At 31.5% G+C, this 48,516-nt stretch carries 45 protein-coding genes (1 of these 45 cut by a window edge); 18 read left to right on the top strand and 27 right to left on the bottom strand.

Going from position 1 to position 48,516, the window contains the following annotated elements:
* Positions 1–256: 256 nt before the first annotated feature.
* Together WNY60_RS14020 and WNY60_RS14015 are read left to right on the top strand one after the other, a co-directional pair.
* The gene (locus WNY60_RS14020; RefSeq protein WP_342862736.1) at positions 257–1,840 is read left to right on the top strand and encodes a hypothetical protein; all 1,584 of its coding nucleotides are present in this window, start codon (positions 257–259) and stop codon (positions 1,838–1,840) included.
* A gap of 448 nt (positions 1,841–2,288) precedes the next feature.
* Positions 2,289–3,299, top strand: coding sequence for a TlpA disulfide reductase family protein (locus WNY60_RS14015; RefSeq protein ID WP_342862735.1), 1,011 nt, complete (start codon positions 2,289–2,291; stop codon positions 3,297–3,299).
* Positions 3,300–3,514: 215 nt separating this feature from the next.
* On the opposite strand, the gene WNY60_RS14010 is transcribed toward WNY60_RS14015, so the two are convergent.
* A complete protein-coding gene (locus tag WNY60_RS14010) occupies positions 3,515–4,975 on the bottom strand; it encodes an aminoacyl-histidine dipeptidase (RefSeq protein ID WP_342862734.1) in 1,461 nt (486 codons plus the stop codon).
* A gap of 197 nt (positions 4,976–5,172) precedes the next feature.
* On the opposite strand from WNY60_RS14010, the gene WNY60_RS14005 reads away from it, so the two are divergent.
* From WNY60_RS14005 to WNY60_RS13990, 4 genes are all read left to right on the top strand, one after another.
* Entirely contained in the window at positions 5,173–6,240 is a 1,068-nt protein-coding gene (locus WNY60_RS14005; protein WP_342862733.1) for a DUF3810 domain-containing protein, read from the top strand.
* 84 nt (positions 6,241–6,324) lie between these two features.
* Complete coding sequence (locus tag WNY60_RS14000) at positions 6,325–9,309, top strand: amidohydrolase family protein (RefSeq protein WP_342862731.1); 2,985 nt, start codon at positions 6,325–6,327, stop codon at positions 9,307–9,309.
* A 75-nt stretch (positions 9,310–9,384) separates the two neighbouring features.
* Positions 9,385–10,677 (top strand): amidohydrolase family protein, encoded by a 1,293-nt coding sequence (locus WNY60_RS13995; protein ID WP_342862729.1) that lies wholly within the window; start codon positions 9,385–9,387, stop codon positions 10,675–10,677.
* A gap of 164 nt (positions 10,678–10,841) precedes the next feature.
* Complete coding sequence (locus WNY60_RS13990; protein ID WP_145000469.1) at positions 10,842–11,189, top strand: hypothetical protein; 348 nt, start codon at positions 10,842–10,844, stop codon at positions 11,187–11,189.
* Between the two features lie 49 nt (positions 11,190–11,238).
* On the opposite strand, the gene WNY60_RS13985 is transcribed toward WNY60_RS13990, so the two are convergent.
* Both WNY60_RS13985 and WNY60_RS13980 read right to left on the bottom strand, forming a co-directional pair.
* The gene (locus WNY60_RS13985; RefSeq protein WP_342862728.1) at positions 11,239–12,042 is read right to left on the bottom strand and encodes a DUF6503 family protein; all 804 of its coding nucleotides are present in this window, start codon (positions 12,040–12,042) and stop codon (positions 11,239–11,241) included.
* A 113-nt stretch (positions 12,043–12,155) separates the two neighbouring features.
* Positions 12,156–12,974 carry a DUF6503 family protein gene (locus tag WNY60_RS13980; RefSeq protein WP_145000473.1) on the bottom strand — a complete coding sequence of 273 codons (819 nt, stop codon included), beginning with the start codon at positions 12,972–12,974 and terminating at the stop codon, positions 12,156–12,158.
* Between the two features lie 246 nt (positions 12,975–13,220).
* Here WNY60_RS13980 and WNY60_RS13975 point away from each other — a divergent pair, with 246 nt between their 5' ends.
* The 3 genes from WNY60_RS13975 (at position 13,221) to WNY60_RS13965 (ending at position 16,105) form a co-directional block, all read left to right on the top strand.
* On the top strand, positions 13,221–14,018 hold the full coding sequence (locus WNY60_RS13975; protein ID WP_145000475.1) for an RNA methyltransferase: 798 nt from the start codon (positions 13,221–13,223) through the stop codon (positions 14,016–14,018).
* Between the two features lie 4 nt (positions 14,019–14,022).
* Positions 14,023–15,255: a M48 family metallopeptidase gene (locus tag WNY60_RS13970; protein ID WP_342862727.1), complete on the top strand. Its 1,233-nt coding sequence runs from the start codon at positions 14,023–14,025 to the stop codon at positions 15,253–15,255.
* Positions 15,256–15,376: 121 nt separating this feature from the next.
* Entirely contained in the window at positions 15,377–16,105 is a 729-nt protein-coding gene (locus tag WNY60_RS13965) for a YoaK family protein (RefSeq protein ID WP_342862726.1), read from the top strand.
* Positions 16,106–16,111: 6 nt separating this feature from the next.
* On the opposite strand, the gene WNY60_RS13960 is transcribed toward WNY60_RS13965, so the two are convergent.
* The 4 genes from WNY60_RS13960 to WNY60_RS13945 form a co-directional block, all read right to left on the bottom strand.
* Complete coding sequence (locus WNY60_RS13960; protein WP_145000481.1) at positions 16,112–17,014, bottom strand: TIGR01777 family oxidoreductase; 903 nt, start codon at positions 17,012–17,014, stop codon at positions 16,112–16,114.
* Between the two features lie 96 nt (positions 17,015–17,110).
* Positions 17,111–17,800, bottom strand: coding sequence for a tRNA (5-methylaminomethyl-2-thiouridine)(34)-methyltransferase MnmD (gene mnmD, locus WNY60_RS13955; protein WP_342862725.1), 690 nt, complete (start codon positions 17,798–17,800; stop codon positions 17,111–17,113).
* Between the two features lies 1 nt (position 17,801).
* On the bottom strand, positions 17,802–18,233 hold the full coding sequence (locus WNY60_RS13950; protein WP_342862724.1) for a hypothetical protein: 432 nt from the start codon (positions 18,231–18,233) through the stop codon (positions 17,802–17,804).
* A 1-nt stretch (position 18,234) separates the two neighbouring features.
* Entirely contained in the window at positions 18,235–18,756 is a 522-nt protein-coding gene (locus WNY60_RS13945; protein ID WP_342862723.1) for a DUF4920 domain-containing protein, read from the bottom strand.
* Between the two features lie 107 nt (positions 18,757–18,863).
* Between WNY60_RS13945 and WNY60_RS13940 the strand changes: the two genes are divergently transcribed.
* Positions 18,864–19,931, top strand: a complete 1,068-nt coding sequence (locus tag WNY60_RS13940) for a branched-chain amino acid aminotransferase (protein WP_145000490.1) — start codon at positions 18,864–18,866, stop codon at positions 19,929–19,931.
* Positions 19,932–20,014: 83 nt separating this feature from the next.
* Here the strand turns inward: WNY60_RS13940 and WNY60_RS13935 are convergent, their stop codons facing one another.
* The gene (locus WNY60_RS13935; RefSeq protein WP_145000492.1) at positions 20,015–20,401 is read right to left on the bottom strand and encodes a nucleoside triphosphate pyrophosphohydrolase family protein; all 387 of its coding nucleotides are present in this window, start codon (positions 20,399–20,401) and stop codon (positions 20,015–20,017) included.
* 334 nt (positions 20,402–20,735) lie between these two features.
* Positions 20,736–22,775 carry a dihydrofolate reductase gene (locus tag WNY60_RS13930; protein WP_342862722.1) on the bottom strand — a complete coding sequence of 680 codons (2,040 nt, stop codon included), beginning with the start codon at positions 22,773–22,775 and terminating at the stop codon, positions 20,736–20,738.
* A 92-nt stretch (positions 22,776–22,867) separates the two neighbouring features.
* On the opposite strand from WNY60_RS13930, the gene WNY60_RS13925 reads away from it, so the two are divergent.
* Positions 22,868–23,914, top strand: a complete 1,047-nt coding sequence (locus tag WNY60_RS13925) for an SRPBCC family protein (RefSeq protein ID WP_342862720.1) — start codon at positions 22,868–22,870, stop codon at positions 23,912–23,914.
* Positions 23,915–24,286: a fluoride efflux transporter CrcB gene (crcB, locus tag WNY60_RS13920; protein WP_145000498.1), complete on the top strand. Its 372-nt coding sequence runs from the start codon at positions 23,915–23,917 to the stop codon at positions 24,284–24,286.
* 1 nt (position 24,287) lies between these two features.
* Here crcB and WNY60_RS13915 read toward each other — a convergent pair whose 3' ends face one another.
* On the bottom strand, positions 24,288–24,890 hold the full coding sequence (locus tag WNY60_RS13915) for a DUF1684 domain-containing protein (RefSeq protein ID WP_342862718.1): 603 nt from the start codon (positions 24,888–24,890) through the stop codon (positions 24,288–24,290).
* A 255-nt stretch (positions 24,891–25,145) separates the two neighbouring features.
* Between WNY60_RS13915 and WNY60_RS13910 the strand changes: the two genes are divergently transcribed.
* Together WNY60_RS13910 and WNY60_RS13905 are read left to right on the top strand one after the other, a co-directional pair.
* Positions 25,146–26,354: an MFS transporter gene (locus tag WNY60_RS13910; protein WP_339808142.1), complete on the top strand. Its 1,209-nt coding sequence runs from the start codon at positions 25,146–25,148 to the stop codon at positions 26,352–26,354.
* The gene (locus tag WNY60_RS13905) at positions 26,355–26,729 is read left to right on the top strand and encodes a VOC family protein (RefSeq protein WP_342862716.1); all 375 of its coding nucleotides are present in this window, start codon (positions 26,355–26,357) and stop codon (positions 26,727–26,729) included.
* Here the strand turns inward: WNY60_RS13905 and WNY60_RS13900 are convergent.
* On the bottom strand, positions 26,726–27,166 hold the full coding sequence (locus WNY60_RS13900) for an Lrp/AsnC family transcriptional regulator (RefSeq protein ID WP_099570378.1): 441 nt from the start codon (positions 27,164–27,166) through the stop codon (positions 26,726–26,728). The two genes, WNY60_RS13905 and WNY60_RS13900, sit on opposite strands and share 4 nt — an antisense overlap.
* A gap of 117 nt (positions 27,167–27,283) precedes the next feature.
* Here WNY60_RS13900 and WNY60_RS13895 point away from each other — a divergent pair, with 117 nt between their 5' ends.
* Entirely contained in the window at positions 27,284–27,679 is a 396-nt protein-coding gene (locus WNY60_RS13895) for a hypothetical protein (protein ID WP_145000505.1), read from the top strand.
* Between the two features lie 4 nt (positions 27,680–27,683).
* Here WNY60_RS13895 and WNY60_RS13890 read toward each other — a convergent pair whose 3' ends face one another.
* The 4 genes from WNY60_RS13890 to WNY60_RS13875 all read right to left on the bottom strand — a co-directional run bounded on the left by WNY60_RS13890 (position 27,684) and on the right by WNY60_RS13875 (position 33,239).
* Positions 27,684–28,298, bottom strand: coding sequence for a DEAD/DEAH box helicase (locus WNY60_RS13890; RefSeq protein ID WP_145000507.1), 615 nt, complete (start codon positions 28,296–28,298; stop codon positions 27,684–27,686).
* Between the two features lie 56 nt (positions 28,299–28,354).
* Entirely contained in the window at positions 28,355–28,894 is a 540-nt protein-coding gene (locus WNY60_RS13885; protein ID WP_342862714.1) for a sigma-70 family RNA polymerase sigma factor, read from the bottom strand.
* Positions 28,895–29,158: 264 nt separating this feature from the next.
* The gene (locus WNY60_RS13880; protein WP_342862713.1) at positions 29,159–29,632 is read right to left on the bottom strand and encodes an OsmC family protein; all 474 of its coding nucleotides are present in this window, start codon (positions 29,630–29,632) and stop codon (positions 29,159–29,161) included.
* 169 nt (positions 29,633–29,801) lie between these two features.
* Positions 29,802–33,239, bottom strand: coding sequence for a methylmalonyl-CoA mutase family protein (locus WNY60_RS13875; RefSeq protein WP_342862711.1), 3,438 nt, complete (start codon positions 33,237–33,239; stop codon positions 29,802–29,804).
* A 143-nt stretch (positions 33,240–33,382) separates the two neighbouring features.
* Between WNY60_RS13875 and purU the strand changes: the two genes are divergently transcribed.
* The 3 genes from purU to WNY60_RS13860 all read left to right on the top strand — a co-directional run bounded on the left by purU (position 33,383) and on the right by WNY60_RS13860 (position 35,503).
* Positions 33,383–34,237 (top strand): formyltetrahydrofolate deformylase, encoded by an 855-nt coding sequence (gene purU, locus WNY60_RS13870; protein WP_342862709.1) that lies wholly within the window; start codon positions 33,383–33,385, stop codon positions 34,235–34,237.
* A gap of 128 nt (positions 34,238–34,365) precedes the next feature.
* Positions 34,366–35,067: a DUF4197 domain-containing protein gene (locus tag WNY60_RS13865; RefSeq protein ID WP_292943635.1), complete on the top strand. Its 702-nt coding sequence runs from the start codon at positions 34,366–34,368 to the stop codon at positions 35,065–35,067.
* Between the two features lie 238 nt (positions 35,068–35,305).
* Entirely contained in the window at positions 35,306–35,503 is a 198-nt protein-coding gene (locus tag WNY60_RS13860) for a Lacal_2735 family protein (protein ID WP_292943632.1), read from the top strand.
* Here WNY60_RS13860 and WNY60_RS13855 read toward each other — a convergent pair.
* The 12 genes from WNY60_RS13855 to WNY60_RS13800 form a co-directional block, all read right to left on the bottom strand.
* A complete protein-coding gene (locus tag WNY60_RS13855; RefSeq protein WP_342862707.1) occupies positions 35,486–36,277 on the bottom strand; it encodes a helical backbone metal receptor in 792 nt (263 codons plus the stop codon). The genes WNY60_RS13860 and WNY60_RS13855 overlap by 18 nt on opposite strands.
* A gap of 195 nt (positions 36,278–36,472) precedes the next feature.
* The gene (pyrF, locus tag WNY60_RS13850) at positions 36,473–37,291 is read right to left on the bottom strand and encodes an orotidine-5'-phosphate decarboxylase (RefSeq protein ID WP_342862706.1); all 819 of its coding nucleotides are present in this window, start codon (positions 37,289–37,291) and stop codon (positions 36,473–36,475) included.
* Positions 37,292–37,325: 34 nt separating this feature from the next.
* Complete coding sequence (prfA, locus tag WNY60_RS13845) at positions 37,326–38,402, bottom strand: peptide chain release factor 1 (protein ID WP_145000524.1); 1,077 nt, start codon at positions 38,400–38,402, stop codon at positions 37,326–37,328.
* Positions 38,403–38,539: 137 nt separating this feature from the next.
* The gene (locus WNY60_RS13840; protein ID WP_339808135.1) at positions 38,540–39,043 is read right to left on the bottom strand and encodes a hypothetical protein; all 504 of its coding nucleotides are present in this window, start codon (positions 39,041–39,043) and stop codon (positions 38,540–38,542) included.
* 195 nt (positions 39,044–39,238) lie between these two features.
* A complete protein-coding gene (locus tag WNY60_RS13835) occupies positions 39,239–40,210 on the bottom strand; it encodes a DUF3078 domain-containing protein (RefSeq protein WP_342862705.1) in 972 nt (323 codons plus the stop codon).
* A 23-nt stretch (positions 40,211–40,233) separates the two neighbouring features.
* Positions 40,234–41,412: an AIR synthase related protein gene (locus tag WNY60_RS13830; protein ID WP_342862704.1), complete on the bottom strand. Its 1,179-nt coding sequence runs from the start codon at positions 41,410–41,412 to the stop codon at positions 40,234–40,236.
* A 91-nt stretch (positions 41,413–41,503) separates the two neighbouring features.
* Positions 41,504–42,991, bottom strand: coding sequence for a carboxypeptidase regulatory-like domain-containing protein (locus WNY60_RS13825; RefSeq protein ID WP_145000532.1), 1,488 nt, complete (start codon positions 42,989–42,991; stop codon positions 41,504–41,506).
* Positions 42,992–43,031: 40 nt separating this feature from the next.
* Positions 43,032–44,519, bottom strand: coding sequence for a CsgG/HfaB family protein (locus tag WNY60_RS13820; protein ID WP_342862703.1), 1,488 nt, complete (start codon positions 44,517–44,519; stop codon positions 43,032–43,034).
* A 17-nt stretch (positions 44,520–44,536) separates the two neighbouring features.
* A complete protein-coding gene (locus WNY60_RS13815; protein WP_145000536.1) occupies positions 44,537–44,935 on the bottom strand; it encodes a curli production assembly/transport component CsgF in 399 nt (132 codons plus the stop codon).
* Positions 44,936–44,945: 10 nt separating this feature from the next.
* Positions 44,946–46,106 (bottom strand): CsgE family curli-type amyloid fiber assembly protein, encoded by a 1,161-nt coding sequence (locus WNY60_RS13810; protein WP_342862702.1) that lies wholly within the window; start codon positions 46,104–46,106, stop codon positions 44,946–44,948.
* Between the two features lie 40 nt (positions 46,107–46,146).
* On the bottom strand, positions 46,147–46,659 hold the full coding sequence (locus WNY60_RS13805) for a hypothetical protein (protein WP_342862701.1): 513 nt from the start codon (positions 46,657–46,659) through the stop codon (positions 46,147–46,149).
* A 133-nt stretch (positions 46,660–46,792) separates the two neighbouring features.
* Positions 46,793–48,516, bottom strand: partial view of a hypothetical protein gene (locus WNY60_RS13800; RefSeq protein WP_342862700.1) — the 3' portion only. 43 nt of this gene lie beyond the right edge of the window; the window shows 1,724 of its 1,767 coding nt (coding positions 44–1,767); the start codon falls outside the window, past its right edge; its stop codon occupies positions 46,793–46,795.

Below are 48,516 nucleotides of genomic sequence, written 5' to 3'. Positions count from 1 at the left end.
TTTTATATAATACTACTTAAAACGATTACTTTTTAGGAATCTCCTTTAAAATCTCTAATACAAAGTTCCAGTATTTTGAGCAGAAGATATTTGCGTGTATTAATCAACCTTATTTTAACCTTTATTGTGATGCTGCATTAATTGCAAATTTGACTTTATCATTTTTTTCATCTAAATTCGTTTAACTTCGAATATAATTTATTGAAACGGAATCATATTCGCTATACTTTGTACACAAATAAAATAACAGAATAAAATGATAAGATTAATAACGATTCTACTCTTAATAATAAGTACAAATATCTATAGCCAACAAACTATCTACTTTGATAAAGATTGGAAGGAAACTGATAAAATGAATGCGATTTATTATAGGCAAATTCACCCTTCTAATAACAAATTTATTGTAAAAGATTATTTAATGGATGATAAGTTGCAATTTGATGGTGTTTCTAGCACTGCTAAAGAGCCTCTTATACTAGAAGGAGAAGCTATTTGGTATAATGAAAATGGAATTGTAACACAAAAAGGAAACTTCAAAAATAATACTCTAAATGGTAAACTCATAACATACTATTTAAATGGAAAAATAAAGAGTACAGAAACTTATGAAAATGGTAAATTAGAAGGACTATATACAGAATTTTTTCCTACTGGAGAAATAAGTAATCAAGCTGTTTTTTCTAAAAACCAAATTAATGGACTACACAATAAATATAGAAGTCCCAACCAATTGGAGTTTAAAGTTAATTACAAAAATGGAGTGATTGATGGAGCTTATGAGTTCTACAATAGTAATGAAACTCTTTTTAATAAAGGAAGTGCAAAGGATGGTATTCAAAATGGTAAATGCTTCGACTATTATTATGAAGGCGAATTAAGAAAAGAATATACAATTAAAGAAGGACTTGTTGATGGTGAACTAATTGAGTACGATAGGAATGGAAATATAATGACTAAAGGATTATTCGATATGGGAAAAGTTATTTCATTTGAATCAATATCTTTAAGAACAACTAACAATAGTAAGTTTAGTAGTTCTATGAAACTTAAAAATGGAATAGAAGAATGGAAAGTCTACAGAGATGGTAAATTGATACTTAAATCTTTTTACAAAGATGGTTTTAAAACAGGAAAATGGGAAGTATTTAACTATGATGGTTCAAAGTTATATCAAATCTTAAATTTTGATGATAATACTGATTGTAAAGACACCTACTTACAAAGAACAAAAGAAGAATTTGATCCTTTTCTATTTTTAAGTAGTCGCTTTAATTTTGAAAGTAAAATGATTGATATTGACGATTGTAATGGTGGAAAGAAGGAACTATTCTCTAATGAATCAGAAAACCCATTCTATTATTTAAAAGAAAAAAATAAAAAAACGTCGGAACAAAACACCATCGCAGAGAATAAAAATCTAATTGATTACAAAGAGTCTGCTAATGATAAAAACTTTTTGGTAAAAAACAATTGTATAAAGCATCCAAAATATAATGAAGTTCATTTATGCATAAAAGAAATAAATAGTATTACACACAAAGTGTTTCTTTCTGAAAATTTAAAATTATTAAAAGAATTAAGGTCTCAAGCAAAACCGAAGGATAATGAAATATATTTTTATTATCAAAAATTTGAAGAGAGAATATACGATTTAGATAAAGAACACTTTAATAGGTATATGGGATTTAAATTACCAGATGTTCTTGTAGAGGCTTTCAAGAATAAAACTTTAGATTACATTTCAGTTATTGGAGTTTATGAGCATCAATTTTGGAATATTGACAACTTTTCGGGCTCTTCTGCTTATTTTGCATTCAAGAAGGAAATAGCAAATTAAAAAACTATGTACAACAATGGCTATAAGTAATTACTTGTTCTCGCCTACTTCTAAAAATCCGTGTGTATTTTCAGCCTAGTAAGTACTTGCAAAGTTAAGTGCTAAACCACGCAACTACTCATAGCCGAAAGCGTTAAACGAACATTAATAAATCACATAAAAAAGCACAATCCTAAGATTGTGCTTTTTCTATTTTATATAATACTACTTAAAAAGATTACTTTTTAGTAATCTCATTTAAAATCTACATTATAAAGTTCCAGTATTTTTGAGCAGAAAATATTTGCGTGTATTAATCAACTTTATCTTAACCTTTATTCTGATACTGCATTAATTGCAAATTTGACTTTGTCATTTTTTTCAACTAAATTCGTTTAACTTCGAATATAATTCATTGAAACGCAATCATATTCGCTATACTTTAGGCACAATTAAAACCAAAACCGAAATGAAAATCACTATAAAACTAATAGCATTAATCTTTGCTAACTTTCTGTTCAGTCAGGAAAATGCTTTAAATCTATCAATCGAAATCGTATCAGATGAAAAAATTGAATCAATTGTTTTTCAAAATTTCAGAGGAAACATCTCATACGACTTTTCAGAAAACACTAAATTGAACTTTAATAATGAATTAACTGAAGAATATTTTTTTAATATCAAAACCAACGATTCTTTATACAAAGAAAGAGTTTGGTTTGACAAAGGGAATTTAAAAGTAGATTTATCACTACAATCTCAAGTAGTAAGAATTAACGTAAAGGGTTCTGAAATTTTTAATAAAACTGCCGATTATAAAAAAGGATTTGAAAATCTAATTTCAGCAAATGCAACTGATGAAGAAATAAGCAAATTTTTATTTGAACAATTAAATAAAAACATTGATAATCCTTTTTCATATATGATTGGATTAAATATTCTATTTAAAAATCAAAATAATCGAGAAGTTCTTTCACAATTATCGGGAATTATAAATTCTCAACCTCAAAGCTTAAAAAATCATTACACTTCTGGATTATTAATTAAGACGCTAAAATCAAAATTGAATAGTGGTAATATTAACATAACCGAATATAAATTTTTAGACAAAAACAACAAAGAAAGTGAAATATTAATCGAAAACAACGATTATGTTTTACTGGATTTTTGGCACACAGCTTGTCCACCTTGTATCAAAGACCATATCGAAATCAAAGAAATATCAAATAGTTTTAAAGATAAAAAAACTAAAATTGTGAGTTTGTCAAGTGACCAAGGTAGTAGAATTGAAACTTGGAAAAAATATTTAAAAACAAAGAACCTTCCTTGGACAAATTATTTAGAGAAAGAAGAAAATAGTCTCACAAACAGTTTAGAAATCCGAATATTCCCGACCTACATTCTGCTTGATAAAGAAAACAATGTAGTTGTTTACACAAACTCATTATCTGATATAAAGACTAAATTGGAAATAAAATAAAAACTGTGCCTAACAATGGCTATAAGTAATTGCTTGTTCTTGCCTACTTTGGAAATTCCTGCGGAATTTCCAACTTGGTGTGTACTGTTAAGTTAATCGCTAAACCACGCAACTACTCATAGCCGAAAGCGTTAAACGAACATTAATAAATCATATAAAAAAGCACAATCCTAAGATTGTGCTTTTTCTATTTTATATAATACTACTTAAAAAGATTACTTTTTAGGAATCTCCTTTAAAATCTCTAATACAAAGTTCCAGTATTTTTGAGCAGACGATATTTGCGCACGCTCGTCAGGACTATGTGCGCCTTTAATGTTTGGTCCAAAACTAATCATTTCCATATCTGGATAATTTTGACCTAAAATACCACATTCTAAACCAGCGTGACAAGCAGCAATATGTGCTTTTTCGCCATTTAATTTTTGGTATAAATTATCTAACACTTTTAATATCGAGCTATCCATGTTTGGTGTCCATCCTGGATAATCTCCAGAAAGCTCAACCTCACAACCTGTAAGCTCAAATGCAGCACGCAACGTATTTGCTAAGTCCATTTTACTACTTTCTACAGAGCTACGCGTTAAACATCCTATTTTTACTTGACCATCCTTAACAATTACACGTGCAATATTATTAGATGTTTCTACCAATTCAGGTATATCAGCACTCATACGATACACACCATTTACTGCTGCATATATAGCACGTGTTAATCCTTCTTGTACACCAAGGTCCATAATTAATTCAGGAGTTTCAGTTTTAGAAACTTCAATCACCAAATCAGGCTCCATAGTTTTAAGTTCGGTTTTAATAGTGTTACCTAGCTCTTCCATTTCGCTAATAAAAGCAGCTTCGTGTATCGCATCTATTGCAACTACTGCTCTACTTTCTCTTGGAATAGCGTTACGTAAACTTCCACCATCAATTTCTGAGATTCGTAAACCAAAGTTTTCAAAGCCATCAAATAATAAACGGTTCATTAATTTATTGGCATTACCTAAACCTTCGTGTATTTGCATACCTGAGTGTCCACCTTGTAAGCCTTTTACTTTTACTTCAAATCCTATTTTAAATTCAGGAGTTTCTTCTTGCTCGTACGTTCTTGTTGCTGTAACATCAATACCTCCTGCACAACCAACACCAATCTCGTCATCTTCTTCCGTATCTAGGTTTAACAAGATTCCGCCAGTTAACAAACCACCTTTTAATCCCATTGCTCCTGTCATACCAGTTTCTTCGTCAATTGTAAACAAGGCTTCAATTGCTGGATGTGGTATGTCTGTACTTTCAAGAAGTGCCATAATGGTTGCTACTCCTAAACCGTTATCTGCACCAAGGGTTGTTCCTTTTGCTTTTACCCAGTCACCTTCCACTACCATTTGGATCCCTTGTGTGTCAAAATCAAAATCGGTATCTGCATTTTTTTGGTGTACCATATCTAAATGCGATTGCATTACAATAGTCACACGATCTTCCATTCCTGCAGTTGCTGGTTTTTTGATAATCACATTTCCAACCTCATCTTCTATAACTTCTAAACCTAAATTGGTACCAAAGTCTTTCATAAATTTAATCACACGCTCCTCCTTTTTTGAAGGTCTTGGTACTGCGTTTAAATCTGCGAATTTATTCCATAATGCTTTTGGCTCTAAAGCTCTAACGTCTTGACTCATTTGTATAGTTTTTATTGAATTACAAAAGTACAAATTGCAGATGCATTTAGACACCTTTTTAAGTTAGAAATAACATTAGTCGCTACTCCTGATGGTAGTGGCATCCTTTTTTGCAAAAAAAGATATAACGGACAGCAGGTAGAAACCTTTTAAATAAACCTAAGTGATTGGTCCCAATTTTTAATTATTTTTGAGTCATGCTAAAAAACAAAAAACTGTGGATTGCCCTACTGATTATACCTATGTATATATTGGTGAAAGTTGTGGCTAAATTTCCGGACACAATCGAGGTTGTGTATAGTAATGGTTTATATCCTTTTATTTCTAAATTATTTAGGTATACTTTGGGTTGGTTACCTTTTAGTTTTGGCGATTTTTTATATGCTTTTAGTATTATTTTTATTTTCCGTTGGCTAATTTTAAATGTAAAACGCATCTGGAAAGATACTGTCCATTGGCTAATTGATGTGTTTGCTGCTGTTAGTATTATTTTTATAGCGTTTCATTTATTTTGGGGTTTTAATTATTACCGAAATCCTTTGCATAAAAATTTAAATTTAGAGGATGATTACACTACTGAGCAATTAGTTACTGTGACTAAAAACTTGATTGAAAAATCAAATTCCATACATCTAGAGATTACTAAAAATGATAGTTTGAAGGTCGATTTACCATTTACTAAATCCGAAATTTTAGCATTAACGCCTAAAAGTTATGAGGCTTTAAAAACTGATTTTCCGCATTTGGAATACCATCCTAAAAGTTTAAAAAAGTCATTATTTAGTTACCCATTAACGTACATGGGTTTTAGTGGTTATCTTAATCCATTAACCAATGAGGCTCAGGTGGATGATATGATTCCTGTGTACAAATTTCCGACCACTGCTGCACATGAAGTAGCGCACCAATTGGGTTACGCTAAAGAAAATGAGGCTAATTTTATTGGCTTTTTAGCGACTATTAGCAATACTAATATCTACTTTAAATATTCGGGTTACACCTTTGGTTTAAGGCATTGTCTAGGTGAAATTTTTAGACGTGATCCTGATTTATATTATAAATTATTACCAACGATTAATATAGGTATTTTAAAAAACTATCAAGAGGTTAGAGACTTTTGGAATGATTACAAAAACCCGTTGGAACCAATTTTTAGATCTACTTACACGTCTTACCTAAAAGCTAACAACCAAGCCAAAGGTATGGATAGCTATAGCTATGTGGTGGCTTTATTGGTTAATTATTTGGAAGATAAAATCTTATAAAAACGTTAAAATCCTAATTGGGTGTTGTTTGGCATATTGGCTAATGCGTATCTTTAGTGTTTATCAACCTTAAACTATCAACCAATGATTAAAAAATGGGCAGCATTAAGCCTGCTGTTGTGCAGTTATTTTTCTTTTGCACAAGAGTATGTTCCTAAAAACGATGGTGTAAAAACCAACACGTCTAATTACACAGCATTAACAAACGCTAAAATTTACGTCACTCCTAATCAAGTTATTGAAAACGGAACCTTACTCATTAAAGATGGTAAAGTTGTCTCTTCTGGAGCTGCTATTACTATCCCAAAAAACGCTGTTGTTATTGATGTAACTGGTAAATCTATTTATCCATCCTTTATTGATATTTATACAGATTTTGGTATAAAAACACCTAGTAGCGCTTCTGGAAATAACAGAAGTCCGCAATATGACGCTAATCGCGAAGGTTTTTATTGGAATGACCATATTAGACCTGACCAAAATGCAATAGACCATTTTGAATTTGATAGCAAAAAAGCTGAAGAATTACGTAAAGCTGGTTTTGGTGTTGTAACCTCGCATATTGATGATGGTATAATCCAAGGTACTGGTGTTTTAGTAACATTAGCAGCTTCTGGTAGTGATGCTACTAGATTATTGGACGACAAAGTTGGACAATTTTCTGGAACATCAAAAAGCAAAACTTCTAGACAGGCGTATCCAACATCATTAATGGGTACTATGGCGTTATTACGACAAGTAAACCATGATGCAGATTGGTACGCTAAAGGAAATATTAAAGAAAGAGATCGTGCTTTAGAAGCTTACATTGCTAACAAAAATCTGGTTCAGTTTTTTGATGCTGGCAAAAAAATAAATGCGTTACGTTTTGACAAATTAGGTGACCAATTTGGTATCCAATATGTATTTGTTGGTGGTGGTGATGAGTATGAGCTTATTAGTGACATTAAAAACACCAATGCTAAATTTATTTTACCATTAGACTTTCCGGATGCATATGATATGGAAGATCCACTATTGGCACAATCTGTTAGTCTTGAAGATTTAAAAGCATGGAACCAAAGTCCTGCTAATCCTAAAATTTTAGCCGAAAACAATATTCAGTTTGCATTAACAACACATAAATTAAAAGAGTCAAAATCATTAATGCCTAATATTTTAAAGGCTATTGAATATGGTTTAGATAAAACAAAAGCTTTAGAAGCTTTAACAACTGTGCCTGCCGGAATTATTGGTAAATCAACAGAGCTTGGACATTTAAAATCAGGTGCTTATGCTAACTTTTTAATAACGTCTGGTGACGTTTTTGATAAAGAAACGACTATTTACGAAAACTGGGTAACTGGTATTAAAGATGAATTAGTAGCAATGAATACTACAGATTTACGTGGTAGTTACACCTTTAATTTTGATAATACGGATTACGAGTTAGAAATTTCTGGCGAAATTGAAAAACTAAAATCTAAGGTTAAAACAAGTACAAAAGAATATGGTTCTAAAATAAGCTTTAGTGATAATTGGATGCAATTAACCTTTGCTGCTGCAGATAGTACAAAAAAAGAATTTATTAGAGTGGTAACAAACGTGACCAACCCAAACATGTTAAGCGGTAAATTATATTACCCTAATGGTAACGAAGGGACTTTTTTAGCCAATAAAAAAGTTAAAGAAGATGACAAAAAAGACAAGGATAAAACGGAAGACAATGATGAAGTAGCTCCTAAAATTTATCCTGTAACCTATCCAAACATGGCTTACGGTATGGAAAGTTTACCTAAGCAAGAAACGTTATTGTTTAAAAACGTAACGGTTTGGACTAATGAGGAAGATGGTATTGTTAAAAATACAGACGTTTTAATTAAAAACGGAAAGATTGCAAAAATCGGTACTAATTTAAATGCTGGTAATGCGACTGTTATAGACGGAACCAACAAACATTTAACGTCTGGAATTATTGACGAGCACTCGCATATTGCAACAGAAAGTGTTAACGAAGCAGGACACAACAGTACTGCCGAAGTTACTATTGAAGATGTTTTGGATGCTGAAGATGTAGATATTTACCGCAACCTTGCTGGAGGTGTTACTAGTATCCAGATTTTACATGGATCTGCCAATCCAATTGGAGGACGATCAGCAATCATTAAATTAAAATGGGGAGAAAAAGCCGATAATTTAGTCTACCAAAACAGTCCTAAATTTATCAAATTTGCTTTAGGAGAAAATGTAAAACAAGCCAATTGGGGAGACAATGCAAGAACCCGTTTTCCGCAAACTAGAATGGGTGTTGAACAAGTGTTTACAGACTATTTCCAACGTGCACAAGAGTATGATGCTTTAAAGAAAAGCGGTAAACCTTACCGTAAAGACTTAGAGCTAGAGACTATTGCCGAAATTTTAAATAAAGAGCGTTTTATCTCTTGTCACTCTTACGTGCAAAGTGAAATTAATATGCTTATGAAGGTTGCTGAAAAATTCAACTTTAGAATCAACACATTCACACATATTTTAGAAGGATACAAAGTAGCAGACAAAATGGTAGAACATGGTGTTGGAGGATCAACATTCTCTGACTGGTGGGCTTACAAGTACGAGGTTAATGATGCTATCCCTTTTAACGCACCAATTATGCACAACGCTGGTGTTTTAGTAGCTATAAATAGTGACGATGCAGAGATGTCTAGACGTTTAAATCAAGAGGCTGCTAAATCTGTGAAATATGGAGATATTAGCGAGGAAGACGCTTGGAAGTTTGTAACCTTAAATCCTGCTAAATTATTACATATCGACGATCGCGTTGGTAGTATTAAAGTTGGAAAAGATGCAGATGTTGTGCTATGGAGTGATAACCCGTTGTCTATTTACGCTAAAGCGGAAAAAACAATCATTGAAGGAAAAGTTTATTTTGATTTAGAGCGTGATGCTAAACTTAGAGAGACTATCAAAAAGGAGAAAAATGAATTAACAATGCTAATGCTTCAAGCTAAAAACAAAGGGTTAAAAACAAAACCTATTGAGAAAAAAGAAAAAGAGCTTTTACATTGCGATTCTATTGACCACCAACACTAGTCAATACCTAAAGTCATATATAAAATATACACTCATAAATGTTTCGCTTAAGCGGAAATAAAACGATAATAAATCATGAGAAAATTTAAAATATTAATCCTAACGTTATGTGTTTCGGTAATTAGTTTTGCCCAACAAACGCCTGGAGATAAACAAACCACAGCCATTACTATTGAAGGTGCCACTGCACATTTAGGAAATGGTGACGTTATTGAAAATGCTTTAATAATGTTTGAAAACGGTACAATTACTTTTGTTGGTAGTGCCAACACAAAAATTGCAAGAAAGGGAACAATCATTGATGCTAAAGGTAAGCATGTCTATCCTGGTTTTATTGCACCAAACTCAACTTTAGGTTTGGTCGAAGTAGACGCTGTACGTGCTACCAATGATGATGACGAAGTTGGCGCTATGAATCCACACATACGTAGTCTTATTGCTTATAACACCGAATCTAAAGTAGTAGAATCTATGCGACCAAATGGTGTTTTAATGGCTCAAATTACACCTCGTGGAGGACGTATTTCTGGAACATCAAGTGTTGTACAATTAGATGCTTGGAACTGGGAAGATGCTGCTATTAAAACTGATGATGGCATACATTTAAATTGGCCAAGTACCTACTCTAGAGGTCGCTGGTGGTTAGGAGAACCAAATGTTTTAAAAGAAAACAAAAATTACGCTAAAGAGATAGAAGAGCTAACCAATTACTTTGCACAGAGCAAAGCCTATAATGCTAATAAAACATCTCCAAAAGATTTACCTTTTGAAGCTTTAGAAGGGTTAATGGATGGTAGCAAAAAGCTTTTTGTACATGTCGATAACGAGAAAGGAATTACAGATGCTATTAATTTTGCTAAAGCAGAAAACATAAAACACTTAGTTATTGTTGGTGGTTATGAAGCAAATAATGTTGTTGATTTATTAAAACAAAACAACATACCTGTATTAGTACAACGTACGCACTCTAGACCAAATGGAGATGATCATGATTATGATTTACCATACAAATTAGCATCGCAATTAGTAAATGCTGGTATTTTAGTTGGATTAGAAAATGCAGGAGATATGGAACGTATGAACACTAGAAATTTACCGTTTTTAGCTGGAACTACTGTTGCTTATGGCTTATCTAAAGCACAAGCTTTAAGTTTAATTACATTAAATACAGCAAAAATATTAGGAGTTGATGATAAAGTAGGCTCATTAGAAGTAGGAAAAGACGCTACATTATTTATTAGCCAAGGTGATGCTTTGGATATGAGAACAAACAAATTGGATCAAGCCTTTATCCAAGGTCGTAACATCAGTTTAGAAACACACCAAACAGAATTGTACAAGCGTTATTCTGAGAAGTATAAACAATAGTAATCTGGATTACAACCTTAAGGACAATTAGAAAGCTACTCAAAAAAAAAAAAAAAACAATTTTATAATTTTTCGAGTAGCTTTCATTAACTAACTAAAAATCAACACTCAAAACAACGACAAAGTCATAACGTCTTTTATTTTAATCTATAAAAAAAACCATTATGAAACAGTTATTAATAGTATCATTTACTCTTGTTAGTGTATTTTGTCTAAGTCAAAACAAACTAGAACCTGTACTAGCATTAAATATAAATGCCGATTATTTTAATACTGTTTATAATAAGTTAGACGCTATTACTAAAAGTATAGTAGGTAACACCTATGTTATTAGTTATATGGATGATATTAGACAAGGTCAGCTGTTTATAGTTCCAGATAATATTGGAAAATCTTTTAACAATATAAAAATAGCTAATCAGCCAAATTTAGATTTACAACTAGAGCGTATTTTGTATACTGGTAATTTCCCAAATCCTAGACTTAATAATATACCAAACATTAAACACTAAAAAAGGCGACCCTTTGGGTCGCCTTTTTTATTTTATAAAATTGTAAATACTACTCCACTACAACAGCAGTTTCTGGCTTTGCAAATGTACTTGCAGCTAATGATTGCTTAGATAAAGTAACATTTGTAAATTGTAAATCGTTTCGTTTTTTAACTGGTAAATTAGCTTCAACAAGATACCATGTTAAAGTCTCTGGTAATACTATGCCTTCAATAGTATGCCAATTACTGTATTTAATAAACGACCATTGTTCGCTTTTAGCTTTACTATTAAATGTAACAGTGTAAGCTAACCACTCCATTTTAAATGTAGTCGGATTATAATATAATACATACTCATCGTCAGAAGATGCTCCTACACCATTATCATAACTAATTTTTATTCCTGGATATTCCACTCCTTCAAAGCTTAAAGGTTTAGCTACTTTATAATTAATCCCATTATCAGCTAACACAAATGGCATTGTATGAAAATAAAACATCAAGTTATAATAAAACTTAGGGTTACCTTGATACTCCTCTTTATTTTTAGAATCCAACCAAACGTCTTTACCATCAAAACCTAGCGTGTGATTTGGCGTAGTAATTACAGATTCTCTAGATTTTAAATTAACTGTAGTCACTTCTTTACCTGTTGGCTTTGTCATGGTAAAAGCTAAAGATTGCATTTGGTTCCAGTTATCTAAACCTCCATGAGCTTCAAAAACTTTAGATATATTTTCTGGATAGATTGAAGTCGTTACATCCAATGTTTCTTTAGAATAATCAGTTTCAGATATGGTTTCTTTTTTAACTTCACTTTTACAAGAAAAAAGCATTAATCCTAAAAATAAGGTGTACAGTAATTGTTTCATTTATAATATGTTTTATTTATGAGTAGCAAGTTAAGTCGTAAATTATTACATTCATTACAAAAAAAAGCCTCAGTATTACACTGAAGCTTTTTTAATATAATTTATAAATTAAATTAGTCTACAAAATTAGCTTGTTCTGGCTTAACAAACATTGCTGCATCTGGTGCTGTTGTAGACAACTTTACATCTGTAAAAACATTAGGCGTTTTAGGTGTTGTTGGCCTATCATTTTTAAAACCATAACCTGTAATTGTATTTGGCAAAAGTAGACCGTTTACTTCTTGCCAATCACCATAACGTCTAAAATGTAATTCTTTAGTATCAATTCCTGGCACAAAGTTTACTGTGTAACCCAACCATTCCATTTTAAAAGTCTCAGCATTATAATATAATACATAAATATCCTCAGGTGTTGCTCCTACACCATTATCGTATGAAATTTTAATTCCTGGATAAGTCACACCTTCAAAAGTTAGTGCTTCTGCTTCAGAAAATTTAATTCCGTCGTCAGACAAAATAAAAGGCATAGTATAAAAATAGAACATTAAGTTATAGCCAAATTTAGGATCATAACCTTTATATTCTTTATCTGTTTTATTTAATAACCATGGTTTTTGACCATCAAAACCAATAGCATAATTTTGAGATGTTAATAAGGCTTTTCTATTGTATAAATCTGTAGTTGTAACTTCTTTTCCATCAGGCTTCTCTTGCGTATACTCTAAAGATCGCATAGATTTCCAAAGCTCCAAACCACCATGTGCCTTAAATACTTTAGTTAAATTTTCCGGATATTTGTTAGTCTCTTTAACTGCTTTTTCTGTAGGTGCTTTTTCTGCTTCGTTTGTCACAGTTTGAGTTTCGGTTTTTGTTTCAGATTTACATGAAAACAAAAATAAACCTAGTGATAATGTGTAAAGTATTTTTCTCATTTAAATAATGGTTTTTAGTATTCTTAAGTAAGTCGAAATTAATCACATTTCTTTACAAAAAAAAGGTAGCAATTTGATATTTTCTATTAGTCTTCAATTTTTAAAGTATCTGTTATTTTATAGCGTATTTATTATGTATTTACACCTAAATATCAAAATAAATTTTAGATAATGCATCAGTCTTGTAGACTGCAAGATTTAGCTTAAATTTGTAATGAAATACAAATAGGGTTTTAAACATTTAAAATGGCAAATAAAGAAATAAGTAGCACTCAAAATCCACTAATAAAACATATTGTTTTACTTAAAGAAAAATCCCGTGAACGTAAAAAAACAAATACGTTTGTTTTAGAAGGTGAACGCGAAATTCAGCTGGCTTTAAACGGACAGTATGCCATACAAACTATTTTAGTCTTACCCGAAATTTATGATATTACAAAACTTGCTGAATTACCTAAGACTATTGATATTATTGAAGTCTCAAAAGAAGTTTACCAAAAAATAGCCTATCGTGAAACTACGGAAGGTATAATCGCTATTGCCAAAAGCAAACCACATCAATTAGAATCTATTGTTTTTAACAATAACAACCCTTTAATTTTAATCGCCGAAGCACCTGAAAAACCAGGTAATATTGGTGCCATTTTACGTACTGCAGATGCGGCAAATGTAGATGCTGTAATTATTGCAAATCCAAAAACAGATTTGTACAATCCAAACATCGTACGTTCTAGCGTTGGCTGTGTTTTTACCAACCAAATTGCAACAGGTAGCACTGAAGATATTATAACTTTTTTAAACAAAAATAATATTGCTATTTACAGTGCCATTTTACAAGATGCTGTGCATTATCACGAACAAGATTATAGTAAAGCAACTGCTATTGTTGTTGGTACGGAAGCTGATGGTTTAAGTGAGACTTGGCGACAAGCGTCTAAACAAAATATAAAAATACCTATGCAAGGTGCAATAGACTCCATGAATGTGTCTGTTGCTGCTGGAATATTAATTTTTGAAGCTAAACGTCAGCGTAATTTTAAATAAACAAATGACTGCAACCACTTTATTTTACATTTTAATTGCCATACTAATTATAAGTTTTATAATAGATAAAATTCTGGATGCGCTTAACGCAAAACACTATAATGATGCTTTGCCTTACGAGCTAATGGATGTTTATGACGACGTAGAATACAAAAAATCACAACGTTACAAAGCGACTAACTATACATTTGGATTGCTTACCTCAACGTTTTCTATACTATTAACTTTAGGGTTTTTCTTTTTTGATGGTTTTGCATACGTAGATCAATTGGCAAGACAGTTAACCAATAATTCTATTTTAGTAACACTTATTTTTTTTGGAATAATAATGTTAGGTAGCGATGTGTTGACTACACCTTTTTCTTATTATAAAACCTTTGTTATAGAAGAACGGTTTGGGTTTAATAACACCACAAAAAAAACCTTTATCATAGACAAAATTAAAGGTTGGATGATGACTATTTTGGTTGGTGGTTTAATATTAGGTGCTTTAACCTGGTTTTATCAAACTACAGGCTCAAAATTCTGGTTATATGCTTGGATGCTAATAACCGTATTTACGGTCTTTGTAAATCTATTTTATTCAAGACTAATCGTGCCAATATTTAATAAACAAAGTCCATTAGAAGATGGCAGTTTGCGTACTGCAATCTCTGACTATGCTAATACTGTTGGTTTTAATTTAGATAAAATTTTTATTATAGATGGCTCTAAACGTAGTACAAAAGCAAACGCTTATTTTTCCGGTTTTGGAAATGAAAAACGCGTTACACTATATGATACTTTAGTTAACGATTTAAATGAAGATGAAATTGTTGCTGTTTTAGCGCATGAGATTGGCCATTATAAAAAGAAACACATTATTTTTAATCTGATAACATCCATATTATTAACAGGTTTTACCCTTTATATTTTATCGCTTTTAATAGGAAACCCAATGTTGAGCGAAGCCTTAGGTGTTACAACACCAAGTTATCATATAGGACTAATTGCTTTCGGAATTTTATATTCGCCTTTATCTGAAATAACAGGTTTATTAATGAACTGGTTTTCACGTAAGTTTGAGTACCAAGCCGATAATTTCGCAAAAACAACGTACAAAGCAGAACCTTTAATTACGTCTTTAAAAAAATTATCTAAAAATAGTTTAAGTAATTTAACACCACATCCAGCGTATGTTTCTATGCATTACTCGCATCCTACTTTGCTAGAAAGAATTAAAAATTTAAGACAGTAAATCAGTGTTATTTATAATTTTACTTTAACTTGTAGATACAGTTTCCATAAAAATAACATGAGATTAATTGTATCATGTTTAATAGTATTAAAATTAATTTAGTGTCAATAAATTAAAAGTAATGTTTAGACATCAAGGCAAAAGCAGAAATCTAAAACATAATCTACGCATTGCTACAGTATTATCGTTTGTTGCTGGAATTGTTAATGTAGTGGGATTTTTAGCTTTTAATCAATTAACAACAAATGTTACAGGTCATTTTGCACTATTTATAAATGATGTTGCTGAATTTAAATTTTGGAAAGGAACTATTTATTTTTTGTATATATTTTCATTTTTATTTGGTTCTTTTTGCTCTAGCTTTTTGATTGAAAAATTTAGAGAAAACAAACAACTTAATGTTTACGTTATACCTACACTTATTGAATGTTTTATTTTAATATCTATAGGCATTTCAAGTAATTTTTTAATGATTTTATATCCAAACATAGTGATATGTTTACTCCTTTTTGCAATGGGACTTCAAAATTCTTTTGTAACAAAAATCTCAAATGCAGTTGTCAGAACAACACATTTAACTGGTCTTTTTACAGACTTAGGCATTGATCTTTCCATGTTATTATTTCCCAAATATGATGCTATAAGAGTAAAACTAAAAGCAAATATTAAACTGCGTATTTATATTATTTTATTCTTTTTTGCTGGTGGACTTAGTGGTGGATTTTTTTACTCAAAACTAAATTTACAATTAAACACATTAATTATTGGTGCAACAATTTTACTAATAAGTTTATACTATGATGCGCTTAGATATAAAGTTATAAAAGTTAAAAGGAAAAATTATAAATAACTGGTTTTAATACTCCTCTTGCAAAGCACTTTGCAAATTATAATGCTCAAAACTAAATCCAGTATCTTCTATCTTTTTAGAACTTACACGTTGACTTTCAAATAACAAAATATGCATTTCGCCTAAAATTAGTTTCATTAAAAACTCTGGAATGTTAGGTAAAAACAAAGGTCTTTTTAATTGTTGTGCTATAGATTTTGTTAATTGCTTATTAGTTTCTGGATTTGGTGCTACACCATTATATACACCTTCTAATTTGTTTTCCAGTACATGTAAAAACAGATTAGCCAAGTCCGTAATATGAATCCATGATTGCCACTGTTTACCAGATCCAAAAGCTGCTCCTGCTCCAAATTTAATTGGTTTAGCCATTTCAGGAAGCGCACCACCTTTTGCAGATAGCACCAATCCTATTCTAACTTTAGATACCATAATATTTAAAGTGGAAAAGGCATCTACAACCTGCTCCCACTGTTCTACCACTTGACCTAAAAACGAAGAACTTACTGTATTAAAATCTTCTGAATAGTAATTAGTTAATGAACTTGGATAAATACCAATTGCACTAGCAGACACAATTTGTTTAACCTGATTAGGATGATTTTTAAGCGTATCAAAAAGTAATTGTGATGTTTGGACACGACTTAACATAATTGTTTTTTTATAAGACGCTGTCCAGCGTTTTGAAATACTAGCTCCAACTAAATGTATTATAGCATCAACCTCATTTAGGCATGCTGTATCTATTTCATTTTTTGAAGGATTCCAATAAAACCCTGTATAATTTGGGTCTGTTTCTAATTTGGATTTACTTGTAGTAAGGTAATTAACAGCAATATTATTTAAACGACATTGTTTTACAATTTCGCTACCAATTAAACCTGTTGCTCCTGTAATTAATATGCGCATTCTTTTTTATATAAAAATACGAATAAGTCTGACTAATTGTAATTGCTTTAAGTAAGCTTTAACGTTTAGTAAAATGATATAAATTATACAAGCTAATTATGCTTCTTTTACAGCTCTTAATATATGTCGCTTACTTGGTGGACCAGGAAGACGGTCTACCTTAAAACCTACGCTTGACATAGCACGTCTTGCAGCACCTTGAGCGCAATAGGTCATTAAAACACCATTGGGCTTAAGTGCTTCAAACATTATTTTAAAAATAGAGGCTGTCCACAATTCAGGTTGTTCGGTTGGTCCAAAAGCATCAAAATAAATAACATCAAATTGATTAATAGCTTTTAAATTAAAGATGTCTTGGTTTCTTTTTTCTAGTGTAAATCTTGGTGTTATTTTATGTGGTATGTCCCAAGAGACCTCATGCATTGTATTAAATATGTTTTGCTGTTCAGGAACCAATAATTCTTCTGGAAAATTTAATTGATTAATTATATCCATGGTAACCGGAAATGTCTCTACACCAACATAATTAATTGTTAGTGGTAGTGTTTCTGATTTAACTAGCGTATTAAAGGCGTTAAGTCCAGATCCAAAACCTAACTCTAAAATAGAACAGGATTGTGTTTCTTCTTGACTTTTTAAAGAAGACAAAAAATAAAACAATCCTGATTTAAGATAGACAAAATCAGACTCTTCTATTGCTCCAGAAGTAGAATGGTAATGTGCTTTGTATTTTGGGTGCAACAATGTTGAAGAACCATCTTTTGTAATTTCGATTATTGGTTTCAACCTATTGTGAGATTAAAAGTTTTTTAATTTTAGGAATTGGTCCTGTACATTCTAAACTGTGACAAGAGATACATGTATTAATTGTATTATTAAACCTGTCTTTTAAACTTAAATCAGAATTAGTGTTATAAATCTCCTTTTGAGCGGTTAAAAAGATATTAGAAAAACTTTTAAATCGTTCGGTTCTAGCTTTAAAGTCTGATAATTGGGCAGTATGAATATTCAAAAATTGCTCCGGAAAAGGGGTTAATTCCTCTTCTTTTACAACCTGTTTTTTAAGCTCAAGATTAAATGCATACAGCTCTTTCATTAAAACTGACATTTCTGAAGGTACATACATGTCGTAAATAACCTCTGCTTTGACAGCCTTATTAGCATTGTCTTTACATGATATAAAAAAGACTAGAATTATAAAACAAAAAACAGGTTTCATATTATTGTTTTTCTACTAATAATACACCATCAGCTAAAAATGAAAATGTACGTTTTGGTTCAGTAATAGCTTCAATTTCTGCTTTGTCTGCACCTTTATCTTCTGCGTAATGACGTTGCTCCTCTACGGACACTTCTTCAACAAAAGCCAAACCATTGACAATAACCTCCTGTTCTGCAATATTTTTTGGCATAAAAAAACCATAGTCTTTAAATTTTACCATAACGTCATTACCATCTCCTAAGTCTGCTGTCATCCAACAACCTTTAGCCTGACACACTTCCTTAACTTTTAAATTTACTTTAGTTGGGATACTATCACCTGCTTTCATGGCTGCGTAGTGACTAAGCATAGATGAAGAAGCAACAGCGTCATCTGCATTAATCTCTTTACCAAAAGATTTGTAACTCACCTCAACTGTTTCAGTAACAACTTCGTCTTTAACTGTGTCGTCTTGTTTTGTTTCATTTTTACAAGCTACTATTGCTAACAATAATGCAAATAAGATTAAATAATTTTTCATCGTGTTTTCTATTATAATTTGTTATCCAAAGATAGTATTTTAAGCGTAATAGCATACTTTCTAATATATATTTCTGTATTTTTGTAACAGAAATTCAACCACAATATATGGCAACTTTAACCAAAAAAGACATAAAAATTACTAGAACTGAAACTTCAAAACTAAGCACTGTTGATTTTAACAATTTAGCTTTTGGACAAGTTTTTTCAGATCATATGCTAACTTGTGATTATAAAGATGGTAAATGGCAACTGCCAGAAATTGTACCATATAGCCCAATTACTTTAGATCCATCTGCCAAAATTTTTCATTATGGTCAGTCTATTTTTGAAGGAATGAAAGCCTATAAGGATACTACTGAGGATGTGTTTATGTTTAGACCTTTAGAGAACGTAAAGCGTTTAAATATTTCGGCTAAACGTTTATCAATTCCTGAAGTTCCGGAAGATTATTTTCTTGAGGGATTAAAAGCACTTTTAGAAGTTGAAAAAGACTGGATACCTACTAACGAAGGTAGCTCGCTATATATTAGACCTTTTATTTTTGCCTCAGGAAAAGGGTTTCATGCCTCTCCTGCTGACGAATATAAATTTATAATTTGTACTGCACCTTCAGGTGCTTATTTTTCTGGAAAAGTAAATGTTTTAATTGAAGAAACTTACTCACGTAGTGCTAATGGTGGTGTAGGTTTTGCTAAAGCTGGTGGTAATTATGCTGGACAATTTTATCCAACACAATTAGCAAAAGCTAAAGGATACCAACAGGTTATTTGGACAGATGATACTACTCATGAATATATCGAGGAAGCTGGTGCAATGAACGTGTTTATACGTATTAACGACACTTTACTAACCTCTCCTGTTAGTGATAGGATTTTAGATGGAATTACAAGAAAAAGTATCCTACAATTAGCTGAAGCTGAAGGTATAAAAACTGAGGTAAGAAAAGTAAAAGTTAGCGAGTTAGTTGATGCTGCTAAAAACGGTAGCTTAAAAGAAATGTTTGGTGCTGGAACTGCTGCAGTAATTTCGCCAATTTCTGGTTTTGGTTTTAGAGGTGAAGACTTTGAAATACCAGAGCAAGATCAATCATTTGCATCACAATTAAAACAACGTATTATAAATATACAAACTAATAAAACTGAAGATCCTTTTGGATGGCGAGTTAAACTTTAATTTTAATAAATAGTTTTATCTAATTTTAGATAACTAAAAAAGCAACCATTTGGTTGCTTTTTTTTTGTTGTAATTATTATATATTACTTGTCTAATATTGCTTTAATATTAGGCTTAAAATAATTTGGACCTTTTAGTACTTTACCGTCTTCTCTGTAAATAGGTTCTCCATCTTCTCCTAATTTACTCATATTACTACGTTGTATTTCTGCAAAGACTTCTTCTATCTTATCTTGCATACCATGTTCTATTATCGTACCACACAATATGTATAGCATGTCTCCTAATGCATCTGCTACTTCAACTAGGTCGTTGTTTTTTGCTGCTTCTAAATATTCTTCATTTTCCTCTCGCATTAACTCGTAACGCAGTAGGTTTTTATCTAGACCTAAATCTGCTTTAGGTGTTTCTCTGTGTCCTATTTTAAAAGCGGTATGAAATGCTTTTACAGCCTGTATTTTATCTTGCATGTAATTGTTGTTTTATTCCTTGAAGTTAGTACTTAGTTTTACTAATTTTGCTTAAAAATAAATTATGTTTAGTAAAGGACAAATCGTTTTTGGAATTTTATTCGCTATCGCATTTATTATCGTACTGATTAGAATGTACCGTAAGGATCTAAACTTGCACAAAGTCCATTATAAAGGTGTCCTATGGATACTATTAGCTTTTCTTGCTTTTATTGGTATGATTGTCGCTATTAAAGTGATTTTTAAGTAAAATACATCTTATAATTATAATATAAAAAAAGCCTTAATCTAAATTAGATTAAGGCTTTTTAATTTCCGCGAAAGCGTTATAATTTTAATTTTCTTCTGGTAGGAAGTTGTAGTTTTTACTGTAAAATAACATTTGACCATCAAAACTTTCTGGTTGTGTTACGTTAATAGCAGTAATCTCTCCTGCGTCATTAGTTTCTGGTACTAAAACTGGGTTTACAAATCCGCTATATGGAGGCGATGTAAATTGTTTGTTACGTTCCAAAACCTCGGCATGTATTGCTTGATCAACTTTTACTCCATAACCTTCTACTAAATCCTCAACCGCTTTATAATCTCCTTCAGATTTAATACGTTGTGTTTCGCGCAGTAATTGCCCAAATAAGTCATGTAGCTTATCGTAGTCATTAATATTAAAATAGGTTTTTCCGTCTCTTGTTATTTTTTCAATAACATTGTCTGCTTGACCTTTTTCAAATACCCAAGCACTTACCCATTGTCTGTTACGCATGTGTGCTTCTTCTACATCATCTCCTAAATTAAGTCTTATTAATTGGGACATTAAACCATTACGTATGTACCCATCGTAAGCAGCCATACCAACACTTTTCCAGTCGTCAACTAATCCTAATTCTTGTAATTTAGGATTGTATAAATAGTATAATCCTACTAAATCTGCACGACCTTCTTCCAAAGTTGAAGCATAGTTTTTAAGGGTTTCTTTAGTTTCTCCAACACCTGGATTTAATTGTCCTGACGCGTGTCCAATAACTTCATGTAAAGCAGTGTGTAATTTATCTGCTATTTGACCATATTTTTCTTCTAACTCATACTCTTGATCATCGTTTACAAACTCTTTTAAACGACCTGTACTTCCTGCATTATTATAGGCATGAATGATGTTACCTAAGGATACTGACTTACTTCCAACTGCTGCACGAATCCAATTTGCATTTGGTAAGTTTACACCTATTGGTGTGCTTGGTGAAGCGTCTCCAGCTTCTCCTGCAACGTTTACAACTTTATACGTTACACCAACCACATTCTCTTTTTTATGTTCTTGCATTAAAGGTGAATTATCTTCAAACCATTGTGCGTTTTCAGATAAAACAGCCATTTTTTGAGACATATCAAAATCGTTGATTTGTACTATAGTTTCATAAGACCCTCTATAACCTAATGGGTCATTATAAACTTCAATAAAACTGTTAATATAATCTACATTACCAGCTGTTGCTGCTGTCCAAGCCACATTATAATTATCCCAAGTTTGTAAATCTCCTGTGTTATAATATCTAATTAAAAGTCCTAAGGCTGTAGCTTGCTCTTGGTTTTCAGCTACTCCTTTTGCTAATTCTAACCATTTTACAATTTGATCAATTGCCGAACCATATAAACCACCTGATTTATAAACACGTTCTTTTAAAACACCATCTTCTTTTACTAATTGTGAGTTTAATCCGTATGATAATGGTTTGTCTGGATTTGGAGATTTCATTTTTTTGTAAAAGGCTTCTACATCTGCATTAGTTACATTTGGTCCATAAAAATTAACTGCACTTTCTAAGACATTATCAACTCCTTTTGCTTGATTAACTTTTTTAGCATCTTGGTCGTTAAAAATTACATCAAAAGCTTCTCCTGCTAATGTTGTGTTTGTTGCTGACATAATTTCCTTTAGATACTCTTGAGAAAATTCTGGTTTAAGTTTATCGTTAGAATAATGATGATGTATACCATTACTAAACCACACACGTTTAAGGTAAGCCTCAAATGCCTTCCAATTATCTGATGTTTTATCAGCTTTATAATTGGTATACACGTTTTCTAATGCTTTTCTAATTTTTAAATTGTGTCTGTAATTTTGGTCCCACATTATATCACGACCTGCCAAACCAGCTTGTGTTAAGTAGTACACTAATTTTTGTTCCTTTAAGGTTAGTTTTTCCCAACCCGGAATTTGATAGCGTAGTATTTTAATATCTGCAAATTCTTCTACATTAAAGTTAAAAGCAGTTTCTACTTTAGGTTCCTCTTGGGTAGTTGGCTTTTCTGCTTTGTCATTACCACAAGACCATAATAGTGTCGCAACAAATGCAGCACTTAATATTGATTTTAATTTCATAATTAAATAGTTTTTTAAAAGTCTTTAAAGATAAGAATTTAACAAATTGTAAATTGATTATCTTTGAAATAACAACCATTTAATTTTTAAGAATGAAATACTTAAAATACCTTTTATTTTTATTGCTTATTGCAATCATAGCTATAGCTATTTATATTGCAGTACAACCTAATGATTTTAGTGTATCAAGAACTAGAACTATTCAAGCACCTGCTAGTTTAATATATAATGAAGTGATAGATTTTAAAAACTGGGAAGATTGGAATGCTTGGACAGAAGAAAAACCAGAAATGACTATTAATTATCCAGAACAAACAAAAGGTATTGATGGTTCTTACTCTTGGATTGATAATGGTGAAACAGGTACCATGCGCACTATAGATACCAATCCTAATAAATCCATTACACAAACCATGCAGTTTGCTGATTACCCAAGTTCTGACGTTGTTTGGACTTTTATGCCAAATGCAGATGGTAGTACTGATGTAAAATGGACCATTTCTGGTAAAGATTTACCTTTTGGTTTTAAAGCTTATGCTGCTTTTACAGGTGGCATGGATAGTAAAATTGGACCATACTACGACAGAAGCTTAGAGCTTTTAGACCAAAAGGTGGTAAAAAGCATGACGATTTATAATATTAAAGTAAATGGTGTAACACAACATAGTGGTGGTTTTTACCTTTATAATACCACTTCTAGTAAAATTGAAAATTTTAAAGTTAAAATGCAGCAAATGCTTCCTGAAGTTAAACAATACCTTACTGACAACAATATTAAGCCTTCAGGAGCTCCTTTTATTATATATCATAAATGGGATTTAGAAAACAATGCAGTCATTTTTTCTTGTGCTATACCAACTAGTGATAGGGTTATTACAACTGATAGCGAAATATTAACTGGACAATTAGAACCTTTTGATGCCTTAAAAACAACTTTAAAAGGAAATTACACGCATCTTGAAGAAGCTTGGAATACTGCTATGAAATATCAAACAGACATTAATTTAGTACCTGATAAAACTGGTGTTGCGCTAGAAGTATATGTGACAGACCCAAGCAATACGCCTAATCCTGCGGATTGGATTACTGAAATTTATTTACCAATAGTGTTAGAAAACAACACAACTTTAAATCATTAAATGAAACAACTTGTTTTAGTTTTTGTAGGTGGTGGTTTTGGTAGTGTCCTACGCTATATTATTGGAAAAGCGCTAAATAATACAAACAACGGAATACCTTACGGAACCTTTTTAGCCAATGTATTAGGGAGTTTACTTATAGGTATAATATTAGGTTTAGCTTTAAAAAATAATACACTTAGTAACAACCAAACATTGTTACTAGCTACTGGTTTTTGTGGTGGATTTACAACCTTTTCTACTTTTGCTTATGAAAACCATGTGTTTTTAAAATCTGGAGATTTTACCAGTTTTGCGTTATACACAATCACTAGTTTTATTCTTGGTTTTTTAGCAGTTTTTTTAGGAATGTGGTTAGCTAAACAATTTTAGTTTACGTTTTGGTATATTTTTTTACACCTGCTTCAATACGTACATATAAAATATTTTCAGAAGGAACAATCGGACAAGAGTACTTTTTATTATAAGCACAATAAGGATTATAAGCTTTATTAAAATCTATAAATATTTTGTCATCTTTAGGCAATTTAACCTCTATGTAGCGTCCACCTTTATAACTTTCTACACCATTAGTATTATCCATAAAAGGTAAAAATAAAGCTTCCTCCTGACCTACTTCTTCAGCCATTTCTAAATCTTGATAAACATTTAACTTTAACAGTTTATCTTTAATAGTAAAAGTAGCTTCGCCATATTTAATATAATCTACCTCTCTATCAGTGGTGGTTTTCATTTTAAAAGGCGTTTCATTAGGCGTACGTTTAAAATCTGCATTAACCATATAAATACTATCAAATTTAAAAAAATCTAGACTTCTAAATACTTTACGATCTCTATCTGTTAAAGGTGACTTGGCTGCATCTTTAAAATCTGCATTCATCTGTCGTTGGTAATCTGTATCTCCTAATAATGGTAATTTATCTTGCGCACAACTTAAATTTGTGATTATTACAAATAACAATATAATATATCTCATGCGTTACTATATTAAATATGAATACTTTAAAAATTCAATTCAAAAATACAACTTATTCAAAATTTTGTTTAGCTTTGGTCTAATAATTTATTAAAAATGAAATTAGTCATTACATATTTATCTAAACAAACCTCTTGTATAAACACAGGTAGTTGGAGCTGTAATATGTTATGATGATGTAAATATCAATTTATACAATACAAAAAAGTCCAACCTAACCGTTGGACTTTTTACATTTATAACAACAACCAAACCATGAAAAAACTATTTAACAACTACATAAACACTTTTGATGGACTATCAAAAGAAGTATGGTGGCTATCGTTAATTACGCTAATTAACAGAGCAGGTACAATGGTAATCCCATTTTTATCTTTATACCTAACAGAAGATTTAGGATTTACCCTATCAAACGTTGGTACAGTAATGACTGCTTTTGGGCTTGGATCTGTTTTAGGATCTTGGTTAGGAGGTAAACTAACAGACAAGATAGGTTACTACAAAATTATGGTATTTAGCCTATTTATATCAGGCTTTATGTTTATTGGTTTGCAATACCTTAAAACCATTTACACATTATCATTGGGTATTTTTGCGTTAATGATAGTGGCAGACATGTTTAGACCTGCTATGTTTGTCGCTTTAAGCGCTTACAGCAAACCAGAAAACAAAACAAGAAGCGTTACTTTAATTAGATTAGCGATTAATCTAGGGTTTTCAGCAGGACCTGCAATTGGTGGTTTAATTATTGTTGGGTTGGGTTATGGAGGATTATTTTGGGTTGATGGCATTACTTGTATTGCGGCTACATTTGTTTTAATTAATGTATTAAATCCTAAAAAGGCACGTGTACAAGACCAAATTAAAGTAGACAACCCATACTCTGCTTATAAAGACAAACCCTTTATTATCTTTTTGTTTGCTTTATTTTTATTTGGTTTTATATTCTTGCAATATTTTTCTACAATGCCATTATATTACAGATCAGAGCATCATTTAAGCGAGCTGCAAATTGGATTATTACTAGGTGCCAATGGTTTTTTTATTTTTTTATTAGAAATGCCATTAATTAAATATTTGGAAAACACACGTTTTGCAAAAACGTCACTAATCCTATTTGGCGCCTTTTTAACTGCCACTAGCTTTTTAATACTTAACTTTTCTAGTTGGTCAGGAATTTTAATTTTTGGTATGTTTTTAATGACCATTGGCGAAATGATAGCCTTTCCGTTTGCGAATGCATTTGCCTTGCAACAAGCTAAAAAAGGAAATCAAGGCGAATATATGGCATTATACTCGATAGCATTTTCGTTTGCACATATCTTTGGTCACAAAACAGGTATGGAACTTGTTGAACGTGTTGGTTTTGATAACACTTGGTATATCATGACCTTATTAGGAGGATTATGCATGTTTTTATTATACCTATTAAAACAGTTTATGAAAGGAAAAAAAATCATCTAAATGAATTTAAACCAAGTAACCATATCCTCTAAAAATTTAGACAGATCCGTCACATTTTATAAACTTTTAGGACTGCAACTTATTGTTGACGCTCTACCAAGATATGCTAGGTTTACCTGTCCCGATGGTGACGCTACTTTTTCTATACACCAAAATATAAATATGCAACCTAGTGATAATACAGTGCTATATTTTGAAGATGAAAATTTAAAAGATTTAGTTTTTAAACTGAAACAAAAAGGGATAATTTTTACATCTGATATTGAAGACAAGTCATGGCTTTGGACAGAAGCGCATTTAAAAGATCCTGACGGAAATAACATTATTTTATTTAAAGCAGGAAAGCATAGAAAAAATCCACCTTGGCGAATTTAAACTGGCTTAATAGCATTATTTTTAACTACATGAGATAAAATTATTTGCGTTTTACATTCGCCATAAATAATTAATTGATCAATAAAAGCCTCTAAATGCTTGTGGTTTTTTAAAACCACTTCCATAACTATATTTTCATTTCCGGTAATCCTGTAGCAATTAACCACCTCATCAAGGGTTTTTACTTTTTCTAAAAACGGTTTTAATTTACCCATAAACGCCTGTAAAGTAATTAAAGCTTTTAACTGATAACCGACTTCAAAAGGAGAAATTAAAGTGATATGATTTTGAATAATCCCTAAATCCTCCATTTTTTTTATCCGCTCTGATACAGCAGGTGAGCTTATTCCCACCTGACGACCAATAGCAGCATTGGACTGCCTAGCGTTTTGTTGTAAACATTTCAAAATTTTCCAATTCAATTTATCTATACTCATTTTTAAATAATATTTTAAAAATATATTAAATTTTAAAGTAAATATACGCTAATACTTTAAAATCGAAAGTTAAAAATACTGGTAAGTCGTTATTTTTGATAAAAATTAAAATATAAAATGTCGGCTCCAATTCCTTCTCATCTGTCAGAACTACCTATATATAAGCAGGCTATGCAAATTTTTGTTTTATCTAGAAGCATTTCTAGCTATTTAAATCAGGATTTAGCATACTTATACGATGATGGTAAAGAAGATGCCAACATTTATGTATCAGGCGATATTGTACAACAGTCGGTATCCTTAGCTCCAGAAATTATTAATGCAGAGTTAGAGCATTGTCGTGACAAAAAACACAGACATATAGCATCCGTAAACCGTTTAACTAATAGATTGTATAAAAACTGTAGTCGTCTAGAGTCTTGTAACAGCAATGGTAAAGACTACTTACCAATTTTGAAAAGAGAGATTAGAAAATTTAGAAAATTGCAAACAACTTGGATGTTGACACTTTAATTATTTATGAAAAATCAACTACTCTTGCATTATACATAAATGAGTCTTGAAAGGCTTTAATTTTAGGATTAAAGGTTTCAGAAAAAATCACAAACTTAGCTTTAGGTGCGCTTTCGCTTAATCTTAAAATGTAATTGTGATAATTATTTCTAGTAATAAAATCGGCATCATGTAAAACAAATAGCTTCAATTCTCCTAAATGCAGACTATTTAAATGATACAATTTACTTAAACGTTTTGGTGTTGCAATCAAAATATCCACACCATAATAGACCTCTTCACGTTGTTTTTCTAAATCATGCTCTTCATAAGCACAGTATATACGTAAATCTGTTCTTTTAGTAAAAGCTTCAAAACGTTCTTTTAATTCTAAGGTCGTTTTTTTGTCTTTAGCTATAATTACTGCTCTTGGCGAATCCTCAAAAGCTTCAGCTCCTAATTTTTGAATGGTACTAATAATCATAGCAGTAGTCTTACCGCATCCTTTTGGTCCTATTGCGTAAAGATCTGTTCCTGCCTTAATTAAAGGCATCACTTCTTTTTGAAACTTGTTAGTGGTTTCAAATCCTGCTTTTTCAATATTTTCTTTTAATGAAGGATGGTATTTTTTGAAAGACATTTATGTAATTATGATATGTAAATATTAGTGTAAACTGTAGATTACAAAGGTAGTAATTAATGGCACATTTTACAGTCTGCTTTGTCTTTAACTTCACCAACCAAAAATCCTTGGTCATTAATTACAAAATCACAACAATCCACAAAACCTTGAGCAATCATTTTTCGACCACGTTGGATTTGTGACTTTATAGTAGGTAAGGCTAAATTTAATTGGTCTGCAATTTGTTGTTGTTTTAAACCTTTTACATCACTTAAAAGTAGAGGTTCTCTGTACTTTTCAGGTAAACTTTTAATAATACCATGTAAGCAATCGGCTTCAGTATGTTCTAGTTTTTGTTCTTCAAAAATAAAATCTTCATCTGTTGTTTCATACACCAATTTTTTACTTCTAAAGTAGTCCAAAACGGTATACCTAGCAATGGAGAAAAGCCACGATTTAAGCTTGCCTTCATCTTTTAAAGTATTTAATTTAGTATGTACTTTAATAAAAGTTTCTTGCAATAAATCGTCCGCGATTACCTCGTCTTTTACTTTACTTAAAATAAAATATTTGATATCGTCTGCATGTAATTTCCAAATGTTTTTAGTATCCATATCGATTGTAATGTAAAAACGCTAATCTTAGTATAAAGTTACCAAAACTAGCGTTATTAATACTGTTTTTAAGTCATGCTTAACAGTTGCAGTTATTGCAAGTACACGTATTACATGTGCAGTTAAAACAATTTCCTTTAGAGCAACCGTCACAGTCACAAGTACAATTTATATTTTTCATAATATCTATTTTTATGGGTTCATATAATAGACGTGACTAATTAAAAAAAGATGCAAATTTGAAGTCTTTTTTTTAAAATGAAATTATTTTACTACAATTTTTACGAGATGTGTTATTGGGAAATTACATGAGTTTGCTATAAAACATAATTGATTTGCTTTACTATGAAGGTTTTCCGCTAACGCCTTTTGAGTTTCATTTTTTATAGTTACAACAGGTTTTAATCTTACTATTTTAAAACTTCCACTTCCTGAAGCATTCACTTCCAAATCGCCTTCTGCATCATCTGAATAACTTATTACCTCTATATTGTTTTGCGCGCAAACGTATAAATAAGACATCATGTGGCAGGATGCTAAAGCAGATAATAATAAATCTTCTGGATTGTATAACGTGTCATCTCCTCTAAATGATTTTGCTGCAGACACGGATAAATCCGAAACTTTATTAGCAATGGTTACTTTATGATTTCTACTAAAAGTTCTTGGGTTACTTGTACTTTCACCATCATTAATTGTCCATTTTACTTGTGCTTTGAAGGTGTGTTTAATTGACATGTTTTTTTTATTGAATATAAAAAAGCGTTTCATATTGAAACGCTTTTTTGTTTTATGTATTAATATTCTTTATTATGCTCTAAATAGCAAAAACTATAATGAGATCCCATAATAAATTTGAGATAAGCGATTCACTCACTTTTCGTGAAAACAAAAAGTGGGTCTCTGCTTACATGTTTCTGCGATACTGACCTCCAACTTCAAATAACGAAGAAGTGATTTCTCCTAAACTACAGACTTTACAAACATCCATTAACGCTTCAAAAATATTTTCGTTGTTAATCGCTCGTTCTTGTAAATCCTTAAGTAATGCTTTTGTGTCATTTGCCTCATGAAGATTAGATAACGTTTTAATCTGGAATTGCTTTTCTTCTTCTGTTGCTCTAATGACTTCCGCAGGAACAACCGTTGGTGATCCTTTGCTACTTAAAAAAGTATTTACACCAACAATTGGGAATTTCCCGTTATGCTTTAAAGTTTCGTAATATAAACTTTCTTCTTGTATTTTACTACGTTGGTACATGGTTTCCATTGCACCTAAAACACCTCCTCTTTCTGTAATTCTGTCAAATTCTTGTAAAACTGCTTCTTCAACTAAATCTGTTAATTCTTCAATAATAAAAGACCCTTGTATTGGGTTTTCATTTTTATTTAATCCTAATTCTTTATTGATGATTAATTGAATAGCCATCGCACGTCTAACCGACTCTTCTGTAGGTGTTGTAATAGCCTCATCATATGCATTTGTGTGTAATGAGTTACAGTTATCATAAATAGCATACAAAGCTTGAAGTGTTGTACGAATATCATTAAAGTCAATTTCTTGAGCGTGTAAACTACGTCCAGACGTTTGAATATGATATTTCAACATTTGTGCTCTTGCATTTGCACCATACTTGTGCTTCATTGCTTTTGCCCAAATTTTACGTGCCACACGACCAATTACTGCATATTCTGGATCGATTCCGTTTGAGAAAAAGAATGACAAGTTTGGACCAAATTTATTGATGTCCATACCACGACTTAAATAATATTCCACGTAAGTGAAACCATTAGATAATGTCAACGCTAATTGTGTAATTGGGTTTGCACCTGCTTCTGCAATATGATATCCAGAAATCGATACTGAATAAAAGTTACGGACGTTATTCTCGATAAAATACTCTTGAACATCTCCCATTAAACGTAATGCAAATTCAGTAGAGAAAATACACGTGTTTTGCGCTTGATCTTCTTTTAAAATATCAGCTTGAACCGTTCCTCTAACTTGTGCAATGGTATTCTTTTTAATCTCTGCGTATACGTCTGCTGGTAACACTTGATCACCAGTAACACCTAAAAGCATCAATCCTAAACCATTGTTTCCTTCTGGTAAGTCACCATTATAAGATGGACGTTGTTTATCTTTATAAATCTTAGCTATTTTAGCTTCTACTTCTTTTTCAAGACCGTTTTCTTTAATGTAGAATTCACATTGTTGGTCGATAGCAGCATTCATAAAAAAACCTAATAACATAGGCGCAGGACCATTAATGGTCATACTTACCGACGTCATTACATTGGCTAAATCAAAACCAGAATACAGTTTTTTAGCATCATCTAAACAACAAATACTAACACCTGCATTACCAATTTTACCGTAAATATCTGGTCTTAAATCTGGATCGTTACCGTAAAGTGTTACACTATCAAAAGCGGTAGATAACCGTTTTGCTGGCAATCCTGCACTTACATAGTGAAAACGTCTGTTGGTACGTTCTGGTCCACCTTCTCCTGCAAACATACGTGCTGGATCTTCTCCTGTACGTTTAAATGGATATAATCCTGATGTGTATGGAAACTCTCCTGGTACATTTTCTTGCAATGTCCAACGTAATAAATCTCCCCAAGCTTGATACTTTGGTAATGCTATTCTTGGAATTTGTAAATGCGATAATGACTCAGAATGCGTTTCTATTTTAATTTCTTTATCTCTTACTTTAAAACTATAAATCGGATTTTTGTACTTATTTACTTTCTCATCCCAACCTGTAATGACTTCCCAATTGTATGGATCTAAGTTTAATTTTACTCTGTCAAATTCAGCAATAAGCATTTTAATTAAATCCTTTTTGTCATCCTGAACTTGCTTCAGGATCTCATCTTGATCAAGTCCTTGCTTAGTAATAAGAGACATCTCGACTGCGCTCGATGTGACATCCATTACTGAACAAATAGTTTTATAAATTCCGTAAAGTTTTTGTGCAACCTCAACTTGCGTGTTTGCTGTTTTATCGTAAGCACGATTATTTTCAGCAATTTCAGATAAATAACGTGTACGTGATGGTGGAATTACAAAAATTTTCTCGCTCATTTCCTGAGAAATTTCAAATGTCGATTTTAAAACCGAATCCGTCTTTTCTACTAACTTGTCCATGATGGCTTTGTAAAGCGTATTCATCCCTGGATCGTTAAATTGCGACGCAATAGTACCATAAACTGGCAACTGATCTTGTGGTATATCCCAAAGATTATTGTTACGCATGTATTGTTTTTTAACATCACGAAGCGCATCTAAAGAGCCACGTTTGTCAAATTTATTAATGGCAACCAAATCTGCAAAATCAAGCATGTCGATTTTTTCTAATTGCGTTGCAGCACCAAATTCTGGAGTCATAACGTATAAAGCCACGTCAGAATGTTCCATAATCTCTGTATCAGATTGTCCAATTCCAGAGGTTTCTAATATAATTAAATCGTATTCTGCAGCTTTTAAAACCTGAACTGCTTCGTTTACATATTTAGATAATGCTAAGTTAGATTGACGTGTAGCCAAACTACGCATGTACACTCTTGGCGAGTTGATTGCATTCATCCTAATCCTATCACCTAAAAGTGCTCCTCCAGTTTTACGTTTTGATGGGTCAACAGACACTAAACCAATAGTTTTTTCTGGAAAATCGATTAAAAAACGACGAACTAATTCATCTACTAAAGATGATTTACCTGCTCCACCTGTTCCTGTAATACCTAAAACTGGAGTTTTAGACGCTTTATTTTTAATATGAATTTTATCTAAAGTCGCTTTAGCTACGTCAGGAAAGTTTTCGGCAGAAGAAATCACTCTAGCAATTGCCTTAGGATTTTTAGTAGGCAAAATGTCCAACTCATTACTTAAAGTATCACCTATTGCAAAATCTGATTGTTCAACCAAATCATTAATCATCCCTTGTAATCCCATTGCACGACCATCATCCGGAGAGTAGATTCTGGCAATACCATAATCCATAAGTTCCTTAATTTCTGAAGGTAAGATTACTCCTCCACCACCACCAAAAATCTTGATGTGCTCTGCACCTCTTTCTTTTAACAAGTCATACATGTATTTAAAATACTCGTTATGACCACCTTGGTAAGAGGTTAAACAAATAGCATTTGCATCTTCTTGAATTGCGGTATTTACCACTTCGTCCACACTTCTATCGTGTCCTAAATGAATTACCTCAACTCCTGTAGATTGAATAATACGACGCATAATATTTATGGACGCATCATGACCATCAAATAAGGCTGCTGCTGTTACAATTCTAACTTTATATTTTGGTTTATATGGTGTTGCTTGTGTCATTCTTAAAATATAATGGGTTTTGAGGTTGCAATTTACGGAATATTCAAAAATATTGCTCTATAATCCGTAATTATCTAAAAGTTAAAAACAAATAATTATCCCGATAAAATTACAGTAAATTTAGTTGCTAATACCAACTGAAAATGAACAAATTAACAATCCTAATACATTGTAATGACCAATCAGGAATTATTGCAAGTGTTACAAATTTTATTGCCAATAATAATGGTAACATTGTTTACATAGACCAATATGTTGATAGAGAACAAAACATATTTTTTATGCGTTTGGAAAGCGAATTTGAACAAAACACATTTAATATCGAAGCTTTTAAGGTTACTTTTAAAAATGAGTTAGCCGATCGTTTTAAAATGAAATGGCGTATTTACTCTGCCAAAACAAAACCAAAAATGGCACTATTTGTATCCAAATATGACCATTGTTTATATGATATATTAGGACGTTATAACTCTGGAGAATTAGACGTAGACATTCCGTTTATAATTAGTAACCACAACACTTTAAAACCCATTGCAGACAGTTTTAATATACCGTTTTATCATATTCCAGTTACTAAAGAGACTAAAGCCAAAGCGGAAGACCAGCAATTAAAACTTTGTAAAAAACATGGTATTAATTTTATTGTTTTGGCACGCTATATGCAAATTGTATCCAATAAAATAATAAGTCAATATCCCAATAAGGTTATTAATATACACCACTCTTTTTTACCAGCTTTTGTTGGTGCAAAACCCTACCATTCTGCCTACAAACGTGGTGTGAAAATTATTGGAGCCACAAGCCATTATGTGACAGAGGATTTAGATGCTGGTCCGATTATTGAACAAGATGTTGCAAGAGTATCACATACACACTCAATTGAGGATTTAATTGCAAAAGGACGTGATTTAGAAAAAATTGTTCTGGCAAATGCGATAAAACTTCATCTTAAACGAAAAGTAATGGTGTTGAATAATAAGACTGTTATTTTTTCGTGAAAATCATTTATCTCGTTCTTTCAAGCCTTGTGTTTATTCATAAAAAAAAGAAAATTAAAATAAAACGCAGTTTTTGTATTAAAAACGCATCTTATTAATAGGTATATTTGTGCCTTAAATTATATAACATGAAAAAAATATTAGCCTTACTAATTGTTCTAAATTTTACTGCTTGCGCAGAATTACAGCAAGTTGTTAACCAATTACCACAAGCTGGTGGTGTTAGCGATTTAGATATTGCGGGAGGATTAAGACAAGCTTTAGACTTAGGTATTGACAAACAGGTCTCTAAATTGACACAAACGGATGGTTTTTTTAAAAACGAATTAGTTAAAATTTTACTTCCAGAGGAATTACAAAAAGTTGATAAAGCTTTACGTGATATTGGCTTAAGTAATCTTGCTGATGAAGGTTTAAAAGTATTAAACAGAGCAGCAGAAGATGCTGTTGGAGAGGCTACACCAATTTTTATTAATGCAGTTAAAGAGATTACTTTTACTGATGCTAAAAACATCTTATTAGGAAGTAATGATGCTGCAACGCAATACTTAAGTAGCAAAACACAAACAGCTTTATACGACAAATTTAATCCAGTTATTAAGGCCTCATTTGATAAAGTTGGTGCTGACCAAATTTGGGCTAACTTAATTAATAAATATAATGCTATCCCTTTTACAAATAATGTTAATCCAGATTTAACAGATTATGTTACTGGTGAAGCTTTAAAAGGTGTTTACACTATGATAGCTGTTGAAGAGCAAGAAATTAGAACCAAAGTTGGCTCTAGAACAACTGCTTTATTACAAAAAGTATTTGCTTTACAAGATTAACCCTTTTATTAAACTTAGAATAATACTAAGTTAACATTGAAACAAAATATAAGCTAGATATTTGCATTGTATTAGAAAGCACACTTTCGTTTTTGATGCAGAGTTAGTTTAGTTAGTAAATAGAGTCTATTTTTAGGGTTAAGAATGGGCTCTTTTTTTGTGCCAAAAAATCGCTAATTATTTTGTTTATATCAATAAAAAAAGTAATTTAAATGTCTAATTACCAACCCCTAAGACCATGGACAGACTAAATTTACTAAAACAACATCAAAATAAGCTTAATAAGCGATACAAACAGCTTATAGAACAGTCTTATAATTTAAGGCAAACAGACCACGAACAAAGTGACGTATCTGCATTTAAAGCTATTAAGATTTTAAATAAGCTAAATAGGTTAAAATTTCTAGCAAGAGAACAATCACAAACGGTCTCTTAATTTTTTAAAATAATCAAACGCTTTTAGTAATCTAGAGCCATACCAAGAAAAATATTCGCCATCCACAAAAATAACTTTTGCATTATTTGATGCACTACTAACTTCTAAAGCATGTGCCTCTTTAAAAGGATAAGGCTCACTAGATAATAATATAACCTCAGGATCGCCTTCTAGCTGCATTGCTTTTATATCGACCTCTGGATAACGATCTAGGTTAGCGTATATATTCTCAAATTTATTTAATTGTAATAAATGATTTATAAATGTTCCGTTAGAAGCAACCATCCAAGGATCTTTCCATATAAAATAGGCTGCTTTTAAACTGGCTTTATCTTTTATAAAAATTTGAAATTCTTTTAAGTTAGTTGCAATAGTTTCGCAAATCTTTTTAGCATTATCACGTTTGTTAAAAAGCTGACCATATTGCTTTATTAAATCTAAGCAATCTACTATAGTTACAATATCTGAAACATGTACAGGACAAATAGTTTGACAAGCTGACACGATATCTTGCGTATTTTCTTCTTTATTACAAAGTATAATATCAGGTTTTAATGCTTTAATTTTTTCAAGATTAATTTGCTTTGTTCCTCCCACAATTTGCTTGTCTCCTTTCAAATGTACTGGATGTACACAAAATTTAGTAAGTCCAACAATAGTATTCTCTAAACCTAAATCGTACAATAATTCGGTTTGAGAAGGTACTAACGAGATGATGCGTATTGGTGTAGCATCTATGTTAAGTGTATTACCTATTTGGTCTGCAAGTGTCATTTAGTTATGGCTTAAAATTGTCGTGATGTTTTTAATAATGAGATGCTGAAACACTTTCAACATGACGTTACAAGACGGTATTATTTTTATTGAAATAAGTCCAACATTACGATTGACTGTACGACACAACAATACTATTATTACTTAAATAATGTGATACTGAAATAAATTCAGCATGACGAAACGTTCAATTATTTATATCTTATCTAAAATAACTTCCATTTGTTGCTGTAAGTCTTTTGCTTTTGTAGCTGCTGCCTGTGCAAAATCTTCGTTTGTTGATGCATAAATAATTCCTCTTGAAGAGTTTATTAATAGACCAACATTATCACTCATACCGTATTTACAAACGTCTTGAAGGTTACCGCCTTGAGCGCCAACACCAGGAACTAGTAAAAAACTATTTGGAACTATTTTTCTAATTTCTGCAAAATACTCAGCCTTAGTTGCACCAACTACGTACATTAGGTTTTCAGCATTTACCCACGATTTAGAGGTTTCTAGTACTTGTTTGTACAGCTCTTTACCATCTACTGTTTTAGTTTGAAAATCAAAAGCACCTTGATTAGAGGTTAGCGCTAACATAATAGTGTGTTTGTCTTTAAAAGCTAAAAAAGGCTCTACCGAATCTTTTCCCATATATGGCGCAACAGTAACACTGTCAAACGCTAAGTCTTCAAAAAAAGCTTTTGCATACATTGTACTAGTATTACCAATATCACCACGTTTAGCGTCTGCTATTGTAAAAATCTCTGGATGCTTATCGTTAAGATAGTTTATCGTTTTTTGTAATGCTTTCCATCCTTTTAAACCGTAAGCTTCGTAAAATGCAGTGTTAGGCTTATAAGATACACATAAGTGATGTGTTGCATCAATAATAGCTTTATTAAACTCGAAAATGGGATCTTCGGTTTGTAATAGATGTTTAGGAATTTTGTTTAAATCGACATCTAATCCAATACATAAAAAGGATTTTTTGATGTGTATTTGTTCTAGTAGTTGTTGTGTTGTCATGTTATAAAAAAAGCCTCAATAAAGAGGCTTGTTATTAAATATGTTGGTCACTAGCTTTTAATTTTTCTGTATTATCAGCTAATTGTAATTCGTCAATAATTTTTTGGATATCTCCATTTACAATGTTTTGTAAATCGTATAATGTTAAACCAATTCTGTGATCCGTAACACGTCCTTGCGAGTAGTTGTAGGTTCTAATCTTAGCACTTCTATCTCCAGAGGTTACCATCGTACCACGTAAGGCTGCATCTTCTTCGTTTTTCTTAGCCAACTCCATATCATATAAACGCGAGCGTAATACCTTAAAAGCTTTCTCTTTGTTTTTATGTTGTGACTTTTGATCCTGACATTGCGCTACTAATCCTGTTGGAATGTGCGTTAAACGTACTGCAGAATATGTTGTGTTTACAGATTGACCACCTGGTCCAGAAGAACAGAAAAAATCTACACGAACTTCTTTAGGGTTAATCTCTACATCAAACTCTTCAGCTTCTGGAAAAACCATTACAGTTGCTGCACTTGTATGTACACGTCCTTGAGTTTCAGTCTGTGGTACACGTTGTACACGATGCACACCAGCTTCAAACTTTAAAGTCCCGTAAACATCGTCACCAGTAACTTCAAATTGGATTTCTTTAAAACCTCCATTTGTACCTTCGCTATAATCTACAGTATCTACTTTCCATCCTCTGCTTTCGCAATATTTGGTGTACATTCTAAATAAATCTCCTGCAAAAATACTAGCTTCATCTCCACCTGTTCCAGCACGAAGCTCAACCACTGCATTTTTAGAATCTTGAGGATCTTTAGGTATTAATAATACTCTGATCTCGTCTTCTAGTTTTGGTATTGCCTCTTTGGCTTCGTCATATTGCATCTTAGCCATGTCTACCATTTCGGCATCACTACCATCTGCAATAATTTCTTCAGCTTCTTTTAAATTTTCAGTAAACTCGATATATATTTCACGCTTATCCATTAATAAACGTAAATCCTTATACTCTTTATTTAGTTCTACATAACGCTTTTGATCTGTAATAACATCAGGTTGAATGATTAAATCACTAACCTCATCAAAACGTTGCTTAACTATTTGTAACTTCTCTAACATCTTCTTCTAAAATTGTGAAACAAAAATACGATAATTTATGAATTTGCAATACTTTAATATTGTTTGCTTACAATAAAGCATTTATTTAAAATTTGCTTTTTTAAAATGCTAAACATTTGGTCTTATAAAATCAAAAATTAAGACTTTTCAATATTTAAGTCAGAAGCAAAAAACAAATAATAACCTAAGCACATAAAGGCTAAATAGTACAAGAGTCTTTCAATAAAAAAGAAAGCATAGGCTTCAAAAAAATTAGCTATAAAACCACTTAGATCTGTGAAAATGAATAAAAATGTAAACCCAACAAAATAAACCGCTTTATTGGAGTCGTCACAAAAATAATATTTAGCTGCTAAAGCACCAGAAATAACGCATACAATCCAATATAATTGAATGGACAACAACTGACTATAATCCAATAATGTTGATGTTTCGGATACTGCTTTATAACCAATTAATAGGTTAATAATGATAACAACTACAAATAAACCTGTAATAGTTTTACCTAGCTTTTGATGTTTAAATTTTTTATATAAATTGACACATAATAAAGAAAATGCCAACATTTTAATTACCGAATAGGTTTCAATTATAAATGGTTGAAGATAGTACAAATCAAAAGCATCTGCGATAATCAACAAACAAATAAAACCAATTAGATTTTTATCTTTTATTTTATAAAAAACAAATAACAATAAAAAGAGACAACTTGAAACAAGCCTAACAATTTGGCTATTAAAAAAGTCCAAAAAGACTATCGATGCTATGTTTAAAATAACAACAATTAATGTGAAAATTTTTATAGCTTGTTTAGTTTTCAATAAGTCTTTATAATTTTAAAAATCAACTATCACTCCAATACCTAAAAGTTGCTTCCATTGTATTGAGGCTCCTTTTTCTGCAAATTCGTCTTCTATCTCTGTTTCTTCAATAATCTTAACATCATTATCATATCTTAAGTGTGATCCTAAGGTTGCTTTTACAAAATCATTAACCTTAAAATCAAAGACGACTTCCCAGTCTACATCTATATTACCAAAACTATTTAAATAATCAGTATATAAACTTACTCTATTTTTAAGATAAATATTTTCTAAAACCTGAGTCTCATAAGAATTTGTAACTAAAACACCCATTTCTGTCCTTACATTTTCTCCATCTACTATTTTATTACCTAATGTATCAAAAATTGCAGGACTTACACCAAAAGTACCTTTATCCGCTAATTCCTGATCTAACACAAAGGTTGCTTTAAAGGTTAATGGAGACATATAAAATGATAATTTTTCGATGTTTTTACCGTATTCCACTCCGCCTCCAACAAACAAGTAACCAGGTGCCATAAATCTAGAAATAGCATTATCCCTATTTGGATAGTTATATCCATTAGCATACTGAGTTTTAAAATTAAAACGTCCGGAATAATACCAATTAGTAATAGTATCTTTTCTAAAACCTAGGGTAGAAATTAGCTCTAACTCGTCTTCAGTTTTTCTTAAACGTTGGTTTTCTTGTTTGTTTACACCATAACGAGTTCTAACTTCATTAAACCAAATTAGGTTATTTTTTTTATATCTTAAACTAGATTTTATGGCTAATAATGCTGATATTGAATTTGCTCCTCCAGCATTCCAATTAACAAAGGTGACTTCATTTATGTCTAACCCAAGTTTATTTAATTGCCTCCATTTTACTGTATCCAAAACTTTTACTGGTTGTTCTGGGTTTTGTGGATTTTCTGGCTGTTCTGTTTGGGCAAATACACTATTTACACAAACCATTAAGCAGATTAAGATAAAGCCTTTCATATCTTTTAATTTTTCATTTGTAATTAATAAACAAACGTTCCGTATTGACTTTCTATTGTAAGCTTTTTAGCATCTGAAGCCTCTACCCTTCCAATCACCTGAGCATTAACATTATAAGATTTTGAAATTTCGATAATAGACTGTGCAATTTCTGGCGATACGTATAGCTCCATCCTATGTCCACAGTTAAACACTTGGTACATCTCTTTCCAATCTGTCTTAGATTGTTCTTGAATTAATTTGAACAATGGTGGTACAGGAAACAAATTATCCTTTACAATATGAAGATTATCTATAAAATGAAGGATTTTTGTTTGCGCTCCTCCACTACAATGCACCATACCATGCACTTCTTTATTATTATATTTAGATAATATTTCTTTTATGATAGGTGCATATGTTCTAGTTGGCGAAAGCACTAATTGACCTGCATCTATTGGAGAATCTTCAACCTTATCTGTCAGCTTTACTTGACCTGAGTAAACTAAATCTTCTGGTACAGACGCATCAAAACTTTCAGGATATTTATCTGCCAAATACTTACTAAAAACATCATGCCTAGCAGAGGTCAGACCATTACTTCCCATACCTCCATTATAACTTTTCTCGTAAGTTGCTTGACCAAAACTTTCTAGACCAACTATTACATCTCCTGCTTTAATATTAGCATTATCTATAACATCAGTTCGTTTTATTCTTGCTGTTACGGTAGAGTCTACGATAATAGTTCGGACTAAGTCTCCTACATCTGCAGTCTCTCCTCCTGTACTATGTATGGTTACTCCAAAAGATTTTAAATCCTCTATTAGCTCTTCTGTCCCATTTATTATTGCTGAAATAACGTCGCCTGGAATTAAGTTTTTATTTCTTCCTATAGTAGATGACAACATGATATTATCTGTTGCACCAACACATAACAAATCATCAATATTCATGATTAATGCGTCTTGTGCAATGCCTTTCCAAACAGAAAGATCACCTGTTTCTTTCCAATACATATAGGCTAAAGACGATTTTGTACCAGCTCCATCTGCATGCATAATTAAGCAATACTCTGAATCGTTGGTTAAATAATCAGGCACTATTTTGCAGAAAGCTTTTGGGAATAAACCTTTATCAATATTTTTAATTGCATTGTGCACATCTTCTTTTGAAGCAGATACACCTCTTTGGCTGTAGCGTTTAGAAATTTCGGAACTCATTGTGTTGTGTTAGGCTACAAAGATATTTATAAATAAAAAGCACACAAGTAATATGTGTGCTTTTCTATTTAAAATGATGTAAAGTAAGTATTTACTTCCAATCTGGCATTTTTGCATTTTCTAAAAACAGGGTTCTATCATTAGTAGTTAATACATCAATTACAACTATGTCTTTTTGTGATATTCCATCATTTGATGTATTAACAAAAATAACCTGAGCTTCATTAGGTGAAAATTTAGGATCTAAATCATTAGTACCAGCAGGTTTATTTAATGATATATCATCAACAACAGAAGTCGCTATTTCATAAATAAACATATGGTTATTTAATTGTCTGTAATCTGTATTTTGATTACCAGACACATCATATGTATATAATAACTTTGTTCCATCAAAAGAATAGTCTAATCCTCCAGCAGCACCATTAACGCCTTGTAATACATAGTCCAAGATTGTACCAGAATTATTTATCGTGTAAATCTCTACGTTATAACCAGAAGCATTATTTGTTTTAATCGCTAAACGTTGTGTAAATTGATTCCAATCAACCTCTGTTATAAAATTAGCGTTTAATGTCTGATGGATTTGGGTTAACCCTGAACCATCTACATTTATTTGATATAACTTATCAAAATTTGGATAAACAAATTTTGTGTTATCATCTTTCCACTCAAAATCTAGTTCTTCTAAATTAAAGCCATTAACTGAAATACTATTAGTTACCTGAGCCACATTGGATCCGTTAAGATCCATAGTATAAATTTGTGTTTGACCTCCATTTGATCTTAAAAATGCTAATTTATCAATATTGCTTGCTTTTCTTGGTCTCCAACTATTACTACCTGATGATGTTAATTGGTACTCATTACCATCCGAATCCGCAGAAAATATAACATTATTACCATTTATTTTTCTAGTAAAAAAGACTCTGTTGGTAGGAAACTCAATGGTTTTAAAGTTAAACGTTTCACTTAAAACAGGATCATTAATATTGTCTGAAGCAGAAACTTGCCAAAAATATTTGATTCCGTAGTCTAATCCTGTAACCGTTAATGTAGTATCTGTTAGGTCTGTATAGTTTAAAACATCTGAATTTTGGTCGTTTAATATCTGCACTTGATAGACTAAATCATCATCTTCAGGATCTGTCCCAACCCAAGTTAGATCTACAGTTAAGGTCTGATTAATCGCATTATTAGCAGGTGTCACTAAAATTGGTGCATTTGGCGCGTCATTATTAGCTGTTTCTACATCCAGCTCAAAAATCACGTTTACACTATTATCCTCAGTAACAGTAGCTGACTCAAACTTTGATAAATAGCCATCTTTTTGTGCTTGTACAGAATAAGTACCAATTGCAACATTATTAATTACAAAATCTCCAGAAGCATCTGTAAAAACGATACTAGAACTAGGGTTTGTTGACACTCTTGTATTTTCTAGTGGTACATTATCTCCTTTAGAAACCACTTTTCCTGTTATTGAACCAGTACCACTAAAGGATACTTTGTCTTCACTACAACCAACGACTAGTAAGATTATGACTAATAAACTTATATATTTTGAAAATGTTTTCATCTGTTTCACTTTTTTAAATGTTAAACTAAAATTTAACAGATTAATTATCTTTTTTGATTGGACGTACTAACTTGTTTTTTTCTTGCATTTGTCTACGATTTTCTTTTTTCAAGGCTCTAAATTCTGCCTTTTTAAGACGCTCTAACTCTTTACGTTGATTAAATTTAGTATTTGGTGTAGATAAATAAATATTAACACCTAACCCAAAACGATAAAACATATCGTCAATAGATCCAGACACTACATTATCCAATTTATCAGAAAATACTAAGTTATGCTCTCCAAACACGTATATTCCTATGTTATCTTTTACTAAATACTCTATTCCTAAACCTGCCTGTAATTTAGGATCTAAGGTGTTAAAATAGTCCAAAGCATTTGTACCAATACCGCCAAACAAGTAAGGTGTTAGGTTGTCAAATGGTAAGATTTTATATTCTAAATTTAAATCAAAGGACATAAATCCTTCATTAAACATTTCTTTATTTTCTAAATTAAATTTATTAAAAGAAAAATCTAATCCTAAATATGGATTTAATTTACGTTTAAATCCTAATTTACCATTAAAAGCTAGCTGAGGATTAGCCAAATCACCATTCATTAACGTACCTCCTAATGCTGCTGTAATTGCGTAATCACCTCTTCTTTCTGTTAAAAAACGATCGTATAACTCTGTAGTTATAGCTTCATCTTTTTCAGCATCATAATCTTCTACAAGTTTAGCTGTGGCCTCCTCACTTAATCTTGGCAACCATAATTCGTCTTTTATACCTTCAATAATCAAAGCCTCTACTGCTTTTTCAATAGCCTCTTTCATGGCTAATTGGACAGGTTCATTTTTTGTAAAACCTATTTCAGTCTCTAGTAATCTTTGAAATTTAACGTATTTAAACAGATTTGCAGATACTGCTTGAGATAAGATTGTTTTTGAAATATAAACTGTTTTTAACACTCTACCACTAGAGGTAGAAACAGCTCTTAAGTACACTGTAATCCTATCTTGTCTATATTGTGTTGAAGTACCTACTCCTAAATATCTTGCTCCTGCACCACCTGTTATAATATTAGTATCATAGGATATAACACCACCTTCTAATAATATTCCTGCATAAAGTAATGGAGGTAAATTAGGCTCGCTTGGGTTTTGATTTTTTCTATACTCATCACGAGTAGATCTAATTATATTTCTTTCGTTTAAAAGATTACCTAAGTTTTCTCTTTCAATAACTGTAAACCATTTAGAGTCCTCTAAGGCCTTATTTAACATCGTTGTACCTCCTTGAGAGACTGCTGTACTAAAAGTACTTCCGTTTTCTACAGCTTTGTACTGACCTGTTTGATCTTTAAAGTTATAAACTCCAGCTACAACAGGTTCTTGAGGTAATGGAAACTCTTTTAACTTTTGTGCTACTGGAGAGGTTTCACCAATCCTAGCTCGTTCTTGCTTATAAGGTTGGTTAAAAAACGCACCACAACTGGTTAATAATAAAAATAATATGACTGCAAAAGCAGATCTATAGTTAAGCATGATAGATAGTTAAGTGGTTAATTAGGGACTATAATTTGTGTCTGCTCTCCAGTAGTTGTATCTAAAATATTAATGACTAAGCCTTCTGCAGAGTCATATACTTCTAATGCTAAACTACCAAAACTAAAATTTCCTTCTTGTAGACCTTCTCCTAATTGGGTTTGAAATAATGATCTAGATAACTGACTTAATATTTGCCTGTTAAGGTTTTCAGAAAATGCTGCTAATGAGCTATCATCATCCGATTGATTTGCTTTTGGGTCTGTAAAGGAATTTTGAGCATTAGCTGAACTTAATAACCATTGATAGTTAAAAGTATCTCCTCCAAATGCTGGATTTATAGGTTTATAAGATAACTGTTGACCAACACAGAAGTAGCTAGCCGAGAAAATTAAAATTATTAGTAATTTTTTCATGTCTAAAAAGTTAATAGCGTTTAATTGTTTTAGATTCGGTTTCAAGTTTTTTAAAATGTTTGTACACGTTAACTATCGCGTAATCATTCATTTTAGTTAAATACTCAAGACTAGGTCTTACAAAAAACGAAAAAATCTCATCATCTCCAACAATAACCTCTATTTTCGTGTTTCTACCTAATGCTAATACCTCCTTGATTGTCACTACTTTATTCCCGTTAATATTATTTTGAGTGTATAAAGAATAAAATAACTTGTAAAAGTCCCTACCTGGTTTTGTTTTTGTGTCTTCAACTACGATTCCTTTTAACTCTAAACCATCTCTTTTACCTTTATTGACGTCTTGAGAGTTTGCCTGTTCCTCTTTTAATTTATCTAATAATTTTTGTTTATTTTCTATATCTAAATTTGACTTATCATTATAAACCACTCGGTCTTGACCTATCAAATTATTATCTAAGTCATAAATAAGCATGACGCAAATAACTGGCTGATCTCCAATAATATTAAATGAAGCCTCAGCAAGTTCTATTTTTTGGTTGGCAGATATTATAAAGCGTTGCTTTTTGTCTTCTAGAAGGTTATCTACACTTTCTTCTTTATCAAAAACCATTAATTTAAAGATTAAACTTTTTGTGATTTCGGTTTTATTGAAAGCTGTAGCTTTTATGGTTGTAAAGTCATTTTGTTGAGCTGTTTCTATTTTAGCCTCAACTTCATTATTTACTAATTGCGCAGAAATTTTGACACTAATATTATCAATTTTTTCTGCAATATTTTTTTTAACATTAAGATTATTGTCTTCATTATCGTTATAAACGATTCTATCCATACCAATAATATTATCTGTGGAATCAAAAATTAAAAGTAGAATTATCACTTTTGTCTCTTGATCAAAATTAATGGTTGTTGTTGACAAATCTTTTTGTTGATCTGCATTTAAATCTAATTGTCCGCTTTGCTCGTTTTTAGATTTATTTTGATTTTTATCTGTTTTAAAAACAGATAATTTATAGGATATACTTTTAGACAATTGCATTTTATTAATAGCAACGCCCTTTATATTAATAATATCATTGTCTTGGGCAACTATCAGCTTTGCCTCAACTTGCGTGTTATATGATTGCGAGTGAGCGTTAATAGCATAAAAAAAGACAACAATTAATACCATTGTTTTTTTGAATTCACATAAAAACATAATGGCTTATTTTTTAAAAATTTCTAATTATGATTGATTGGTCTTGTCCTTGCATAGAAACTTTAATTTTTTCTGATAAAGAATTTGATCCAAACATGGTTAAATTTTGGTTATTCCCAGTTTGATTAATCGTTGTGTTTTTTATATCTGTTTTAAAAGGACTGTAATCAAAAACTGTATTATTATCTCCATTTTGTATTACCGTTTCAACAAGTTTAGTACTATTAATATCTAATACAGTAAGGTTATCGTTACCGTTTTGGATTATATTAATATTACTTTGTGTAGATCTTGTGACACTTACCGCTTCATTATTACCTCCTATTTGGGCAATAAAAATTGCGTTATTTGATGAAGTTGAATTTAGATTTGCAGCGCTTTGATTAAGTAAAAAGTTTTCTTCTGACGCCTGTGTATCAAAACCAGACAACTGACTATCTTCTTGAGCTTCAAAAGTTTGAGCAGTAAGAATATTACTAGATATAAGAATTAAGGCAACTATTAAAATTTTAAATATTGTTTTCATAGTCTTATGTTTTAACTGTGTTACTACATGTAAGTTATAAAATAAATCTGTTATAAAAAGTATAAGAGCAAATTAATGCTCTTATACCTTATAATTATTTTAGTAAATAATCTATTTTATAAAAGACAACTAATTAGTCCATTTGAGTTACAGTAGATGAATTGTTGTTACCAATTTGATCAACATCACTTACGTGTGTATTACCAGTTTGAATAACTGTACTTGTATTAAAATCACCTAATTGGTTAACATTACTTATGTGTTGTGTTCCACCTTGTCCAACTCCACTTGTATTATTGTTACCATTTTGAGTAACATTTGATAAGTGTAGTGTACCTATTTGAGCAACACCACTAGTGTTAAAAGTACCATCCTGATCCACATTAGAAGTATTTGAATCACCTAATTGCATTACTAAAGAACCATTGTTACTACCATCTTGTGCAACAACTGAAGCATTACTATCTCCCATTTGCATAACAGTACTGTTGTTCAGCATTCCATTTTGGTCAACATCAGAATCATTTAAATCTCCAACTTGAGATACAAAAGAAGCGTTATTAGTCCCTATTTGGTCAACGTAAGACTCATTAGTATTTCCTGTTTGAATAGTTGTAGAACCATTTGCATCACCCGATTGGAATGTATCTGATATATTATCATCTCCTGTTTGAGAAACTCCAGATCCATTATAATTACCTTGTTGATCAACTTCAGAGAAGTTATCATTTCCAATTTGATCTACACTAGAAGTATTAAAAGTCCCTTGTTGTGCTGTATCTGCAAAGTTATTATCTCCTTGAGAGAAAATTGTACTTTCATTATCAGAACCACCTTGGTAAGTACGTGCAATGTTAGAATTACCTTGTTGGTCAACTTCAGAATCATTATCATCTCCTATTTGATCTACAGAAGAATCATTTAAAGTTCCTTGTTGTGCTGTATCAGCGAAGTTACCATTTCCATCAGAATCGATAGTACTTAAGTTATCTGTACCACCTTGGTAAGTACGTGCAATGTTAGCATCTCCTAATTGAAATACATCAGATGTATTAGTATCTCCTACTTGGTCTACTGAGCTATCGTTAGAATCACCCCATTGTTCAACTTCAGAGTCATTACCATCTCCATCTTGATCTACTGATGAGATATTTGAATCTCCCCATTGGTCAACATAAGATATGTTACCATCTCCATCTTGTATAACCTCTGAATCATTATCATTACCATCTTGCCATACAAATGAATCATTTGCAGTTCCAAATTGATCTACATCAGATGTATTATCATCACCATCCTGATCAACATCAGAAACATTTAAATTACCATCTTGAAATACATCAGAATCGTTACCATCTCCAATTTGGTCAACTTGAGAATCATTAGCATCACCATTTTGGAAAGTATAAGATGCGTTGTCGTCTCCTTGTTGGTTTACAGCACTGTTGTGATCTGTACCTAAATAACCTTGAAATAAAGCAGCATCATTATCGTCTCCATTTTGTGTTACAGCACTAGTACTTCCTGTACCGTATTGGTCTACGTAAGATGAGTTAGAAGTTCCATCTTGATCTACAGTTGACGTTTGGTCATCACCATCTTGCCATACAAATGAGTCATTTGAAGTTCCGTCTTGCTCTACAGTACTATCATTGTCATTAGCTGTTGCTTGCCAAGTAGCGTCTTGTAAAACTTGTGAAGTGTTTGAAGTTCCGTCTTGATCTACAGAAGATACGTTATTATCTCCAATTGAATCAACGTCAGAATCATTTGTCATTCCAGCTTGTGTAACCGTTGAACCGTTGTTGTTTCCAATTTGGTCTACATCACTGTTGTTCGATTGTGCAAACATCATTG

The sequence above is a fragment of the Olleya sp. AS48 genome (genome assembly GCF_038900355.1).
GTDB lineage: Bacteria > Bacteroidota > Bacteroidia > Flavobacteriales > Flavobacteriaceae > Olleya.
Note: the sequence above shows the minus strand (reverse complement) of the source record. Positions and strands in the feature narration are given on the sequence as shown.

Coding starts and splice junctions, on each gene's coding strand:
- WNY60_RS14020 (WP_342862736.1), top strand. CDS start 257: ATGATAAGATTAATAACGATTCTACTCTTAATAATAAGTACAAATATC.
- WNY60_RS13935 (WP_145000492.1), bottom strand. CDS start 20,401: ATGCAAGATAAAATACAGGCTGTAAAAGCATTTCATACCGCTTTTAAA.
- WNY60_RS13880 (WP_342862713.1), bottom strand. CDS start 29,632: ATGTCAATTAAACACACCTTCAAAGCACAAGTAAAATGGACAATTAAT.
- WNY60_RS13865 (WP_292943635.1), top strand. CDS start 34,366: ATGAAAAAAATATTAGCCTTACTAATTGTTCTAAATTTTACTGCTTGC.
- WNY60_RS13980 (WP_145000473.1), bottom strand. CDS start 12,974: ATGAGAAAAATACTTTACACATTATCACTAGGTTTATTTTTGTTTTCA.
- WNY60_RS13970 (WP_342862727.1), top strand. CDS start 14,023: ATGACTGCAACCACTTTATTTTACATTTTAATTGCCATACTAATTATA.
- prfA (WP_145000524.1), bottom strand. CDS start 38,402: ATGTTAGAGAAGTTACAAATAGTTAAGCAACGTTTTGATGAGGTTAGT.
- WNY60_RS13930 (WP_342862722.1), bottom strand. CDS start 22,775: ATGAAATTAAAATCAATATTAAGTGCTGCATTTGTTGCGACACTATTA.
- WNY60_RS13805 (WP_342862701.1), bottom strand. CDS start 46,659: ATGAAAACAATATTTAAAATTTTAATAGTTGCCTTAATTCTTATATCT.
- WNY60_RS13810 (WP_342862702.1), bottom strand. CDS start 46,106: ATGGTATTAATTGTTGTCTTTTTTTATGCTATTAACGCTCACTCGCAA.
- WNY60_RS13820 (WP_342862703.1), bottom strand. CDS start 44,519: ATGCTTAACTATAGATCTGCTTTTGCAGTCATATTATTTTTATTATTA.
- WNY60_RS13950 (WP_342862724.1), bottom strand. CDS start 18,233: ATGAAACCTGTTTTTTGTTTTATAATTCTAGTCTTTTTTATATCATGT.
- WNY60_RS14015 (WP_342862735.1), top strand. CDS start 2,289: ATGAAAATCACTATAAAACTAATAGCATTAATCTTTGCTAACTTTCTG.
- WNY60_RS13825 (WP_145000532.1), bottom strand. CDS start 42,991: ATGAAAACATTTTCAAAATATATAAGTTTATTAGTCATAATCTTACTA.
- WNY60_RS13925 (WP_342862720.1), top strand. CDS start 22,868: ATGAAATACTTAAAATACCTTTTATTTTTATTGCTTATTGCAATCATA.
- WNY60_RS13960 (WP_145000481.1), bottom strand. CDS start 17,014: ATGCGCATATTAATTACAGGAGCAACAGGTTTAATTGGTAGCGAAATT.
- WNY60_RS13985 (WP_342862728.1), bottom strand. CDS start 12,042: ATGAAACAATTACTGTACACCTTATTTTTAGGATTAATGCTTTTTTCT.
- WNY60_RS13855 (WP_342862707.1), bottom strand. CDS start 36,277: ATGACACTTGCAGACCAAATAGGTAATACACTTAACATAGATGCTACA.
- WNY60_RS13910 (WP_339808142.1), top strand. CDS start 25,146: ATGAAAAAACTATTTAACAACTACATAAACACTTTTGATGGACTATCA.
- WNY60_RS13875 (WP_342862711.1), bottom strand. CDS start 33,239: ATGACACAAGCAACACCATATAAACCAAAATATAAAGTTAGAATTGTA.
- WNY60_RS13885 (WP_342862714.1), bottom strand. CDS start 28,894: ATGGATACTAAAAACATTTGGAAATTACATGCAGACGATATCAAATAT.
- WNY60_RS13975 (WP_145000475.1), top strand. CDS start 13,221: ATGGCAAATAAAGAAATAAGTAGCACTCAAAATCCACTAATAAAACAT.
- WNY60_RS13990 (WP_145000469.1), top strand. CDS start 10,842: ATGAAACAGTTATTAATAGTATCATTTACTCTTGTTAGTGTATTTTGT.
- WNY60_RS13915 (WP_342862718.1), bottom strand. CDS start 24,890: ATGAGATATATTATATTGTTATTTGTAATAATCACAAATTTAAGTTGT.
- WNY60_RS13905 (WP_342862716.1), top strand. CDS start 26,355: ATGAATTTAAACCAAGTAACCATATCCTCTAAAAATTTAGACAGATCC.
- WNY60_RS13890 (WP_145000507.1), bottom strand. CDS start 28,298: ATGTCTTTCAAAAAATACCATCCTTCATTAAAAGAAAATATTGAAAAA.
- WNY60_RS13815 (WP_145000536.1), bottom strand. CDS start 44,935: ATGAAAAAATTACTAATAATTTTAATTTTCTCGGCTAGCTACTTCTGT.
- WNY60_RS13860 (WP_292943632.1), top strand. CDS start 35,306: ATGGACAGACTAAATTTACTAAAACAACATCAAAATAAGCTTAATAAG.
- WNY60_RS13895 (WP_145000505.1), top strand. CDS start 27,284: ATGTCGGCTCCAATTCCTTCTCATCTGTCAGAACTACCTATATATAAG.
- WNY60_RS14010 (WP_342862734.1), bottom strand. CDS start 4,975: ATGAGTCAAGACGTTAGAGCTTTAGAGCCAAAAGCATTATGGAATAAA.
- pyrF (WP_342862706.1), bottom strand. CDS start 37,291: ATGACAACACAACAACTACTAGAACAAATACACATCAAAAAATCCTTT.
- WNY60_RS14000 (WP_342862731.1), top strand. CDS start 6,325: ATGATTAAAAAATGGGCAGCATTAAGCCTGCTGTTGTGCAGTTATTTT.
- WNY60_RS13940 (WP_145000490.1), top strand. CDS start 18,864: ATGGCAACTTTAACCAAAAAAGACATAAAAATTACTAGAACTGAAACT.
- WNY60_RS14005 (WP_342862733.1), top strand. CDS start 5,173: ATGCTAAAAAACAAAAAACTGTGGATTGCCCTACTGATTATACCTATG.
- WNY60_RS13965 (WP_342862726.1), top strand. CDS start 15,377: ATGTTTAGACATCAAGGCAAAAGCAGAAATCTAAAACATAATCTACGC.
- WNY60_RS13835 (WP_342862705.1), bottom strand. CDS start 40,210: ATGAAAGGCTTTATCTTAATCTGCTTAATGGTTTGTGTAAATAGTGTA.
- purU (WP_342862709.1), top strand. CDS start 33,383: ATGAACAAATTAACAATCCTAATACATTGTAATGACCAATCAGGAATT.
- WNY60_RS13995 (WP_342862729.1), top strand. CDS start 9,385: ATGAGAAAATTTAAAATATTAATCCTAACGTTATGTGTTTCGGTAATT.
- crcB (WP_145000498.1), top strand. CDS start 23,915: ATGAAACAACTTGTTTTAGTTTTTGTAGGTGGTGGTTTTGGTAGTGTC.
- WNY60_RS13945 (WP_342862723.1), bottom strand. CDS start 18,756: ATGAAAAATTATTTAATCTTATTTGCATTATTGTTAGCAATAGTAGCT.
- WNY60_RS13900 (WP_099570378.1), bottom strand. CDS start 27,166: ATGAGTATAGATAAATTGAATTGGAAAATTTTGAAATGTTTACAACAA.
- WNY60_RS13830 (WP_342862704.1), bottom strand. CDS start 41,412: ATGAGTTCCGAAATTTCTAAACGCTACAGCCAAAGAGGTGTATCTGCT.